This window comes from Plantactinospora mayteni, from assembly GCF_016862935.1.
GTDB classification, from domain to species: domain Bacteria; phylum Actinomycetota; class Actinomycetes; order Mycobacteriales; family Micromonosporaceae; genus Plantactinospora; species Plantactinospora mayteni.
Map to the genome: position 1 here is coordinate 1 of NZ_BONX01000049.1, position 57521 is coordinate 57521.

Consider the following 57521-nt stretch of genomic DNA (forward strand, 5'->3'; position numbering starts at 1 on the left):
AAACAACCACACACCGAACGCGAACCTCAGTGAGAGGATCGCCCTCGGGGCAACTCGCCCAACCTACCCGCTCGGCCTCACAGTGTCAAGCCTAAACTTCAGACTTAATCGCCTCGCCCGAGGGTCCCCGTACTCACGCACACCAAAGGGTGGTGGTCGCTTCTGTCGGGGGAGGCCCACAGACCGGCCGATGGCCGCTTGCGGCGCATCTGCCCGGCTCCTGCCGGCCTCAAACACTCTACCCGGTTGGTCCCGCATTCTCAACCTGACTCTCATCCGGTCGAGCGCACCACCCGGCCTCCGTCTCCGTCGGGCATATGCCCTGCGGGAGACCAAGGTGCTCGCGGCCCGGCCTCGTCGTCCGGGGCGCCGCGCGCAGAGAGAAAGTTACGCGTCTGGCCCGCTGGGCGCAAATCGACGTACTCCTCCTTCCCGTCCCGCTGTGACCGGACCGTGCCGCAGTTGTCCGTGTCAGAGCCGGCCAGGCGTGTCAGAGTGGCAACCATGGCCGCGTACGCGAGCTCCACCGAGATCACCGTCGCACAGGACAGCATCACCGCTCTCCTGCTGCCGTTCTGGCAACTCGTGATCGGCGGTCTCGTGCTGCTCGCCGTGGTCGTCTCGGTACACCGGCTGGCCCGCCGTGGCCGATCCCGGATGACCACCGGACTGTTGGTGACGGCCTCCGCGATCATCGGCCTGGCCGTCGTCGGCATGCTGCTGCAATGAACCCTTTTTCAAGCTCCCCTTGCGGTCCGTCGGACCGCAAGGTCGGACGCGGTGTGTGAGCGCCGCGGGGTTCAGGTTGAAAAGGTTCAATGACGGTACGGCGAGCCGGCACGGAAGCCGTCCGCCGACTATCCCGATCATCGGCGGTCCTCGGCGCGCCCGGCCGGGCTCAGGGCCGCGAGCCGGCCGAAGTGACGCGCGGTCAGAGGCGGGCGGTCAGAGGCGGCGGTTTGCCAGGCTGGGCAGCTCGGTACGGATCTCGCGCAGCCGGTCGAGGTCGAGGTCGGTGACCACGATCCCGACCGTGTCCGGTGCCTGACCGACCACCGTGCCCCAGGGGTCGATCACCATGCTGCGGCCGAAACAGGTACGCCCCGGGTCGTGGTCACCGATCTGCCCCGCCGCCGCGACGTAACACTGGTTCTCGATCGCCCGGGCGCGCAGCAGCACCTCCCAGTGGTCCCGACCGGTGTGCAGCATGAAGGCGGCCGGCACCACCAGCAGGTGGGCCTCCCCGGCAACGGCCAACTGCCGGTACAGCTCGGGGAAGCGCAGGTCGTAGCAGATCGACAGGCCGACGCGTACCCCGTCGACGTCGACGGTGACCGGCTCGGAGCCGGCGGCGACAGTCTTGGATTCGAGGTAGGAGACCCGGCCGGGGATCTCCACGTCGTAGAGGTGGATCTTCCGGTACGTCGCGGCGAGCGTGCCGGAGCGGTCGAAGACCAGCGAGGTGTTGTAGGTGTGCTCCGGATCCGGGCCGATCTCGTGGAAAGAGCCGGCGTGCACCCAGATGCCGTGCTGCCGGGCCGCCTCGGCGAAGAACTCGGCGAACTCGCCGTCGACCGGCTCGGCGGCCGGCAGTCCTCGCGACGGGCCGAGATAGTCGACGTACTCGGGAAGGATCGCCAGGTCCGCACCGGCGGCCGCAGCCCGGGCCAGCAGCTCGCCGGCGGCGGTCAGGTTGGCCTTCCGGTCGTCCCGGGCGTTGAGCTGGCAGACGGCGACGCGCATGCGGAGAGCCTACGGCGACGGCCTCCGGGTGGCCAGGCTTAGCCGGGGGCTCGGCAGCCGCCCGTCAGGCCGAGCGCTCCTCGCGCTCGCGCCGGGCGCGGCGGCCGGTGAACTCGCGCGGGACGATCGTCGGGTTGACGTTCTCCAGTACGACGCCCCGGGTGATCAGGACGCGGGCCGCGTTCGGGTTGCTCGGCACCTCGTACATCACGGAGAGCAGGACCTCTTCGAGGATGGCGCGCAGGCCCCGGGCGCCGGTGCCACGGAGCATGGCCTGGTCGGCGATCGCCTCCAGCGCCGCCGGCTCGAACTCCAGCTCGACGCCGTCCAACTCGAAGAGGCGTTGGTATTGCCGGACGAGCGCGTTGCGGGGCTCGGTGAGGATCCGGACGAGCGCCTCGCGGTTGAGGCTCCGGACGTTGGTGATCACCGGAAGCCGGCCGATGAACTCGGGGATCAGACCGAACTTGAGCATGTCCTCCGGCATGACCCGGCCGAAGATGTCGTCGGTCGAGCGCTCGGAGACCGACCGGAGGTGAGCGCCGAAGCCGAGCCCGCCCTGGCCGGTCCGGGCCTCGATGATCTGGTCCAGCCCGGCGAATGCACCACCGCAGATGAAGAGCACGTTGGTGGTGTCGATCTGGATGAACTCCTGGTGCGGGTGTTTCCGGCCGCCCTGCGGCGGCACGTTCGCCACCGTGCCTTCCAGGATCTTGAGCAGCGCCTGCTGCACACCCTCACCGGAGACGTCCCGGGTGATCGACGGGTTCTCCGACTTGCGGGCGATCTTGTCGACCTCGTCGATGTAGATGATGCCGGTCTCGGCCCGCTTGATGTCGTAGTCGGCGGCCTGGATCAGCTTGAGCAGGATGTTCTCGACGTCCTCGCCGACGTAGCCGGCCTCGGTCAACGCGGTCGCGTCGGCGATCGCGAACGGCACGTTCAGCATCCGGGCGAGGGTCTGGGCCAGGTGTGTCTTGCCGCACCCGGTCGGACCTATCAGCAGGATGTTGGACTTCGACAGCTCCACCCCGTCGGCGGCGCCGGGCCCGCCGGCGCCCTCCGCCTGGATCCGCTTGTAGTGGTTGTAGACCGCGACCGCGAGGGCCTTCTTCGCCTGGTCCTGACCCACCACATATTGGTCGAGGAACTGGCAGATCTCCATCGGCTTGGGAAGCTCTTCCCACTTCACCTCGCCGGACTCGGCCAGCTCCTCTTCGATGATCTCGTTGCAGAGGTCTATGCACTCGTCACAGATGTAGACCCCGGGGCCTGCGATGAGCTTCTTGACCTGCTTCTGCGACTTGCCACAGAAGGAGCATTTCAGTAGGTCGCCACCGTCGCCGATCCGTGCCACCTACGTTCTCCCTGCGCTCATCGGCCGGCCTCTCTGAGCAGAGGCACTGGCCTGCGGACGGTACGCCCCGTCGGTTGTGTTCGCCGGCCGGTCCCGACCGGCCGTGGGCGGTGCAGAACCGACGTTACCCGCTGCGCGAGGTTTCTCCGACCCCCAAAACGGGTGTGTCAGAGGCCGGCCACCGGGCAGCCGGTCGGCCGGCCTCTGACCCAGACTGATCAGCTCGAGGCGCTGGCCGCGAGCAGGCCCTTCTTTCGGCTGGTCAGGATGGTGTCGACCAGGCCGTACTCCCGGGACTCCTCAGCGGTCATGAACTTGTCACGGTCGATATCACGACGGACTCGTTCGATCGGCTGGTTGGAGTGTCGGGAGAGCATCTCCTCGAGCTGGGTACGCATCCGGAGGATCTCCCGGGCCTGGATCTCGATGTCCGAGCCCTGCCCGTAGCCGCCCTCGGTGGCCGGCTGGTGGATGATGATCCGGGAGTTCGGCAGCGCCATGCGCTTGCCGGGCGTACCGGCGGCGAGCAGTACGGCCGCGGCGCTGGCCGCCTGCCCGAGGCAGACGGTCTGGATGTCCGGCCGGACGTACTGCATCGTGTCGTAAATCGCCGTCATGGCCGTGAACGAGCCGCCGGGCGAGTTGATGTACATGATGATGTCGCGGTCCGGGTCGGTGCCCTCCAGCGTCAGCAACTGGGCCATCACGTCGTTGGCCGACGCGTCGTCCACCTGCACGCCGAGGAAGATGATCCGGTCCTCGAAGAGCTTGTTGTAGGGGTTCGACTCCTTGACGCCGTACGAGGTGCGCTCGACGAAGGAGGGCAGGACGTACCGGTTGTGCACGGGCTGGAAGCCGCCACCGGCAAGCAGGGTCGGGTCAGTCATCGTTCCGCTCCTCAGCTCAGGGTCCCGGCGCCTTCCGGAACCTGCGCGGCTCCGGTGATCACCTTGTCGATGAAGCCGTAGTCCTTGGCCTCGGTGGCGGTGAACCAGCGGTCCCGGTCCGAGTCGGCCTCGATCTGGGCCTGCTCCTGGCCGGTGTGGTGGGCCACCCGCTCCTGGAACATCCGCTTGGTGTAGAGCATCTGCTCGGCCTGGATGGCGATGTCGGAGGCCGTACCGCCCATGCCGCCGGACGGCTGGTGCATCATGATCCGCGCGTGCGGCAGGGCGTAGCGCTTGCCCTTGGTGCCGGCGCAGAGCAGGAGCTGGCCCATCGAGGCGGCCATCCCCATCGCGACCGTGGAGACGTCGTTGTCGATGAATTGCATGGTGTCGTAGATCGCCATGCCGGAGTAGACCGAGCCACCCGGCGAGTTGATCCACAGGTTGATGTCGCGGCTGGGGTCCTCCGCGGCGAGTAGCAGCAGCTGTGCGCAGATGCGGTTGGCGACCTGGTCGGTCACCTCGCTGCCAAGGAAGATGATCCGCTCCTTGAGCAGCCGGTTGTAGACCGAGTCGTCGAGGTTGCCACCAAGTGCGTCCGCACCGCGGGCTTCGGTCACCCGCAGGGGCATAGCTGAGAAGTCTGAACCAGTCATGGCAGCCCTTCGCTCTCCGTGCGTCTTACGCCCGACATTAACCGCTGGCCCGGGTCGTAACGTCCCGGTCCGGGCACTGTTCGCTAACAGCGCAGTTGCCGGCGGTACGGCAGCGGCGCGCTGACCGCCCGGGGCGTACCCGATGGGGTTTCGGCCGGTCGGGCCCGGAGCGGAGCGTCCGGGTCCGACCGTCTCGACCCCGCGCGGCTCAGTGCTCGTGGTCGTGCTCCTCGCCGTTCGCGGCGCGCAGCTCGTCCATGCTGATCGGGTTGCCGGCCGAGTCGGTGATCTTGATCCGCTCCATCACCATGGCCAGCGCCTTGCCGCGCCGGACGTCGCCGTAGACCGCGCCGGCCGCGCCGGAGCGGACGAGCTGGTCGTAGTACTGCTGCGGGGCCATCCCGGCGCGCTGCGCCCGGTGCACGATCTCGTGCCCGAACTCGTCGTCGGAGACCTGCACCTGCTCGGCGTCGGCCAGGGTGTCCAGCAGGAGCTGGATCTTGACTCCCTCGGTGGCCGCGTCCTTCAGCTCGGCGTCGATCTGCTCCTCGGTCTTCTCCTCGGAGGTGAGATATTCCTCCAGGGAGGCGCCGATCCGCTCCAGTTGGTCGACCATGGCCTGCTTGCGGTGCTCGACCTCCTCGCGCACGACCCCGTCCGGGGCCGGCACCTCGGCCGCCGCCACCATCTGCTCCAGGGCGCGGTCCCGGGCGGCGTAGATCTGCTCGATCTTCTTCGACCGGCTGACCCGCTCGCGGATGTCGCCGCGCAGCTCGTCCAGGGTGTCGAACTCGCTGGCGAGCTGGGCGAAATCGTCGTCGAGCGGGGGCAGTTCCTTCTCCTTGACGGTGCGGACCGTCACGGAGACGTCAGCGTCCCGGCCGGCGAAGTCGCCGCCGACGAGCTGGGTCTGGAAGGTGCTCGAGTCACTCGCCGAGAGGCCGACCAGCACCTCGTCCAGCCCTGGCAGGAGCTGCTTGCTGCCGACCTCGTGCGAGATGTTGGTGGCCGAGCCGCCCGGCACCTCCTCGCCGTCGACGGTCGCCGCCAGGTCGATCTGCACGTAGTCGCCCTCCTGGGCGGCCCGCTCGACCGTCTTGAGCGTGGCGAACCGCTCCCGCAGGCTGGCAACCTGGGCGTCGATCTCGCTCTCGTCGATCTGGAGCTCGTCGACGGTCACCTCGACGGTGGAAAGATCGGGCAGCGTGATCTCGGGGCGGACGTCGACCTCGGCGGTGAACTTCAGCGCGTCACCGTCGTTGAACTCGGTAATCTCGACCTCGGGCCGGCCCAGCGTCTTCACGTCGTGCTCGCGGACCGCGGCGAGAATGTTCTCCGGGATGGCGTCCTGGACGGCCTCGTTGAGCACCGTGCCCCGACCGACCCGCTGGTCGATGACGGCCGCCGGCACCTTGCCACGCCGGAAGCCCGGGACGTTGACCTGCGAGGCGATCTCCCGGTACGCCTTCTTGAGGCTCGGCTCGAGCTCGACGAACGGCACCTCGATGGCGAGCCGCACGCGCGTCGGGCTCAGAGTCTCGACGGTGCTCTTCACAGGCGTACTCCTTGACGGATCTCGATCTTTATTCTGGGCCGGTCTTCAGCCCATCGAGTGTAGGCGAGCCGGCGGACGCGTCTGACGGCGCGGGGTGAACCGAATCACCCCGCAGCCGCGGGCGACAGTCGGGGTGGCGGGATTTGAACCCACGGCCCCTCGCTCCCAAAGCGAGTGCGCTACCAAGCTGCGCCACACCCCGGTGGCGGTGAAGAGTGTATGCCGTCCGGTCAGGGTCGCGCCCGCCCGGTCTCCGTAGCCGGCCGCCGTGTCGTCCCGATCCAGCTTGATCTTGGAGTACGTGGGGTGCTGGTGCTTCCGGTTCTGGGCCTGGTCGGCTGGCGGGTGCAGGGGTGCGGGCTCGTGTCGGGCCCGTGGCTGGCGGCGCTCGGCGGGGTGCCGGTATCCAGGGGGTGGGGCGACCCGTTAGGCTATCCGTCGCGTCCTGAGATGATCGGGGCGAGCGCGGGCGTAGCTCAATGGCAGAGCTTCAGTCTTCCAAACTGACGGTGCGAGTTCGATTCTCGTCGCCCGCTCCAGGAGTTCCGGCCCAGGTCAGCGGCATGATCGCTGAGCCTGGGCCGTTCTGTTTCCGGCTCTAATCGATCTCGCGGGCCATTAGCCGACGCGGGCCGGTGCACCGGCTGGCCCGTCGTCCGGGTCGGTGCCCATGCGTCGCGTGCGGGCCGTCTTCTTGGGCTTGGGTTGAGCCTTGGCGATCCGGCGGCCCATGCCTGCGGCGATCTCCCGGTCGCGCTCGCTGGTGGTGTGCTGGTAGATGAGCGTGGCCCGCATGCTGGCGTGATCCAAGTCCGGGGCCAGCAACCGCACCGTGTCGCTGCCGGCGGTGGCCCGGACCACACTCGCCACGCACCTGCGCGACCACGTGCGAGAGAGGCCGGACGCGCTGGCGTTCACCGGGGACAAAGATGCGGTGCTGCGTTCCGGCAACTGGCGGCGGGCGGTTGACTGGTCGGCGGCGCTGCGCACGGCTGGCATGCCAGACGGGTTCCATTTCCACGACCTACGGCACACCGGCAACAACCTGGCAGCGGCGACCGGCGCCAGCACCCGAGAGCTGATGCACCGGATGTTATGCGCCGAACTCTATCCGGTTGCGGAGCGCGGCCCCAGCTTTACACCACCCCGAAGTGGCGCCGCTCGCGCACGTCAGATACCCGCGCCGTTGTCCAACTTCTTGACGTGCCGGTCGGCGTCGTGCCGTGCGGCATCAGAGGTGGCCAATCGGCTGGCCGCACTGTCCTCGGCCGAAGGCAACCGCTGACGGTCACGCAGCGCCACATACAGAACCGCAGCGACGGATACGCCAAGGGCGATCACGAGTATGGTCCAGATCCACGTCATGGTCGAAGGGTAGATCTGAGGCGCCAGCATGTACAGGTCGTGACGATCGCGTGGCTGGTTGGCCGCCGCCGAGGGTGGGGCGGGAAACCGCACGACGCCGACCAGCCGCGCCCGAGGCCCGAGCCCGTGCCAGCCGCGTGTCAGAAGCCCGTGCCGTAAACGTTCACCAACGGGCAGGACCGGGCTCCACTACCCCGCCACTGACCAGGCACTCCGGACAGACCGGGGACAGCCGGAACGATCTGAAAATCTGTTGTTCAGACACTTGACTGACTACTCACTACCACCAACTCCGTCCAACGGGGGGTAGAGCGGGTAATCAGCGGATTCCTCATCGGGCTGGGAACGCTTTGGCTTCAACAGACCGATCACGATGACCACGACGACGGTCAGCAGGACAGCGACGCCGAAAACTATTCCCACCGTCTGGATCACTGACGCCATGAGGCGAGCCTACAATGGTCGTAGGAGGACGGCTAGATCCGTCGACCCAACACCCGCGCCGTGCCACCCACGTGCCATTCGCCCGTGCCGTGGACGGTCACCAGCGGGCAGGAGCGGTCACCGCCACACCGCCAACGACCAGGCACAACGGACAGATCCGGGCAGCCGGAAACGATCTTTCAAACTGACGGTGCGGGTTCGATTCCCGTCGCCCGATCCAGTCCTCCGGGCCCCGGTCGGCGGCGTCCCCCGTGTCGGGGGGCCGCCCTTGTTACCGGTCCTGCCACTCCTCCGCGAGCAGTCCGTAGATCGCGTTGTCCGCCCACACGCCCTTCGTCCAGTAGTCACGGCGCAGGTGTGCCTCCTTGACCATGCCCACCCGTTCGCACAGCCGTGCCGACGCCTCGTTGAGCGCGTTGAGCTGCGCGATCACCCGGTGCATCCCGCAGTGCTCGAAGGCGACGCCGAGGAACGCGCGTACCGCCTCGGTGGCGAAGCCACGGCCGGAGACCGACGGGTGGAAGGCCCAGCCCATCTCGCCCCGGGACAGCGTCTCGTCGGCCGGCCACAGGATCAGGTCGCCGACGACCTCACCCTTGTGCTCCACCACCACTGCCAGGCGGGACTCGGTCCCCGTGATGCTCGTGTAGTGGATCCGCTTACCGACCATCTCGGTCGTGAACTCGCGCGACCACGGCTCCCACGGGATGTAGCGGGCGACCACCGGGTCGCTGTAGTACGCGTACAGCGCGTCCACGTCGTCGGCTCGGTACTGGCGGAGCAGCAGTCGCTCGGTACGGATCGGCAGTGCCAGGTCAGACATGTCCCCCAGTATCCAGCCGCTATCCGACCGGCAGCGGCTCACGGGGCGATTCGGGAGCGGCCGGTCGGCGTCGACGGGCGAACAGGGCCAGCGCGGTGACGGCGGCGGCGGGAATCAGGGCGTACCCGCTGAAGGCCAGCACCACGACGACCGCGACCAAGGCGACGGCGGCGACCGCCCGCGGTGGCCCGGTCAGCAGCCGACAGGCGGCGGCGGTGCAGCCGAGGTAGACCACCAGGAAGAACGTGGTCGGCACGTTGACCAGGGTGGCCAGGCTGACGGCGCCGGTGCCGAGCAGCCCGATCAGCACGACCCCCGAGCCGAGGAGCCCGGCGAGCAGCCACGATGGCATGGTGTCCCGGGCCGCCGCTGCCGCGCGCTGCGACCCGCCTGCAAACCCGGAGCCGGGCGGCGTCAGCGTGCGCGCCAGGCTGCCGGCGCCGGAGAGGTACGCGAGAACGGCGCCGACGGTGAGCACGACCGCGCCGACGGCGGCGATGGCCTGCCCGGCCGGACCGACCGCGAGGGTGAGCAGCGCGGCCAGCGGCACCGACGTGCTCGCCTGCGGGCCGAGCGCGGCCACGGTGACGGCACCGAGGGCCAGGTAGATCACGGTGGTGGTGCCGAAGGCGATGCCGATGACGATCGGGAGCTGCTGGCGGGGCCGGGCGAAGCGGTTGGTCAGCGGCGCGATCGCCTCCCAGCCGACGAAGGCGAGCATCAGGGTCGAGGCCGCCGGGCCGATCGCCGCCCAGCCGTGCGGCGCGAACGGCGTCCAGTTGGCGGCACTGCTGGCCGGTGCGGCTCCGGCGACCGCGCCGACGACGATCGCGACGAGCAGCACGACCAGGCCGAACTGCACGGTGGCGGAGGTACGGACGCCCCGCAGGGTCACCGTGAGGGTGCCGAGCAGCAGCACGGCCGCGGCTGCGGAGGCGAGCCGGACGTCGCCGCCGAGCAGGTCGGCGACGTAGTTGCCGCAGGTGACGCAGACGATCGGCGCGCCGCTGACCACTCCGGCCAGGAAACACCAGGCGACCGCGCGGCCGGCCCGGGGGCCGAGACCTGCCTCGGCGTACGCCCGGACTCCGCCGGCGGACGGGTGGCGTACGCCGAGGGCGGCGAAGACGACCGCGAACAGGCCGGACGCGACCAGCAGCCCGGCCCAGGCCAGGATCGACGCCGGTCCAGCCCGCGCCACGGCCAGGCCGGGCAGGAGCAGCAGCCCCGGCCCGAGCAGCGCCCCGACGTAGAGTGCCGCGCCGCGCGGCACACCGAGGTCGGGTACGACGGGTTCGCGCTGGCTGGTCAGCCTGGTCGTCATGCGATGGAGTGTGGCAGCGTACGCGCGGCACGCGATGGCAAATGTGCGCGGCTCGGCGGGCAGTCGCGCAATATTCTTGCGCCTGGGCCGGCTACTGCGGCAACATGTGCCGATGGCTGCGTACGACTCCACGGACCGGGCGATCCTGGACCGCCTCCAGACCGACGGGCGGATCGCCAACGTCGACCTCGCCGAGGCGGTCGCGCTGTCGCCGTCTGCCTGCCTGCGCCGGGTACGCGCCCTCGAACAGGACGGGCTGATCGCCGGCTACCGGGCCGAACTCGACCGGGCTCGGCTCGGGCTGGACCTGACGGTCTTCATCGAACTGAAAGTCGGGCAGCACTCCCGGAAGACTGCCGCCCGGATCGAGTCGGTGCTCTCCGGCATCCCCGAGGTGGTCGCCTGCCACGTCATCTCCGGCTCCGCCGACTTCCTGGTCGAGGCGGCGGTGGCCAACCTGGCCGCGTACGAGCGGTTGCTGATCGACCAGATCCTGGCCATTCCGGCGATCGTGGACGCCCGCAGCACCTTCGCCATCCGCACGGTGAAGACCCGTGGACCCCTGCCGCTGGCCCAGTTGCGCTGACCCACCCGAGTATTCTCCGGCCGCCTTCACGCGCTGATCCACGGCGCCGCCGGCCGCCGTCGATCGGCCCAGGCCAGGCCAGGCCAGGGCGGGGCGGCGCTGGGCGGGGCGGCGCTGGGCGGGGCGGCGCTGGGCGGGGCGGCGCTGGGCGGAGCAGCACGGCACGATGAAACCGCAGGTCATGAGCCTGTTCCTGGGTTGGTCGATCCGAACCGGAGGTCGTCTCGATCGTCCTTGGGCGACGTGAAGCCGATCTGAAGCCGCCGACCTCCAGACTCTGCCCAGGTGGGTGGCGTCGGTCGGCGGTGAAACCGGACGCAGCCGGCGCCGGTGGGCGGCGAAACCGGATACCGCCACCCCGATCGCCGGGAACCGGAGTGCTTTCCGGTGGCAAGGAGGCCAGGGCATGAATCTCTCGTCGGTGGGCACGGCCCGGGCCGAGGCGCCGCGCTGGCAGGTCGTCCTGCATCGCTGGCCGAGCCTGCTCGGACTGGCGGTCGCCGTACCGCAACTGGTGCTCGGCGCGGATCACGAGTCGGTGGCCATCGTGGTCGGGGTGGCCACGCTCTGCTACCTCGGCGCCGCCGCGTTCGACCGGCCGTGGGTAGCCTGGGCTGCGGTTCCCGGCGCCAGCGTTGTGATCGCGATCAGCAAGATCACCGGGCTGGCCTGGTGGGCCGGTCTCGGCATCGCCGCACTGGTGCTGGTCCTCGCCGGACTGGTCGGCCGGGCACCCCGGCCCGCGTTCACCGCCCAACTCGGCGCCCTGATCGGGTTCGGCGGCCTCGCCGTGGCCACACTCGCGGTCGCGCCCCGCGCCGGACTGATCCTGGCCGGCCTGCTGCTGGCGAGCCACGGAGTGTGGGACCTCGTCCACTACCGGCGTAACCAGGTGGTGCCCCGGTCGCTGGCGGAATTCTGCATGCTGCTGGACGTGCCGTTGGGACTCGGAGTCGTCTTCCTCGCCTTCCTCGACTGATCGGCCCTCCGGCGACCGGGTCAGGAGTCCGGGTCGGCCGCCGGCACGGCGGCGATCCGGTGGCGGATCCGGGGGTGGTCCAACACGATGTCGACGGCTTCGGCCACCGTCTGCCGCTGCGGCCGGCCGTCCACCGGCAGGACGTGCCAGCCCCATTCCCGCGCCGCCGCCCGGTACTCGTCCGCCATCGCGGCCTGGAACCGGAGGTAGGACTCCGGCCCGGTCCGGCCGGTCACCGAGAGGTCGGCGCCGGGTTCGACCCGCCCGGTCTGCGACACCCGCCACCGGTACGCCAGTTCGGGATCGGCGTCCAGCAGGATGCCGATGTCCGGTTGCTGGTACGCGTCGGCAAAGGACGCCCGGACCGCGTCGACCAGGGTGTCCAGCGCACTGGGCGGGATCGCCGGATCGGGCATCCGCTGGGCGAGCCGCAGCACCCGGACGACGTTCTTCAGCGGAAACCCGTCCGACACGCAGACGGCACCGCGCAGCAGGGCCGGTTGGATCAGCTCGGCCCGCAGCAGGTGGTGCCCGGCGAACTCGATGAGCGCGGAGGCGACGATGCCGGCCTGCCGGACCCCGGACGGGCCGCTGGGCAGATCCTCGCCCATCCTCGCGACGCCGGACGAGGCGAAGGCGGCCGAGACCGCGTCCTCGGCGGGTCGGCCGTCGACGGTGCTGCCCGCGTAGAACAGCCGCCATGCCTCCAGGGCCAGAGTCTCCAGACTGGACCGGGGATAGCCGGCCGGCAGGCCGGTACGGGAAAGGGCCGCCTTCAGCCCGGGATCCACCACCTCCAGGCCGGCGTCGGCGAGTGTGGACCGGAGCTGTCCGGCCAGGGTGGTCTTCCCACAGCCGTCGATCCCCATCAGCGCGATGGAGACCCCGTCGGACGTCATCGCCACTTCCACCCCCGTGACTCGGGCCGGCACCGGCAGCGCACCGGCCGACCGACTCGCTACCAGCCGCGCAGCCGGGGCCAGATCTCCGTCACGCCGCCGGTGGCGGGATCGAGCACCAGGTACTCGTCGTGCTGGGCGGCGGTCGCGCAGGCGTGGATCGGCAGGATCCGTACCCGGGTACCGACCGGGAGGTTGGGCAGCGCGGCGGGGCTGCCCGGGCGGACGGTCAGGATGCCGTGTTCCTGGCTGGCGTCGGTCATCACCAGGTCCGGATAGAGCGGCCCGTCGAGCCGGGCGACCAGGCCGTAACCCTGGTCGACGGGCTGCCCCGAGGTGCCCCGGTCGCGCGAGGTCGCCATCCAGCCGCCGTCGGTGACGATCCAGCCCTTTCCCGGCTGGTGGCCGATGACCGTGACCACCACGGACATCGCCAGGTCGTCGACGCCGCACACGCCGATCCCGGCCATCACCAGGTCGAAGAAGACGAAGTTGCCGGCCCGGACCTCGGTGACCCCGGTGAGGTCCGCCGCGGCGTGCGCGGTCGGAGTCGAGCCGACGCTCACCACCGGCGCGGCGAAGCCGGCGGCCCGGAGCCGGTCGGCGGCCCGTACGCCGCTGGCCCGCTCGTTCTCCGCCGCCGCGACCAGTTCCTCGCGGGACCGGCAGTGGTACGACCCGCCCGCGTGCAGCAGTACTCCCCGGGCCTCGGCGCCGCCCCGTTCCAGCGTCTCGGCGATCCGTACCGCCGTCGGGTCGTCCGGGCGCAGCCCGCTCCGGTGCCCGTCGCAGTCGACCTCGATCAGCGCCGGGACGCGTACGCCGGTCCGGGTCGTGACGGCGGCGACCGCCTCGGCCTGGGCGACGCTGTCGACCAGTACCTGGAGGTCCACCCCGGCACGGTGCAGCGCCACCACCCGGTCGAGCTTCTGCGGGGCGAGCCCGACCGCGTAAAGGATGTCGGTGTAGCCGTACCCGGCGAATGCCTCCGCCTCGCGCAGCGTCGACACGGTGATCGGCCCCGGCTCGCCGTCGAAGAGCAGCCGGGCGACGGCCAGCGACTTCGCCGTCTTGACGTGCGGGCGCAGCGGGGTGCCCAACCCGGCCAGCCGGGACCGGAGCCGCGCGATGTTCCGGCCCACCCGCTCCGGGTCGACCACCAGGAACGGGGTCTCGGGCTGGCCCTCGGCGGGCCGGACCTCGCCGGCCGGCACCGGACGGGTGTCGCTGGTCAGGGGCACGACGACTCTCCTCCGCGTTGCGCGGCCAAGTCTAGGCCGACCGGCCCCGCCCAGGGCCGGCCCTCACCCCGCACCCCGGCGACCTCGGGTCAGCGCGTCACCGCCGACCGGTCCGTCCGGTGCGCCTTGGCCGCGGCTCGGGTGATCGCCCCGACCCACGAGAGGCTGCGGGACATCCGCTGAGCTGCTCCGCCCCCCATCGCCGCTCCTTTCCGTCGCTGTCGAAGCACCGGCGTCGCGTCCGGGGACGGAGTCGGATCTTTGACAGGGGGTTGGTCCGGACCGGCGACCGGGCGGTGAACCGGTCGGCGCCACCCCCGTCGAGCGAGCCGACCACCAGTCGTTCCGTCCGTCGCCGCACGCCGCCGCCCGGTCGTGGTCCGAACCATGTGGACACCAGGAACGTACCGACGCGCCGTGGCGCGGATCGGTAGCCGAACCGGCAGTGGCGCTCGGCGACGACCAGGCAGAATGGAGCGTATCCGGCATCGGCGACGCAGCCGGCGAATTCCGGTGCCGGTCGGTGGGGGGCGGGGCAGTGCGGGGTGCGGCGTGGGGACAGTACGTGCGGCGCCGACGGAAGGAGATGGGCTGGACGCAGGAGGAGCTGGCCCGGCGTACCGGGCTGAGCGTCCGGACAGTACGCAACGTCGAGAGTGACCGGCCCGGTGCCGATCGGGGCGCCTCGGTCGAGCAGCTCGCCAGGGCTCTGGGGCTGCGCGGGGACGACGGTCGCGGGCAGCCGGACTCCACTGTGTCCACCGGATCGGTACGGCTCACCGTGCTCGGCCCGCTGCGGCTGAGCCGGGCCGGTCGGCCGGTACCGCTGACCGCCGCGAAACCGCGCTGCATGCTCGCCCTGCTCGCCATCCAGCCCGGCACCGACGTCGGCCGCGACGAGATCGCCGACGTACTGTGGCCGGACACCCCACCGCCGACCTGGCAGAACCTGCTGCACACGTACGCGGCCCGGCTGCGCAAGCTGCTGCCGGCCCGGCCGGGCGCGCTGCGGATCGATCGCACCGCGATCGGCTACCGGCTCTCCGCCGACGCCCGGCACCTGGACGTACTCCGGTTCCGCCAGCTCGCCGAGGGCACCGGACCGGACCGGCCGGACGCCGAGCGGCTGGCCGAGGCGCTGGACTGCTGGCGTGGGCCGGTCGGGGCCGACCTGCCGGACCAGCTCGGCCAGCATCCGGCCGCGGTCGCCCTGCACCAGCAGCGGATCACCGCCGCACTGGACTACGCCGACCTGGCCCTGGCCGAGGGCGAGCCGGCGGCGGTGGTACGGCGGCTGGGCGTACTCGTGGAACTTGAACCGGTGCACGAGCCGCTGCACGCCCGACTGGTCCACGCGCTCGCCGGATCCGGCCAGCGGGCCGCCGCGGTCGACGCCTTCCACCGGATCCGTGCCCGGCTCGACGACGAGCTGGGCCTCTATCCCGGCGCCGAGCTGGCGGCGGCGCTCGACCACGCGCTCCGGGACGACCAGCGGGACGAGCCGCCCCCGGCACCGCCGCCCGCGCAACTGCCCACCCAGGTGGCCGCGTTCGTCGGACGCACCGGCGAGCTGGCCGCGCTGGACAAGCTCCTCTCCGTCGAGGAGCCGGGCGCGACGGTCGCGCTGGTGCACGGTACGGCCGGGGTGGGCAAGACGACCCTCGCCGTGCACTGGGCGCACCGGGTGGTGCCGCACTTCCCGGACGGGCAACTCCACCTCGACCTCCGGGGATACGACCGGGCCGGCGCCGCCCTGGAGCCGGCGGCGGCGACCCGGGCCTTCCTGGCGGCCCTCGGGGTACGCCCCGAGCAGATCCCGGAGAGCTACCCCGCGCAGCTCGGCCTCTACCGCAGCCTGATCGCCAACCGTCGGCTGCTGGTGATGCTGGACAACGCCCGGGACGCCGAGCAGGTCCGGCCGCTGCTGCCCACCGCCGCCGGCAGCCTGGCCCTGGTCACCAGCCGGGACAGCCTGCTCGGGCTGGTAGCCACCGACCGCGCGCACCCCGTCCCGCTCGGCCTGTTCACCCTCGACGAGGCCCGGGACTTCCTGGCCGACCGGATCAGCGACGACCGGGCCGGCACCGAGCCGGAGGCGGTCGAGCAGCTCATCGGCCGGTGCGCCCGGCTGCCGCTCGCGCTCGCCGTCACCGCCGCGCTGGCGGTGTCGAACCCGGGACAGTCGCTGGACTCGCTCGCCACCGAGTTGGCGGAGGCCGGCGACCTCGACAGTCTTGACGCCGGTGACCCGGCCACCGACCTGCGGGCGGTCTTCTTCTGCTCGTACCGGACGTTGAGCGTCGACGGGGCGCGGCTGTTCCGGTACCTCGGACTGCACCCCGGGCCGGCGATCACCGTGCCGGCCGCGGCCAGCCTGCTCGGTACCCCCCGCCGGGCCGCCCGGCTCCGGCTCGACGAACTCCGCCGGGCGCACCTCGTCGCCACCGACGAACCCGGCCGGTACGCCCTGCACGACCTGCTCCGGGCCTACGCCGGCGAACTCGCCGACGCCGAGATACCGCCGGCCGAGCGTGCCGAGGCGGTCGGCCGCATCCTCGACCACTACCTCCACAGCGCATACGAGGCCGACCGGCGGCTCTACGTCCGCAGCGACTCCATCGCACCGGTCGAGCCGGCAGCCGGGGTCGAGCCGGAGCGGTTCGTCGACGAGAGGTCGGCACTCGCCTGGTTCGACGCCGAGCGGCTGGTCCTGCTCCGGGTGGTCGACCTGGCCGCCGACACCGGCCGGCCCACCCACACCTGGCAGCTCGCCTGGGCGGTCAGCATGTTCCTCAACCGGCGCGTGCACTGGCAGGACTGGGTGCACGCGCAGCAGCGGGCCCTGGAGTCGAACGCGGACCGGGACGATCTCGGGCAGGCGCAGGCGCACCGCTTCCTGGGCCTGGTCTACCTGCGGATGTCCCGGGCCGACGAGGCGCACGAGCAGCTACGGCAGGCGCTCGACCTGTTCCGCCGGCTCGGTGACCCGGGCGGCGAGGCGAGCACGGAGCGCGGCATCGGGCGCGCGTACGCCCGGCAGGGCCGGCACGACCGGGCGTTGGCGCACACCGAGCGGGCACTCGCACTGTTCCGGGCTGCCGGCAACCGGGTGGGCGCGGCAAGCGCGTTGAACGCCACCGGGTGGTACAACGCGCAGCTCGGCGAGTATCACGTCGCGCTCCAGCGGTGCCGGGAGGCGGTCCGGCTGCACGAGGAGCTGAACGACAACAGTGGCCTGGCCAACGCCTGGGACAGCCTCGGGTACACACACCACGGGCTGGGCAACCACGCCGACGCGGTCGCCTGCTACGAGCGGGCGATCGAGTACTTCCGGGCCGCCGACGACCGGTACGGCGAGGCCGACGCGCTGACCAGGGTCGGCGACACCCAGCTCGACGCCGGCACCCCGGGGGCAGCCCTGACCGCCTGGCGGGCGGCGCTGACCATCCTCACCGACGTCGGCCACCCCGACGCGGCCCGGGTACGCGCCCGGATCGCCGGCCTCGGCGGTCCCGGCCGGCGGGGCACCCCTCCCGGACAGCCGTCCCGCTGAGCGGGCAGCCGTCCCGCTGAGCGGGCAGCCGTCCCGCTGAGCGGGCAGCCCGGCGGCGAGCGGCGCGGCGTCTGGCCGGACGCGCGCGACCTGCTGCTGGCGGGGTAGCCACGGCACAGGCGGTCCGGCTCGGGTGGAACCGGACGTCGGGGCGGGTCGGGCCCCGACGTCCGGTGCTTCTGTCAGGCGGTGCCGAGCCGGAGCGCCAGGGCCGCCACGCCGACCAGGAGCAGTACGGCGGGCGGCACGATCTGGAAGTCGCGTACCCGCAGGTGGGAACCGACCGCCCCGACGAAGTACGCGATCACCCCGATGGCGGCGGCGACGCCCACCGGCCACCAGAACAACCCGAGTACCAGGCCGGCCGCTCCGGCGATCTCGGCGACGGCCAGCAGGGCGATCCGCTCCTCCGGAAACCCGACCCGGGACAGCACCTTGAGCTGCGCGGGATCGCGTACCAGCTTGCCCCGGGCGGAAAGGAGGAGGACCGCGGCCAGCAGCGCGGACAGCACAGCGGTGGCGACGAACATCACGTACTCCACTCTTCGTCGGGTAAGGCGGTCGGGCTCGTTAGCCAGGCGCTGCTTCGTATTTGCTAGCAGCTCTGATGAACGTAGCATGCCGGCCGGATCGGGTGGCAAGCCCGCCGGGCACGGCGAGGACCGCCGCCTCGACCAGCGACAGGTCCTCGCCGTAGGCGTCCGGAGTTCCGCCGCCAGGGTCGCCGGTCAGCGCGGCGGGCCGGCGACCCCGATCAGGTTGCCCTCGGGATCGGTGAAGTGCCCGACGGCGAGCGGTCCGCCGCTGCTCGGGGCGGGGCCCAGCACCCGAGCGGCCTGGCCGACGACGACACTCCCGTGGTGGCGTCACGGCCGTGATGGCGTTGCGCCGGCACCGAGCTGGTCGGCACGCGGAATCCGCTGGGCGAGGCATCCCGGCCTACCCGGTTTCGTGCCCGAGAATGCACCATATGTCGACGCCATCCGCTGACCGGCGGCCCGGGTCCGGCCCGCTGTCCCGATCGGAGCCGGCGGGATCGCTCCTGGCCACCGGTCCCGCACCCGCGCCGCCCACCGGCCACCGGATCGCGGTACCGGTGCTCGACTACTACCTGATCCGCCCGCCGGACCGGGACGACGGCAACCCGCCGCCGGCGCTGGTCACGCACCCGGACGGCATTTCCGACGAGGCGACCACGGACCGGACCAGCCCGGCGGGGATCCTGGTCGAGGAGTTCGAGCTGGGTGCGGACTGTTCGGCGGTCCGGCTCGACAGCATCGGGTGGCTGCCGGGCGACTCCCACTGGCACGGCGCCGCCGCCTTCAGCCGGGCGATGCGTACCGACGCGGATCTCGGCGGTCGGGTCTGCGGGGTGTCCCGGCAGGAGGTCGAGGCCGTCTACCGCCGGCTGGGCGGCGGTGAACTGCCGGACGAGGAGACGCTGCGCGGCTACTTCGACGACGGCACGCCACTGCCGAACTCGGCACCACTGTGGCTGGGCACCGGCCAGCCGACCGCCGGGTTCCACCAGACCCGGGTCTACCGGATCCTGTTCACCGCGGGACTCGCCCCGGACGGGCTGGCGAAGCTGCTGGCCACCTGGGAGATGACGGTCGACCACGACCTCGCCGACCCCCGGACCCGGGTCGTCGGCACCGCCCGACGCCGGGTCGGCGACGACGCGTTCGGCTGGGACCTGCGGCGGATCGGCGCCGGTGCCGCCTGGTGTCTCGACGTCACCGCCGATCTGGCCAGCCCTCGCGACGACACCATCGAGCCGATGCTGCGCGAACTGACCACGGCCGCGCGGCTGGCGGGGCTGATACCCGTGACGATCGAACGCTTCTCCTGAGCCCCGACGGACGGGGAGGCCCTGGCCCGTCCTGACGGACCGGCAGGTCCCAGACCGTCCCGACGGACCGCGAGATCCTGAGCCGTACGGCCGGCGGCCGGGCGGCCGACGGGCCGAAAGCCGAGGGGCCGGGTGGGCGTCAGCGGGCGGTAGTCGGCACCGGGTACCGGTGGCGGGCCCGCCACAGCCAGCCGACGTCCCGGCCGAAGGACCAGCAGAGCAACGCCAGCGCCAGCCCGACCGAGGCGTACGCCAGCGGACCGGGCAGTACTCCGGAACTCGCCACCGCCAGCACGATCCCCTGCATCGCGGCGACGGTCTTCCGGGAGAACCGGTGCGGCAGGGCCGCATCGAGCCACGGCAACGCCCAGGCGGCGGCGACGAAGACGTACCGGAGGGCGCCGATCGCGAGTACCCAGGGGCCGAGGGACTGCGCGAGATAGGCGCTCAGCACCAGGATGAGGAAGGCGTCGACCTCCATGTCGAACCGGGCGCCGAGCGTGGAGGTGGTGCCGGTGCGCCGGGCGACCTGACCGTCGACCCAGTCCAGCGCCAGCGCCACGCCCGCCACCGCCACCAGCAGCCCGACCGGGGCCGGTGACCAGAAGGAGGCCGCCACCAGCGCGGTCACCCCGCCGACCAGGGTGGCCCGGGCCAGGGTGACCTGGTTGGCCGCGCCGAGCATCCGCGCACCGGAGCGGCGCATGCCACGGACGAGCAGCAGCCAGGTGACCACCGCGTACGCCGAACCGGCCAGCCAGCCGGCCGGGCCCAGTCCGACTGTCGCGGAGAGCGCCGCCAGCAGGACGAACTGGATGGCCAGCCCCACCGTCGGCCCGTCCACCTCCGCCGACGCGCCCACCCGGGCCGGTACGGGGCCGCCGTCGAACGGCACGGAACCTGTCCGATGCCGCGCGGGACGCAGCCGGACCAGGGATGTTGCGATCGGGTGATCACTGACAGTCAACGTTCCTCCGTTACGGTTTGGCACGATCAACGCGCCGCGTATCGTTGCCGCTGCCCACCCCCGTGGAAACGGAAAACATCCGCGTTCGGTTCATCGCGCCGGGAAAGGAGTTGATGACAGTGCGTGCCCGGGCCTTCTGGCTTGCCGCACCCGGCCAGGGCGAGATCCGGTCGGTCGCGCTGGCGCCACCCGGTGCCGACGAGGTGTTGGTCCGCACCCTCCACTCCGGGCTGAGCCGGGGCACCGAGACGCTGGTCTTCGCCGGCAAGGTGCCGCCGAGCCAGTACGCGACGATGCGCGCCCCGTTCCAGCAGGGCGACTTCCCCGGCCCGGTGAAGTACGGCTACCTCAACGTCGGCCACGTCGAGGCGGGGCCGGCGCACCTGGTCGGCCGTACCGTCTTCTGCCTCTACCCACACCAGACCCGGTACGTCGTGCCGGCGTCGGCGGTCACCGTCGTACCGGACGGGGTGCCGGCGGCCCGCGCGGTGCTCGCCGGCACCGTGGAGACCGCGGTGAACGCGCTCTGGGACGCCGCTCCCCTGGTCGGCGACCGGATCACGGTCGTCGGGGCCGGGATGGTCGGCAGCGCCGTCGCCGGTGTCCTGGCCCGCTTTCCCGGCGCCCGGGTGCAGTTGGTCGACGCCGATCCCGGCCGGGCGGGCGTCGCCGCCGCGCTCGGTGTCGACTTCGCGCTGCCCGCCGAGGCGACCGGCGACCGTGACCTGGTGGTACACGCCAGCGCCACCTCGGCCGGGCTGACCCGGTCGCTGGAACTGCTCGCCCCGGAGGGCACCGTCGTCGAACTGAGCTGGTACGGCGACCGCCAGGTCAGCGTGCCGCTCGGCGAGAACTTCCACTCCCGCCGACTGGTCGTCCGGAGCAGTCAGGTGGGTACGGTGTCACCGAACGTACGGGGACGGCGTACCTACGCGGACCGGTTGGCGCTCGCCCTGGAGCTGCTCGCCGACCCGGCGTTCGACGCCCTGCTCTCTGGCCCGTGCGACTTCGAGGAGCTGCCGGAGACGCTGCCCCGGCTGGTCAGCGGGGAGTTGCCGGCCCTGTGCCACCTGGTCGACTACCGTGACCCGGCCGACGACCAGTAGCTCCGACCGACCGTCCCGAGCGGGATACACCAGGAGGAGAAATCCTTGTTCAGCATCACCGTCCGTGACCACATTATGATCGCGCACAGCTTCCGGGGCGAGGTCTTCGGCCCCGCGCAGAAGCTGCACGGGGCGACCTTCGTGGTGGACGCCACGTTCCGCCGTCCGGAACTCGACGCCGACAACATCGTCGTGGACATCGGACTGGCCTCCGGACAGTTGGCCGAGGTGCTGGGCGAACTCAACTACCGCAACCTGGACGACGAGCCGTCGCTGGCCGGGATCAACACCTCGACCGAGGCGCTCGCCCAGATCATCGCCGACCGGCTGGCCGACCGGGTGCGGGCGGGATCGCTCGGCGCGGGGGCGCGCGGGCTGACCGGGATCACCGTCACGCTGCACGAGTCGCACATCGCCTGGGCCAGCTACGAGCGGACGCTTTGAGCCGACCGGATCCCGGCGGACCGGATCCCGGCGGACCACATCCCCCGGGCGGCTTGAGCGGACCCCATCCCGATACCGGCGGACCGCATCCCCCGGGCGGCTTGAGCGGACCCCATCCCGATACCGGCGGACCGCATCCCTCGGGCGGCTTGAGCGGACCGCATCCCGGCGGACCGCATTCGCTGGGCGGCTTGAGCGGACCGGACCCCGCCGGACCGCATTCGCTGGGCGGCTCCGGAGACGCGGGCGGCGCGGCGGTGAGCGCCGGGGTTGCGTACGTGGTGCTGCCCGGGGACATCGACGATCCGGGGGCGCCGAGCGGCGGCAACCACTACGACCGCCAGGTCGTCACCGGGCTCACCCGGCTCGGCTGGCGGGTGCGCGAACTCGCCGTACCGGGGAGTTGGCCCCGGCCCGCCGAGGCCGAGCGGACGGCGCTGGCCGCCGCGCTCGCGGGCGTACCGGACGGGGCGGTGGTGCTGCTGGACGGGCTGGTGGCCTGCGGGGTGCCCGAGGTCGTCGGCCCGGCTGCCGGTCGGCTCCGGGTGGCGGTGCTGGTGCACCTGCCGCTGGGCGACGAGACCGGACTCCCGCCCGAGGTGGCGGCCCGGCTCGACGACCGGGAACGGCAGACCCTGCGGGCCGCCCCGGTGACCGTCGCGACCAGTGCCGGGACCGGCCGCCGGCTGGTGGAGCGGCACGGCCTGCCCGCCGCGCGGGTGCACGTCGTGCCGCCCGGGGTCGCCGCCGCACCACTGGCACCGGGTACGGACGGCGCCGCGAGCCTGCTCTGCGTCGCCTCAGTCATCCCGCGCAAGGGGCACGACGTACTGGTCGAGGCGCTGGCGACGATTCCGGACCGGCCGTGGACCTGCCGCTGCGTCGGCCCCGTCGACCGCGATCCGGGCCACCTCGACCGGCTGCGCCACACCGTCGAGGCGGCCGGGCTGGCCGACCGGGTACGGTTCGTCGGTCCGCGTACCGGCAGCGGACTGGCCGCCGAGTACGCCGCCGCCGACCTGCTGGTACTGCCGTCCCGGGCCGAGCCGTACGGCATGGTCGTCACCGAGGCGCTGGCCCGGGGCGTCCCGGTGCTCGGCAGCGCGGTGGACGGGCTACCGGAGGCGGTCGGGCGAACACCGGACGGGGTCGTACCCGGGCTGCTGGTGCCGCCCGGTGACCCGACGGCGCTGGCCGGGGCGCTGCGCCGCTGGTTCGCCGAGCCCGGCCTGCGGCACCGGCTCCGGGCCGCCGCCCGGGACCGCCGGGCCGACCTGCCCGGCTGGGACGTAACCGCCGCCCGGCTCGGCGAGGTGCTGACCGCGCTGGCCGGGCAGCCGGGACCGGCTCGGCAACCGCCACCGGCCGGCGACGGACTGACCACGCTGGCCGGGCAGCCGCCACCGGCCGGCGACGATCCGTGGGAGGGACCGCAGAAGTGAGCGCAGCGAGGGACGGCATGACTGAGCGCACCGGAGTGTCCCGAGTGGACCGGGACGGCGAGGGGACGGTATGACTGAGCACGGCGAGGGGACGGTATGACTGAGCGCGGCGAGCGAACCGGGCAACCCGACGGCGGGGGCGACGATTCGCCGTACAGCCTGGCCTGGCTCGGCCTGCGGGAGCCGGCCGACGCCCGGGCCCGGGCGGGCGAGCTGGTCGAGCCGCTGCCCGGCCTGCTGCCCGGCACCGCACCGGCGGTGATCCGGGACCTGGGCTGCGGCAGCGGTTCGATGGGGCGCTGGCTCGCCGGCCGGCTGTCCGGCCCGCAGCACTGGGTGCTCTACGACCGCGAAGCCGGGCTGCTCGACCACGCCCGGGACCACCTACCCCGGACCGCCGCCGACGGCTCGCCGGTCAGCGTACGGACCCGGGAGTGCGACCTCACCCGGCTGACCGCCGACGACCTCGCCGGGGCGTCGCTGGTCACCGCGTCCGCCCTGCTCGACCTGCTCAGCCTCGCCGAGGTGGAACGGCTCGTCACGGCCTGTGTCGAGGCCGGCTGCCCGGCGCTGCTGACCCTCTCCGTGCTGGGCGAGGTGGAACTCTCCCCGGCCGACCCGCTCGACGCCGAGATCGCCGCCGCGTTCGACGCGCACCAGCGGCGGACTGTCGACGGGCGGCGGCTGCTCGGCCCGGACGCTGTGCAGGCGACCGCCGAGGCGTTCCGCCGGCTCGGCGCGGAGGTACGGGTCCGGCCCAGCCCGTGGCGGCTCGGCCCGGCGGAGGCGGAGTTGACCGCGCAGTGGTTGCGCGGCTGGGTGGCCGCCGCCGTCGAGCAGCGACCGGAACTGGCCGCCCCGGCCGCCGGCTACCTGGAGCGCCGGCTCGCCGCCGCGACCGCCGGTGAGCTGCGGGTGGTCGTCGGGCACGCCGACCTGCTCGCCACGTACGGATGAGCCCGTGCCGGCCCGCTCGTCACGCGCGGATGAACCCCTGCCGACCCGCTCGTCACGTACGGATGAACCGCAGCCCCGGTTGCCTCGTATAACTGCGAGAACCGACCGAAGGAGGCTGGCGGATGTGCGCGGCGAGGACGGCATGGCGGGCAGTTCCGGCGGACCGGGCGGCGTCGTGAGGCGTACGTTCTGGGCCTGGGCGCGGCTGCTCGGCGGCGCCGCCATCCTCGGCTTCCTGCTGTGGCGGCTCGGCACCGGGGCATTCCTGGACGGGCTGCGGGTGATCGACGCCGGTACCCTGCTCGCCGCGCTCGGGATCGGGCTGCTGACCACGGTGTTCAGCGCCTGGCGCTGGTGTCTGGTGGCCCGGGGTCTCGGCATCCGGTTGCCGCTGGGCCGGGCGATCGCCGACTACTACCGGGGGCTCTTCCTCAACGCGGCCCTGCCGGGCGGGGTACTCGGCGACGTGCACCGGGCGGTGCGGCACGGCAAGGACGTGCACGACGTGGGCCGGGGGGTCCGGGCCGTGGTGCTGGAACGCTCCGCCGGGCAGATCGTGCTGGTCACCGTCGGCGTGGTGGTACTGCTGCTCGCCTATCCCGCCCCGTTGCTGGCGCAGTTCGACCTCGGCCCGACCGGCCGGCTGGTGGCCGTCGTGCTGGCGGCGGCCGGGCTACTCGGGCTCGCCGGCTGGCTCGTCCTGCGGTCCCGACGGCGGCTCGACCTGCTCCCCGGCCGGGACGGGCAGCACCCCGTCGCCCACCGGCAGGGTTCCGCTCCGGCCGGCACCGACCCGAAGCCGGTCCGGCCCGCCGGCTCGCGGTGGGGGCGGGCCTGCCGGACGGCCGTCGCCGACGTACGGCTCGGGCTCCTCGCCCGGAACAGTTGGCCGGGGATCGCGCTCTCGTCCGCGGTGGTGCTGGCCGGGCATCTCGGCACGTTCGTCGTCGCGGCCCGGGCCGCCGGTTCGTCCGCGCCGCTCAGCCGGCTCGTACCGCTGATGCTGCTGGCCCTGATCGCAATGGCGCTACCGCTGAACGTCGGCGGCTGGGGGCCCCGGGAGGGGGTCACCGCCTGGGCCTTCGGCGCCGCCGGGCTGGGCGCCTCGCTCGGCCTCACCGTCGCCGTGGTGTACGGGGTACTCGCCTTCGTCGCCAGCCTGCCCGGAGCCGCGGTACTGGTGACCCGCTCGATCGGCGCGACCCGCACCACCGGAGCGTCCGCCGCCGGGGCGTCCGCCGCCGCGGCACCCGCCACTGCTGCACCCGCCAGCACGACGGCCACCACTGCTGCATTCGCCAGCACGACGGCCGCCACCGGTGCACTCGCCGGCACGACGGCCGCCACTGCTGCATTCGCCAGCACGACGGCCGCTACCGGTGCGCTTGCCAGCGCGACAGCCGCTACTGGTGTACTCGCCAGCGCGACAGCCGCCACCGGTGCATTCGCCAGCGCCACGGCCGGTGAGCGGGCGACGCCTCGGCTCCGGCTACCCCGAGCGGTCGCGTGACCGGCGGTACGACCTGCCGCACGCCCTCCGCCGCCCCGGCCGGCCCGGCGGGTGCCGCGTCACGTCGCGGCGAACCGTTCCGAGAGGGCGTAGCGCAGCAGCACCACGTCGCCGATCTGGCAGACCTCGGCCAGCTCCGCCCGGCGGTCGGGTCCCCACGGAAACCGGCCGTCGCCGACGAAACGCGGCGCCCGGGAGTCACCGACGAAGAACGGCGCGATCACCAGCTGCAACTCGTCGGCGAGGCCGGCGGTGAGGAACTGGGTGTGTATCGTCCCGCCGCCCTCGACCATCAGCCGAGCCACGCCCCGGGCGTGCAGGTCGGCCAGCACCAGTTCGAGGTCGACGGGGTCACCGCTGTCCACCACGGTCGCCACCTCGCCGAGACGCTTGCGGGCCTCGTCCAGGCTGGCGCTGGCGCAGTACACGAGCTTGTCGATGTCGCCGGTGACGAAGAACCGGGCGGTCGGGTCCAGGTCGGCCCGGCCGGTCACGGTCACCTTCACCGGTGTCGGCCGCAGCCCCCGGGCCACCCGCTCGGCCCGGCGCCGCTGGGAGCGGACCAGCAGGCGCGGGTTGTCCTGCCGGACCGTACCCGCGCCGACCAGGATCGCGTCGCATTCCGCGCGTACCGCGTCGACCCGGTCGAAATCGGCGTCGTTGGAGAGCAGCAGCCGGGTCCCGGTGGCATTGTCCAGGTAGCCGTCGATTGACATGCCGCAACTGAGCAGTACGTACGGCCGGTCGCCCACTGATCGCACCTCTCCGTCGATGAACAGCCTGCGCGGTGGGTCAGTCTTCCGCATCGTCGGCGCCCGTCCCCGCCGACCTCGCCCCGATGACGGTCGGGTGACCCGCTTCGGATGACCGCGCACCGGGAACCAGCCTGCACGCTCCTGCGACGCGACGGCGGGCAGACCTCCGACAGAGGCACCCTGGGGGCTGTCTCGCGGATCTCTGGCGGGCTGCGGCGGGCCCAGACGGCGCCCGGCGGCGTTGGAGGTTCGCCCGGATACGACACCGGTATCCGGACAAACCTCCGCCTTGCCGGATCACCGCCTGGACTCCGCCTCGCTCCACCGAGATCCACGAGACAGCCCCTGGATCGTCAGGGCGTACGCACCGACCCCAAGAGGGAGAACTGATGCCGCACACACCGCCCCAGGTAACCACCGCCGAGGCGCCCGAAACGCTCACCGGGCTCGGGGCGGTTCCGGCCGCCACCGTACGCCGGCAGGTGACCGTACCGCTCCGCTTCGCCGACGGCTACACCGCGACCGCGCGCGTCTTCACCTTCGACGGGCTGGTCGACGGCCGGGAGCATCTCGCGCTCGGCCTGGGCGAATGGCGGAGCGGGGTGGGCCAGTCCGGCGACGGCGTGCCCGCGCCGCTGGTGCGACCGCACAGCGAGTGCATGACCGGCGACGTCTTCGGCAGCCAGCGGTGCGACTGCGGCCCGCAACTGCGGGAGGCGGTCGAGCGGATCAGCGAGCAGGGCGGGTTCCTGCTCTACCTGCGGCAGGAGGGCCGGGGCATCGGCCTGTACGCGAAGCTCGACGCGTACGCCCTCCAGGACGTGGGGCTGGACACCTACGAGGCCAACGTGGCGCTCGGGCACGGCGAGGACGAGCGCGACTACACGGTGGCGGCGCAGATGCTCCGTACGCTCGGCGCGGACCGGATCGCGCTGCTGAGCAACAACCCGGACAAGGCGGACCAACTCGGCCGGCTCGGCGTGCAGGTCGCCGAACGGGTACCCACCGGGGTGCACCTGTCGGCGGCCAACGCCCGATATCTGAAGACGAAGGCCAACCACACCGCGCACACCATCGACCTGCCCCTGGCCGACTGAGCGGCGGGCCGCGAACCACCGACTGAACGGCAGACCGGGCGCCGTGGACCGGGTCCGGCGGCTCAGACCACCGGCGCCCGGTCGAGGTCGGTGATGTCGATCTCGTGCCGCTCGAAGAGTTCCTCCAGGGCCTCGGGACCGTTCTCCTCGGCGTAGTCCGCCTCGCTCTCGCTGACCGGTACGGCGAGCAGCCAGGCCACCGTCTTGGTGCCGACCACCATCGAGCCGAACTCCCGCTTCCAGAGGTAGGGATCGGTGAGGAAGAAGTGCGGGAACCCGGTGTCCGGCAGGTGCATGCGCAGCACCTCGCGGAAGCAGGCGCCCGGCTCCGGCTCCCAGCCGTCGTTGATCCAGAAGAACGCGGCGGTACTCAGCGCCTCGGCGAACTGCGTCTGCACGGCCGAGTCACTGACGGCGAGCAGTTCGACCCCGAGCGGCGGGGTCACGTTCCCGGGGATGGCCAGGTCGGAGAGGCCGATCGTGCAGTAGGCGGTCACGTCCGGCCAGGGGTGGTCGGTGGAGTGCAGTATGGCGACCCTGCTGGACCCGTCGGCGTCGAGGTATTCGACGACCCGTGGGCTGCCGCCGAAGACCGCCGCGACGGTCTTCGCGATCACCTTGTTCTCGTTGCTCACGTTCGGCATGCTCACGGTCCCAGGTAGTCGTTGGTGCGGTCCTCACCCGCGCGGCCCCGGTTCGACGATGGTAGCTCCGGCCGGTAGTGGTCCGGGTTGTTGTGCTCGTCGAGGAACTGCTTGCGGCTGATCCGCCGCCGACGCGCGCTGGCCTGGTGCTTGCGGAACTCGTACCCCGGCTTGTGCCCCATGTCCCAGCGCGACCACCGGGAGATGACCCGGCCGGTCAACGGGTCCCTGACCTTGCCGTCCGGCCCCTTGTTCGCCTGCCACACCTTGTCCCGTACGCCCCGGCGGAAGGTCGGCCGCCGGTACGGATCCCGGCGCAGCTTGGCGCGCACGCTCCTGGCGACGGGCGGTAGCTTCTCGCCGTCCCGGACCACCGACCGGAGCGATCGCATCACGCCCTTGGCGGCGGCGCCGGCGAGTCGCCGTCGTACCCGTCTAACCATTGGCGATCTTCATGATCGCCTCGTTGAGCAGCCAGTCCAGGAGTCGCCGCAGCGCCTCGCGCAGCAGTGCGACCCCGGCGGCGGCCAGACCCCCGGTGGCGATCGCCGCGGCGATGGCGAGCACCGTCAGGCTGGCCTGGGCGATGATGTTGAGCTTGAGCGCCAGGACGATGGCGGCGCAGGTCAGCAGTCCCGCACCGACGATGTCCGCACCGGTGGCACCGCCGGCCAGCCGCTGCGCCGGGGCGGCGTCCCTGGTCCAACTGCTCCGGAACACGTCCGCCGCCTCGGCCTGGGTCGCCGTCCAGACGCCGGCCGCCGCACTGTTGGCGGCTTTCACCTCGGTGTCGAGCTGGCTCGACAGGCCGCCCCAGGCCCGGCCCAGCTCGAACAACTTGGTCTCGTCGCTCTCCGGCCAGTGGAAGCCGATGGTGGCGAGGATCTCCACCAGCGTGGCCGGCAACTGGATCCCCATCACGGGCTCCCTAGGGCTGGGGCCACCCCTGGCTGTCCAGGAGGGCACGGGCTTCTGCCTTGCTGTCCTGATCTGCCTCTTCGAAGAGGAACGCCACGATGTCCAGCCGCTCGACGTACTCGTCGATGGTGTCGAGGTTGGAGGTGTAGCAGTTCATCACCATCGCGTGCGCGCCCTGGTAGACGTCGGCGATGACCCCGCCCAGCTCGTCGTTGCCCCACGGTGTGCCGACGGCGTCGAGCTGCTGTTGGAACGTCTGGAGCAGGGCGTCGGTCCGCTCGACGACCCCGGCGAGTTCGCCGGCGGAGTTCCGCAGCCCCTCCGGCGAGACCTCGGTCGTGCTCACCGGGCCCGCCGCTCGATCCGGGCCATGGCGTCGCTCAGCGAGTCGGTTATCGCCCGCATGCTCCGCATGCCCTCCTCGCGGACCTCGCGGAGCTGTTCCGCCAGCGCCGCCGGATCCACCGCGCTGGCCGCGACCGCCGCCTCGTCGTGGTCGCGCGCGGCGAGCCAGGCCTGGTTGAACGCCCTGGCGATCCCCTCGGCCAGCTCACCGGCCCGCAGTTGCATGGCGTCGTCGGCCAGCCGGATCTCGTCCACCCGCCCGTCGGCGGCGAGCCGCACCCGTACCCGGCCGTCGAGCGCGCTGCCGGTGGTCGGCTCCCGCGTCGCCTGCTGCCGGTCGCGGGCCGCGTCCGCCTCCCGCTGGACGGCTTCCATCAACCGGTCGATGTCACCCAACACGTGCCAGAGATCGGACAACCCACGCCTCCCACCGTGCCGACGGTCGAGGCAAGGCGCGTGCTGCCTCCACCGGGACCTCGAACCTAACGGCCCATCGATATCTGGGCAATCGTCAATGAACCTTTTTCAACCTCCCCTTGCGGTCCGTCGTGGCCGCAGGTGGACGTCGGGGCGCGTACGCCGCGCGGTTCAGGTTGAAAAGGTGCAATCCGGCGAACGCGCCGCAGGCGACGCGGGCCGGGACGTGGCCTACCAGGGATAGGCGGTCACCCGCCCGGACGTTACCCTCCGGCTTCGGGACGCCCCGGCTCGCGGCCGGGGCCGCTCGCGCGGCTGCACCCCAGCCCGCGACGACGAGAGGAGACGGGCCATGCTTGTCGACTGGCCGCTGGACCGGTTGCGCGACTACCTGCCGGAACGCGACGAACCGGCCGACTTCGACGCCTTCTGGGCCGACACCCTGGGCCAGGCACGGGACGCCGGCACCCCGGCACGGTTCAAGCCGTACGACGCCGGTCTGTCCACGGTGGAGGTCTTCGACGTCACCTTCTCCGGCTTCGCCGGCCAGCCCGTACGCGGCTGGTTCCTGCTCCCCCGGCACCGTACCGGCCGGCTCCCCTGCGTCGTCGAGTACATCGGGTACGGCGGCGGGCGCGGGCTGCCGCACGAGTGGCTGACCTGGAGCGCCGCCGGCTACGCCCACCTGGTGATGGACACCCGGGGCCAGGGCAGCAACGGTTACCTGGTCGGCGACACCCCGGACCCGGACCCGGCCGGCCTGCCCCAGACGCCCGGCTTCATGACCCGTGGCCTCACCGACCCGTCGGCCTACTACTACCGCCGGGTCTTCACCGACGCCGTCCGGGCCGTGGAGACCGCCCGGGCGCACCCCAGGGTCGACCCGGACCGGGTGGTGGTGGCCGGTACCAGCCAGGGCGGTGGGATCAGCATCGCCGTCTCCGGCCTGGTCGACGGGCTCGCGGCGGTGCTGCCGAACGTGCCGTTCCTCTGCCACTACCGGCGGGCCACCGAGATCACCGACGCCCTGCCGTACCAGGAGCTGGTGACGTATCTGCGGACGCACCGGGGCGACGTCGAGCAGGCGTTCCGCACCCTCGGCTACTTCGACGGGGTCAACTTCGCCAGCCGGGCCGACGCGCCGGCGCTCTTCTCCGTCGCCCTGATGGACGCGGTCTGCCCGCCGTCGACGGTCTACGCCGCCTTCAACCACTACGCGGGCGGGGAGAAGGACATCACGGTGTGGCCGTACAACGGGCACGAGGGCGGGGCGGGTTTCCAGTTCCCCCGGCAGGCCGAACTGCTCCGCCGGCTCTTCGGCGACCGTGGGTAGCCCGGAGCGGAAGGCCGCCGGGCCGGCCGCCGGGCAGCTCACCGGAGGCGGCGAAGCCTTCGACCGGCTCTTCGGGCGGGGCCGCGACGCGGTGCTGGCCGGTACCCACTATCGCGACTCCCCGCCGGTCGACGGCGGCCGGTGGGGGCTGTCGGTGGTGCTGCTGCCGGATCCGGCCTGCGCGGCCCGACTGGCGGCGGTGACCGCCGAGCTGCTGCGCTTCCGGTTCAACGGCCGCCAGCCGGTACGGGTGCCGCTGGCGAGCGCGCCCTTCGGCGCCGGTACCGGATAGTCCCCGCCCGCCGCGACCCCGCCGACCGGAGCTGGCGGGGACCCGTCCGGGCTCATCGGACGGGCCCCCGCCCCGGGCGATCGTGGCCGTATGATTGCCCGACTCCCCGACCGGTCGCCTCCGACCCGTCCGCAGTGCAGCCGGCGGCCAGCCCGTACGGTCGACGACGACTGTCAGATCCACGTCCGCCGCTTTTCCTCCGGCCGTCCGTGAGGAAACGATGGTCAGGAAGTCACGGGAGGAATCGATGGACTCCGACAGCGCCGGTCCAGGCCGCCCGGCGGAGCCGCTGCCCGCCGAGTTCGGCTCGGCCGAGCGGAACGCCGACGGCGGCGACCGGGCGAGCCGGCTGTCGCCGGTGCCCGCCTCGCCCAGCCTGGTCACCGACTCGGTGATCGCCCGGCCGTTGCAGGAGCGGATGCGCTCCTCGGGCGACGAGCCGATCGGCGTGGTGATCGAGCTGCGTACCCGATATCTGGGCGGGGTGCGCCGGGCACAGTCCCGGGTCGGGGAGCTGATCCGGCAGGTCGCCGGCACCGGCCCGCCGGTCTGGCCGATCGGCTCGTACGTCAGCAGCGCCCTCACCGCCGCGCAGATCCGCGCCCTGGTGGCCGCCGACGCCGAGGAGGCCGAGGAGGTCGCCCAGGAGCAGGCGGAGCTGGAGGCCGGGCTGGCGGAGCAGGCGCCACGGCCCGGCCCGGCCACCGAGGAACCGTCGGCGTCGACGGTCGGCGCCGGTCCCGCCCCGCGCTCGGCGATCCACCGGATCTGGCCCAACTTCGAGGTGCAGCCGCTCATCCACCGCTCGGTGGTGACCACCAAGTGCCAGGCGGCGCACCGGGCCTTCAACGCGTACGGCCAGGACATCGTCTGGGCGGTGCTCGACTCCGGCATCGACGAGGGGCACGCGCACTTCCAGCGGCACGGCAACCTGGCGCTGACCCCGCCGCTGGCGCACCGCTCCTTCGTCGGCGGCAGCGACGCGGAGGCGACGAAGGATCTGGCCGGGCACGGTACGCACGTGGCCGGGATCCTGGCCGGCGAGCAGATCGTCGGAGACGACGAGAATCCGCTGACCGCCGCCACCTTCTACCAGCCGGACGCGGGCGACCTGCGTACCGAGCGACTGCGGCTGCGCTCGATCAGCGGGATGGCGCCGCGCTGCCGGCTGCTCTCCTGCAAGATCCTCCGGGACGACGGCTCCGGTGACATGGCGGCGGTGCTGGCCGCGCTGGAGTACATCCAGGAACTCAACGACTACGGCCGGGAACTCCTGGTGCACGGGGTGAACCTGTCGGTCGGCTATCCGTTCGACCCGACCTGGTTCGCCACCGGGCTCAGCCCGATCTGCCGGGAGGTCGACCGGCTGGTGCAGTCCGGCGTGGTCGTGGTGGCCGCGGCCGGCAACACCGGGTACGGCTATGTCATCGATGCCGGTGGCCGGCGGATGCGGACGGCGTTCGACCTGACCATCAACGACCCGGGCAACGCCGAACTGGCCATCACGGTCGGTGCCACCTCGTGCCGGCCGCACGCCTCCGGCGTCTCCTACTTCTCCTCCAAGGGCCCCACCGGGGACGGCCGGGCCAAGCCGGACCTGGTCGCACCGGGCGAGCGGGTGATCAGCGCCGGTACCGGCCGGCTGCTGGACCAGGCGCTCGCCAGCGTCCCCGGCGCGACCTACGTGGAGAACTCCGGCACCTCGATGGCGGCACCGCACGTCTCCGGCGTGGCGGCGGCGTTCATGTCGGTGCACCAGGAGTTCATCGGCCGCCCGCACCGGGTCAAGCGGGCACTGCTCGACTCCGCCACCGACCTCGGTCGGGACCGTTCGTTCCAGGGCCGTGGGCTCGTCGACGCGATGCGCGCCCTCCAGTCGGTCTGACCCGTCGCCCCCCGATGAGGTGTTGAGATGCAGTTCCCGTACGCCGAGGTGGAGTTCCGGTCCACCGGCGCGACCCACGACGACGCACAGCGGCGGGCCGCGGTGGAGCTGGTCGCCTCCTCGGGCGCCACCGACGTACTCGTGCTCTGCCACGGCTGGAACAACGACATCCCGGCCGCCCGCCGCCTCTACCAGCGGCTCACCGACAGCCTGGCGGCGGTCCGCCCGGCGGTGCCCGGTGCGGCGTCCCGGACCCTGGCCGTGGTCGGCGCGCTCTGGCCGTCGATCCGCTGGTCCGACGAGGACGAGGTGGCCGGCGGTGGAGTGGCGGTCGGCGACGAGGCCGCCGCACTGACCGGGGCGATCGCGACCCGGGTCGAGGATCCGGCCCGGGCGGCGCTGCTGACCGGGCTGGTGCCGAGGCTGACGGACTCGGCCGAGGCCCGCCAGCAGTTCCTCGACGCCCTGCGGGAGCAGCTCCCGCCCCGGCCGGGGCCGGACGCCACGGAGCCGGACGCCACGGGGGTGGACGAGGATCCGCCGCCGGCGGCGCTGCTGCACGGCGACGCGGAGACGGTCTTCCAGGCGGTGGGTGGTCCCGAGGTCGACTTCGGGTTGCCGGAGCGGGCCGGCGGCGCGGCCGACACCACGGCCGGCGGGACGGCCGACGTGGTGGCCGACGGGATGGCCGATCCGGCGGCCGGCGGGGCGGCCGGGTTCGGCTTCGACCTCGACAGCGTACTGGCCAAGGCGCGCGGGGTGCTGAACATCACCACCTACTACACGATGAAGGACCGGGCCGGGAAGGTCGGTTCCGGTGGCATCGCCACGCTGCTGCCCGAGCTGGCCCGGGCGTCGGGGTCCGGGGTACGGCTGCACCTGGCCGGGCACTCGTTCGGGGCCCGGGTGCTGGCCGCCGCGGCGGTACGACACCCCCGGCTGCACTCCTGCACGCTGTTGCAGGGCGCGTTCAGCCATCACGGGTTCGCGGTGGACTTCAACGGTCGGGGCGAGAACGGGCTGTTCCGCTCGCTGCTGGCCGACCGGCAGTTGACCGGCCCGATGCTGGTCACGCACACCGTCAACGACCGCGCGGTCGGCCTGGCGTACGCGGCGGCGTCCCGGCTCGCCCGGCAGGCCGGTGCCGGACTCGGCGACGCCGACGACCCGTACGGCGGAATCGGCCGCAACGGGGCGCTGAAGACGCCCGAGGTGGTCCAGCCCGGCGTCGAACTGCTGGAGGTGGGCGGCAGCTACCAGTTCCAGCCGGGTCGGGTATTCAACCTGAAAGCGGACAGGTTCGTCAGCTCGCACGGCGACGTCACCGGCCGACAGGTCGCCTACGCTCTGTACTGTGCCATCAGCAGTTAGCGATAACTGCTGCGTGGGCCACCCGGAGCGGGGGTGTCACGCTTGCCCGGGAGCCCGAATTTCGGTCGTCTTTGATTTGACTCGGCCACCGGTGGGTACCGTCCGCGCTGTACCCTGACGGGTCCGGTGACCTTGGAGGCGCCATGACGGACGGTCCGTTGCACGATCAACGGACGGAGCCACAGCATGGGCCCCTGTTGCTCCAGGCCGACTTCGACGCGGAGCGGGTCGCCGACGTACGGCGGACGCTGACCGTGTGCCTCCTCGCGGCCGGCCTGGCCGGGGAGCGGCTGGACGACTTCGTGACCGCGGTCAACGAGGCGATGACCAACGCGGTCCGGCACGGCGGCGGAAGCGGCGAGCTGCGGTTCTGGCGGCGGCGGCACCTGGTCTGTGAGATCCGGGACCACGGGAGGGGCTTCGCCGAGCCGCTACCGACCATCCCGACCCGCCGGCCCCGGCCGTCCGCCAACGGCGGGATGGGGCTCTGGCTGGCCCAGGAACTCGCCGACTCGATGGAGGTACGCAGCGGCGCCGACGGTGTCCGGGTACGGCTGACCATGGCCGTCACCGACCCGGCCGAGGTGTCGCCGGCCTCCGGGTCGGACGGCGTGACCGGCTCCGGCGGCCCGGGCCCGGCCCAGATCGACCGGGCGAGGTAACCGGTCGTCCAGTTGATGTTCGTTTGACCTCGATCATCTCGGCCGGAAGTGTGGCTGGTGTTCCCCGTCCCGATTCGGAGGCACCGGCGTTGTTCTCACCCGACCGTTCCCACCGATCTCGTAAGCTGCTGGCCGCGTCGGCCCTCGGCCTCGCGCTGGCCCTGGTCACCGGCGCCACCCCGGCCGGCGCCGTCCCCGCCGTCGCGGACCCGACCGCCGGCACCGCGCCGACGATCTCGGCGGCGCCCGGCACCCTCGCCCCCGGAGTGACCTACCGGGAGTTCACCCGTCCCACCGCCGGGGTCGAGGTGCCGCTCCATCTCGTCGAGGTGGACCTACGCAACCCGCTGGTCACGGTCGACCTGATCACGGCGGGTGCGGTCGCGGCCCGGGCACCGATCTCCGCGCAGGCCGACAGCCGGCGGGCGATCGCGGCGGTCAACGGGGACTTCTTCAACATCAGCAACACCCAGCCCGGGGTCGAGGTGACCGGGTCCGCGGTCGGCCCGGCGATCTCCGGCGGGGACGAGCTGAAGGCGGCCGTACCGAACGGGCAGCGGTTCGGCCCGGGGCTGCCGCCGGGTACGGCCACCTCCGACGTACTCGGGGTCGGGGTGGACCGGGTCGGTCGGCTCGCCCGGGTCGGTCTGAAGGGTACGGTCTCGGCCGGCCGGCAGCGGTTCCCGGTCACCGGCTTCAACCAGTACGCCCTGCCGGTGGGTGGGGTCGGGGTCTTCGACAGCGACTGGGGCGGCGTCTCCCGCAAGCGGTCCACCTGCGGCACCGACACCGACCGGGCCGCGCCGTGCAGCACCGACACGTACGAGTTGAGCCTCCGGCACGGCCGAGTGGTGCAGACCGGCACCGAGCCGGGTACCGGGGCGATCGCCCGGGACACCGTGGTACTGGTCGGCCGGGAGCAGGGCGCCCAGGCACTGCGCGGGTTCGAGGTCGGCGACCGGGTACGCGTCGACTACGACCTGGTGCCGGACACCCGGATCCCGTTCCGGTTCGCGGTCGGCGGGTTCCCGATCCTCCGCGACGGCGAGCCGCTGGCCGGGCTGGACGGGCGGACGGCCGCCATCCGTACCGCCGCCGGAATCAGCGCCGACGGCCGCCGCCTCTACCTGCTGGCGATCGACGGCGCCGGGCCCGGCCTGACCATCCTCGACCTGGCCCTGACCCTGCGCGAGCTGGGCGCCGCCAGCGGGGTCAACCTGGACGGCGGCGGGTCGACCACCCTGGTCACCCGGAACGTCGCCGAGCCCGCCGTCGAGGTCCGTAACCACCCGTCCGGCGGCGCGGAGCGGCCGGTGCCGAACGGCATCGGCGTCTTCTCCCGGCTCGGCTCCCGGTAGCGGGCAACCGCTCCCGGCCGTCACGCGCCACCCGACGCGCCTGGCGAGTCGGCGTGACGAGCGGGCTGCGCCGCCGCTGGCGTCAGGCGCAACAACGGCCCGAGCCGGGGTGGGCCACGTTGGCGGGTGGTGTGTGGGTGGCAGACGCGTTGGTCGACCCCGGCGGGCGTCTGCGAGGCTGTCGGTGGGCCGCGCTGGAACCCGGCGTGGCACGCGGCCACCTGGATCGTCGCCCGTCAACATGTATTGATGCGGCGCAAGGGCCTGAATTTACACACCGGAACTCCGACCCAACATGGACCCGGTACGCCGGAACAGCCCGGCACCGCCACACCATTGGAGTCGCCTGAGCCTGAGAGGCCACGGCCGGCGGGCCCTCGCGCACTGCCGTACCTGTTGGCGGGAATCGCGTTCGTCCTCTACGAACTGCTGTCGGTCGTACGCCATCTCACCGGCCGGACGACCGGATTCGATCTTGGGATCTTCGAACAGGTGGTCCGGCAGTACGCACACCTCAACACCCCGGTCAGCGAGCTCAAGGGGCCGGGCGTCAACATCCTGGGCGACCACTTCAGCCCGATACTGGCGGCGCTCGGCCCGGTCTATCTCCTCTTCCCAAGCCCTGTCACGCTGCTCACGGTCCAGGCCGCGGCGTTCGCCCTCTCCGTCGTACCAGTCACCCGGCTGGCCATCGGCACCTGCGGCACCCGCCTCGGCGGCATCCTCGGCGCGGCCTACGCGTTGTCCTGGGGGATACAGAGCGCGGTGGCCTTCGACTTCCACGAGACCTGCCTGGCAGTCGTCTTCGTGGCCTTCTGCGTGGAACGGCTGTACCGGCAGGAGTGGTGGGCGGCATTCGGCTATGCCCTTCCCCTGCTCCTCGTCAAGGAAGACCTCGGACTCACCGTGGCCGCGATCGGCATCTACATCGTGCTGCGCGGACCGAAGAAGACGGGCGCGCTACTCACCCTCGTGGGAGTGGCCGCCTGCTGCCTGACGATGCTGGTCCTGATCCCACACCTCAACGTGTACGGCCAGAACACCTACCTGGGCCAGGCCTCCGGCGCTGTCGGGAACCCTCTGGTCCGGTTTGTCATGCCCATCCAGAAACTCGAGACCGTCCTGATGCTGCTCGCTCCGACGGCCTTCCTGGCCCTGCGCTCCCCCATACTGATCATCGCGCTCCCCACGATCGCCTGGCGATTCTGGGCAACCAACCCGGCCTACTGGGGGACAGATCTCCACTACAGTGCGGTGCTGATGCCGGTCGTCTTTGCCGCCGCCGCAGCAGCCGTACCGCGCGTGCACGCCACAGTGCGGGCGGCGCTGCCGCGATACTCCGGGCAGTTCCACCGGGCGATCGGCGCGTGGTGCGTCACGTTCGTCGTACTGCTGTCCGTGCAATCTCCCATCGGCCAACTCTTCCGCGCCGCAGCCTGGCGACCCGTACTGTCGTCGGCGGAACGGGAAACGCTGGGGACCATTCCGGACCAAGCGACAGTCGCCGCCGAGAACTCCCTGGCACCGCAGCTCACCAACCGTACGACGGTCTACCTCTTTCCCAGCTATCCCAATCAGCAGTTCCGCCCGGACTGGGTGGCAGTCGTCGATCCCCCCGTACCGGGACTCGCGCCGGCCGACCAGCAACTGACCGCGATACAACAACTGCCAGCGCTCGGCTACGAACTGACGGACCGAAGGGAACAGGTGAGTCTCTACCGGCTGACGCGGTAGGCCCCGGTACTTCCTCGACGACACCGACCCCACCTCAACGGCCTTCTGCCGCCGGTGTAGGCCAGCTCGCCGAGAGCTACCGGGGGCCGCCGCAAGACATCCGCAGTCGTGCTCGCACACCTACCCCCGGCCGTTCGGGCCGGACGCGCCGGGGGCCCGGGGGCTGCCATTCCGGACGGGTTGGCCGGACCTAACGGAGGAAGTCGGCGAGTCCGGCGAGGTCGTCGGTGTTGATGTGGTCGACGTCGGCGGCCAGGAGTTCCCGCCAGATCGCGTCCCGCTCCGGACCGGGCAGGTCCGGCGTGGCCCAGAACCGTACCCGCTGGCCGTCGCGGTGCGCGGTCTGGACGAACGAACGCAACCTGATGCGCTCGGCGGCCGGCATCGCCCCGACACCCCGCCAAGTGAAGAGGTTGGTCCAGTTGTCACTGATCAGCGGGATGAACGAGGCCGGCGCTCCGGAGTCGAGGTCGGCGGCCCGGCCGTCGTAGAAGGCGTACCTGGCCCGTTGGGCGGCCATCAGGTCACGCGGCCGGTCTCCGCTGACCACCACGGTCACCGCGCCCTGCCGGACCCGTCCGGCGGAGTACGTGGTCAGCACCCGCTGATAGTCCCGCAGCACCCGGTGCAGCTCGGTGTAGGTGTCCGCGCCGGTGTTCTTGATGTCGACCAGCAGTTGCAGTTGCTGGTGGCTGTGCGCGAAGACCCTGCCGTGGTTGGCCCGCACCCGCCGGGCCAGCGGTTCGAGATAGAGGCTGCTCAGGGTACGACCCGGTACCACGTCCTCCGGATCGTGGCCGACCAGCAGTTCGCCGTCGACCAGGTAGATGTCGGCCTCCACACTGGTGAAGCCGTGGTCGAGCGCGTCGAACAGCGGGCGCTCGTGTTCGTAGTCGTTGTGCGCGTGGGCCTGGGGCAACGGGCGGGTCCTGCCCCCCGGCCGTCCACCGCGGACGGTGTCCGGGGCCTGGGCCGGGCCGGCCGCCTGGGCGGCCGGCGCGCCGAGGCCCACGACGGCACCGGCCAGCACCAGGGAACCCAGCATGCGACGCTTCATCGCGTTCGCCTCCTGTCTAGTCGATCATGGATCGATCCGCACCGTAACCGGGCCGGACCTGCGCCGCCACGGCCCCGTGGTGAACCGCGGATGAAGAGCCTCCGACACCGGCCGGCACAGCGGCAGGCAGCACAACGGCGAGCGGCACCACAACCGGCGGGACAAGCGTCGGGACAACGACAGGCGGGACAGTGGCGGGCGGGACAGTGGCGGGCGAGCCCACGACCGACAGGACAGCGACCAGCGGGACAGCAACCAGCGGGGACGCTGGCCCCGCCCGAGGTACGGGCGGGGCCAGCGTCGGGCCCTACGGCCCGGCCGGCCGGGGCAGTCGAGCCTGCCCGCTACCGGCGGTCGGCGTCAGCGCGGCGACACGGCGCCGTGGACCGCGCTCGGCACCGGCTGGTAGCCGGTGGCCCGGGTGCTGAACGTCCCCCGGCCCTGGCTCCGGCTGCGCAGCCGGGTCGCGTAGCCGAACAGTTCGGCCAGCGGCACGGTCGCGGTGACCACCACGGTCCCGGCCCGGGTGGTCGAGCCGACGACCCGGCCACGCCGGGCTGCCAGGTCGCCCAGCACCGCACCGACGGCGTCGTCCGGCACGGTCACGGTCACCTCGACCACCGGTTCCAGCAGGACCAGCTCGCTGGCGGCCAGCGCCGCCCGCAGCGCGAGCCGGCCGGCGGTACGGAACGCCATCTCCGAGGAGTCCTTCACGTGGGTGGCACCGTCGGTCAGGGTGACCCGCAGCCCGATCACCGGGTGGCCGCCGATCGGCCCGTCGGCGAGTGCGTCCCGGCAGCCGGCCTCGACCGCCCGGACGTACTCCTTCGGGACCCGACCGCCGACCACGGTCGAGGCGAACGCGAAGTCCGGTACGTCGCCGCCGCCCGCCGTGACGTCACCGTCCAGCGGCGCCAGGTCGAGGACGACGTGCGCCCACTGACCCGCACCGCCGTCCTGCTTGACGTGCCGGTATACCAGCCCGGTCACGCCACGCACGACGGTCTCCCGGTACGCCACCTGCGGCCGGCCCACGGTCACCTCCAGCCCGACGTCCTGGCGGATCTTCTCCACCGCCACCTCCAGGTGCAGTTCTCCCATTCCGGAGAGCACGGTCTGGCCGGTCTCCGGATCGGTCCGGACGGCCAGCGACGGATCCTCCTCGACCAGCCGGGCGAACGCCGTGGCCATCCGCCCGGTGTCGGTGCTCCGGCGGGCTTCGACGGCGACCGAGACCACCGGGTCGGCGGCGGTCGGCGGTTCGAGCAGCAGCGGCGCGTCGGTGGCGCAGAGCGTCGCTCCGACCCGGGCCGCCTTCAGCCCGACCACCGCGACGATGTCGCCGGCCGCCGCCCGGTCCACCTCGGTGTGCCGGTCGGCCTGCACCCGCAGGATCCGGCTGATCCGTTCGGTACGCCCGGCTCCGGCATCCAGCACCACGCCTCCCTTCTGGACCGTTCCCGCGTAGACCCGCAGGTAGCTCAGCCGGCCGGTACCGGTCGAGTTGACCTTGAACACCAGTGCGGTGAACGGTGCCGCCGGGTCGGCGGCCCGCTCCCGCTGCTCGCCGCCGGAGGTGCTGCCGCGTACCGCCGGGACGTCCAGCGGCGACGGCAGGTAGGCGACCGCCGCGTCCAGCAGCGGCTCGATGCCCCTGTTCTTGTACGCCGAACCACAGAGCACCACCAGGCCGTCCCCGTCCCGGGTCAGATCCCGCAGCGCGTGCCGGAGTGTCTCGGCGGTCAGGGTCGACCGTTCGCAGTACTCCTCCAGTGCGGCCGGATGCCGCTCGGCGACCGCCTCGGCCAGCAGCCGGCGACGTCGCTCCGCCTCCTCCCGCAGCTCGTCCGGCACCGGACCCTCGACGAAGGTCTCCGCGCCGTCGGCCCAGACCAGCGACCGCATCGCCACCAGGTCCACCACACCGGTGAAGCCCTCCTCCTGACCGATCGGCAACTGCACCACCAGCGGGGTGACCCGGAGCTTGTCCCGGATCGACCGGACCGCCGTGTCCAGGTCGGCGCCGGCCCGGTCCAGCTTGTTGACGAAGGCGATCCGGGGTACGCCGTGCCGGTCGGCCTGCCGCCACACCGACTCGCTCTGCGGCTCGACCCCGGCGACACCGTCGAAGACCGCGATCGCGCCGTCGAGTACCCGCAGAGCCCGTTCGACCTCGTCGGCGAAGTCGACGTGTCCGGGGGTGTCGATCAGGTTGATCCGGTGACCGGCCCACTCGCAGCTCACCGCGGCGGCGAAGATGGTGATGCCGCGGCTGCGCTCCTGGGCGTCGAAGTCGGTGACGGTCGTCCCGTCGTGCACCTCGCCGCGCTTGTAGGTGGCTCCGGTGCGGTAGAGGATCCGTTCGGTGGTGGTGGTCTTGCCGGCGTCGACGTGGGCGAGGATGCCCAGGTTACGCAGCCGGGTCAGGGGGTGGGAAACGGAACGGTGCAGCTCGGTGCGCACGGCCGATGGCCTCTCTGGATGATCTGTCCAACAGGGGTCAGCGCGATTTCCGGGACGCGCCTGGGCAGGATGCGGCCAGGCGGGCATTCCCCCGAGCCGGGCAGCCTGATCTGCGGCTTCTCGGCGGCCTCCGACCCGGCGTCGACCGACGCCGACCGGCTTCCACCCGACCGACGTCGACCCGCCCGACTTCGACCCGCCCGACTTCGACCTGACCAGCCGCGAAACGCCACGGACCAGCCGGTGGCGGGACGTGCGGCGGGATCGGTCGGGGTCGGCGCGTGGCCGGAAGCCGACGCCCGGCGACGGCCGGGGTCGGGGGTGGCTCAGGGGTGCGTCACGGATCTCCGGTGTGGCCGCGCGGGCCGGCACCGGACGTCAGGAAGACGCCAGGATCACCCGGTGCAGCGACTGGGGAATGACGACAGCGGTGCGGTAGCGCACGGCCGGCTCCCCTCACTCGTCGACGCGCGTGCCCGGCCCGAATGGGCCAAGATCGCGCTGGGCTGATCACGAGTGTACTGAACAGACGGACCCGCGCACAGCCCGGTTTTCCGCCGCGCGCCCCCAGACCCCGGCCGGTCACTTCACCGCGCCGGCGGTCAGGCCCTGGACCAGGAAGCGTTGCAGCATCAGGAATCCGGCCGCGACCGGGACACTGACCACCAGCGAGGCGGCCATCACCTGGTTCCAGTAGACGCCGGCCTGGGTGGAATAGAGCTGTAGCCCGACCGGCAGGGTCCGGCTCTGCTCGCTGGTCATGATCGAGGCGAACAACACCTCGCTCCACGCCGTCACGAAGGCGTAGATGGCGACCGCCACGATCCCCGGGGTGGCGACCGGCACCACCACCCGGAGCAGCGCGCCGACCGGCCCGGCGCCGTCGACCAGGGCGGCCTCGTCGAGTTCCCGGGGGATCGAGTTGAAATAGCCGACCAGCATCCAGATCGAGAACGGCAGCGAGAAGGTCAGGTAGGTGATGACCAGGCCGAGCCGGGAGCCGTACAGGGTGATGCCGGTGAGCTGGTCGATGTTGACGTAGATCAGGAAGAGCGGCAGCAGGAAGAGGATGCCCGGGAACATCTGGGTGGAGAGCACGGTCACCGAGAAGAGGGCCCGGCCGGGAAACCGGAACCGGCTGATCGCGTACGCGGCGAAGACCGCGACCAGCACCGAGCAGAGCGCGGCGGCGGTGGAGACCAGCACGCTGTTCAGGAAGTACCGGCCGAGCGGGATCGTCCGCCAGATGTCGGCGAACGGGCGCAACGTCAGCTCGGTCGGCCACCAGTGGAACTCGCCCTGTACGTCCCGCAGCGGCTTCGCCGCCGAGGTCGCCATCACGTAGAGCGGCAGCAGCACGATGGTGGTGAAGAAGGCCAGGCCCACCCAGCGGACCCAGCGGAACCAGCGGGGCTCAAACAGCACGGCGGCGCCTCCTCGCGGTCAGCAGCAGATATCCGGTGGTGAGCAGGAGCAGGAAGAGCAGCAGCAGCACTGACATCGCCGAGCCGAGCCCGAAGTTCCAGGTCACGAAGGAACTCTGGTAGATGTGCACCGAGATCAGGTCAGCCTGGTCCGGCGTCGCAGCGCCGAACAGCACGAACGGGGTGGTGAAGTCGTTGAACGTCCAGAGGAAGAGCACCAGGACCAGTACCAGGTTGACCGGTCGCAGCATCGGCAGGGTCACCCGGCGGATCTGCTGTCCCGGCCCGGCACCGTCGATCGCCGCCGCCTCGTAGAGGTCGGTCGGGATGTTCTGCATCCCGGCCATGATGATCAGGAAGGCGAACGGCCAGTGCCGCCAGACCGAGACCAGCACGACCGCGACGAAACTGCGGTCGCCGAGCAGCCAGAACGCCCGGTCGTCGGTGAGGTGCAGATTGTCCACCAGCAGGTGGTTGAGCATGCCGTTGTCCCGCTGGAGCAGGAAGTTCCAGGCGATCACCGCCGCGTACGCGGGCAGCGCGTACGGGACGAGGAAGAGGGTGCGCAGCAGTCCCCGGCTCCGCATCGGGCGCTGGAGCAGCAGGGCGGCGACGAAGCCGAGCAGCCACGATCCGGCGACCACCAGCAGGGCGTACGCCAGGGTGATCCAGAGCGAGCGCAGCAGCGAGGCGCCGATCGCGGAGTCGACGTCCAGGGCTACCCGGTAGTTGCGCAGTCCCGCCCAGGGTGCCGCCGACCAGTTCCGGATGAAGAACTGGGTCAGCTCCCGGAAGCTCATCCAGACGCCGACGGCCATCGGCACCAGGTGGACCAGCAACTCCAGGGCGAGCGCGGGCAGCAACAGCAGGTACGCCAGGCCGGGCCGGCGCCAACCGGCACCGGCCCGTCGCGCTGCCCCGGTCGCCCCGGGGCGGTCAGCCACCGGTACCCATCTCCTGCTGGGCCTTTTCCAGCGCCGCCGCGACCTCCGGCTCGCCGACCGGCTGTCCACTGGCGACCTTGGCGAAGAGGTCCCGCATCGCACTGCCGACCGTGGTCTCGAACTGGCTCTCCTCGGGCACCTGCGGCAGCGGCGCGGCCGTGGTGGCCAGTACCTCCTGGAAGATCTTGATCTGCGGGGTCTGGAAGGCCGGGTCGGAGTAGGCGTCCTTGACCACCGGCAGCGACCCGTACGCCTTGTTGAGGATCTGCTGTTCCGCGCTGCTGGTCAGGAACTTCACCAGCTCCAGCGCGCCCGCCCGGTTGTCGGTGTTCTTGAAGACCGAGACGTTGATCCCGGCAACGTGGCTGTTCACCGGCTTGCCGCCGGGCGGCAGTGGGTCGGCGATCGGGATCGGGGCGACGCCGTACTCGTCGGGCTTCATCCCGGCGGCGGCGAGTACGCTCACCGCGTTGCTCTGCCAGAGCAGCATCGCGGCCTTGCCCTTGGCGAAGTCGCCGATCGGCTGGGTCGGGGTGCTGTATTCGGCGTTGCTCGGATTGACGATCTTGTCGGTGGCCATGAAGTCGAGGTACTGCTTCACCGCCAGCACCAGGTGTTGGCTGGTGAACTGCGGCTTGCCCGCGCCGTCGAAGAGGTCCACCCCGTGCTGCTGGCCGAAGATGAAGGCGTGGTGCGCGTTCTCGGTGTAGCTCGCCCCCTCGACCGCCAGCCCCCACTGGTCGCCCCTGGTCAGCTTCTTGCCGGCGGCGACGAACTCGGTCCAGTTCTTCGGCGGGCTGGTGATGCCGGCCTCGGCGAAGAGCCGCTTGTGGTAGAAGAGCCCGTACGCCAGGCCGTAGAGCGGCACCGAGGTCGGTGGCTGGCCGGCCGCGCCGGTCGCCGCGAAGCTCGGCCCGAGGAACCGGGTCGGGCCGCCGAGCGGATCCAGCTCGGCCGACTCGAACGGCAGGAAGGCGCCGGTGGCCTGTAGCGAGGCGGACCAGGTGTTGCCGATGTTGAGCACGTCGGGGCCCTGCCCGGAACTGGTGGCGGCCAGGATCCGGTTGAGCAGGTCCGGCCAGCCGATCACCTCCAGCTCGACCTTGATGCCGGTCTGCTGGGTGAACTTGTCGAGTTCCGGTTGCAGGATCTTCCGGTCCTCGTCCAGGCTGGGCCCCTGGTTGCTGGCCCAGTAGGTGAGGGTCTTCCCGTCACCGCCGCCGCCGTCGTCTCCGCAGGCGGCCAGCGGCAGCAGCAACAGCACGGCCGCAGCGGTCGCGCCGACCTTCCGAAATCGCATGTCAACCCCCAGGACACCGTTGCCGGAGCGGCCGGCGAGCATCCGGCCGCCATCGATCAATGGAAATGCACTCAATCACGTCTGTCAATGCATCCGACCCGACGCGCGGCCCGTTCCCGCCCGGGACAGCGGGCGGGTAGTGCCGGCTCTACCAAGCGCAGATGGCCCGACCTGGACCGATGTCCTAACATCGCGGCATGGGGGACGGCGCGGCCTCGATGGATTCCCTGAACACGCCGTCGAGCGGGCCCACGGTGGGCAGGCTGCTACGGACGCACCGTCTGCACAGCGGGATGACCCAGCGCGAACTCGCGGGCCGTGCCGGCCTCAGCATCGCGGCGCTCCGGGACCTGGAGCAGGGACGGAGCGCGAGGCCGAGACACGCCTCGGTGGCCTCTATCGCGGCGGCGCTCGGACTTGACGACCGGGCCAGGGAGGCGCTACACACCGCAGCCGCCGCAGCGATGCGGACGTACGAGGCAGGCCGCGTTTCCGACCCCGGTGCACCCGTACGGATCCGGGTACTGGGGCCGCTCGAACTCAGGCGCGGCGACGATCTCGTCACCATCGGCTCGGCCACCCAACGCGTCCTGCTCGCGAAGCTCGCCCTCGGCGCGCCGGAACCGGTCACCCGGGACTCCCTCCGCGGGCTGCTGCAAGGCCAGTACTCGTCGGGGGATCCGACGAGGCTCCTGCGTACGCACCTCACCCGACTACGCCGGCTAATCGAGCCCTCGGGCGAGCGCCTCATCCTCCCGACGCCGTCGGGCTACCGCCTCGTGGCCACCGCCGAGCAGCTCGACCTGGCACGACTCCGACACCTGCGCGAAGAGGCGCGCGACACGTCGACCGAGTCCGCGCTCGAACTCCTCGCACAGGCGGCCGAACTGTGGCGGGGCGGGTGCGACCTGGACGAGCTGAGCGAGGACCCACTACTCGCCTCGGTCACCGAGGAGTACGTCACCCTGCTGCGGCGCTTCGCCGAGATCGCCCGGGACATCGGCGAGCCGGAGCGTCCGTTGCCACGGTTGCGTGAGCTGGCCGGTCGCCTGGAGTTCCACGAGCCGCTGCACACCGAACTGATCGTCACGCTGGCTGCCAGCGGGCGGCAGGCAGAGGCGCTCGCGGCGTACCAGCGCATCCGAGCCAACCTGCGCGAGCAGCTCGGGCTCGATCCAGGGGAGTTGCTGCGCGACGCCCAGGTGGGTGTGCTGCAACAGCGATGGCGAGTACCCGAGACGGTCGCCCGCAGAGTGAACCTCTTCCCACCTGAACCGCCCGGCGGGTACGCCTCGACTTCCACCTTCGACCACGACGGACCGCACGGGGAAGTTGGCAAAGGTTCAGTGGTCCAGCAGACGCCGGCCGCCCCGGCCGGTTTCGTCGGCCGGGAGGCGGAACTCGCCCGCGTCATCGCGGCCTTCGACCGTGCGGATCACGAGCTGCGGCACGCGTCGTCGCGGGTCGTCCTCGTACACGGCGCCGCCGGATCCGGAAAGACAGCCTTGGCGCATACCGCCGGGCACCGGCTGCGCCCGCAATATCCCGGCGGCCAGCTCTATGCCGACCTCGGTGGCGCGTCGCGCGAGCCCGTCTCACCGGCGGCGATCCTCAGCCGATTCCTGAGAGCACTCGGTGTCCCCGCTGATCGCATCGGCGGCGACATCATCGAGGACTCGTCCCTGCTGCGCACCGAGTTGGCCGGGCGCCGGATGCTCGTCGTGCTCGACAACGCGGGCGACGCGGCACAGGTGCGACCGCTGCTGCCGGGTGCCGGCCGAAGCGACGTGCTGGTGACAAGCCGGCGGCTGCTGCGCGGGCTGGAGGTCGCGGCCTCGGTACCGCTCGGCACCCTGACGGCGACCGAGTCGCTCGACATGATCGCGGCGGCGGCTGGCGGGGACCGGGTCGCGGCTGACGCCCGGTCCGCGCAGGAGCTGGCGAGCGCCTGCGGCAACCTCCCACTCGCGTTGCGGATCGCGGCGGCGCGACTGGCGAGCCGTCCGTCGTGGGCGATCAGCGACCTCGTGCAACGGCTGCGCGACGAGAGCGGACGCCTCGCCCAGCTCGACGACGGGTCGACGAGCGTACTGGCCAGCTTCCAGCTCAGCTACGACAGCCTCAGCGAACCGGCACGGCGGGCGTTCCGGCTCTGCTCGCTCCACCCGGCGCAGGACTTCGGGGTGACCGCCGCCGGCGCCCTGCTCGGGATGGCGGACGCCTCGGCCGAGAGAGTCCTCGACGAGCTGCTCGACGCCAACATGCTGCTGCAGTATTCGGCACACCGGTTCCGCTTTCATGACCTGCTCAGGCTCTATGCCGGGAAGCTGGCCGAGGCGGAGAGCGCCCAGGTCCGACACGACGCCCTCGATCGACTGCTGACCTCGTACACCGAGCGGGTGACCGCCGCGATGGACTGGGTACTCCCGCAGATGGTCCGGCTCGCCGGCCATCCGCGCAGGGAGAGCCAGTTCCCGGACGAGGACCGGGCCGCCGCCTGGCTCGACGTCGAAGCGACCGCGCTGGTGCTCTTGGCCGAGCAGGCCGAGCAGGCTGCGCAGGACGGTCGGGACGGTCAGGCCGGTCGGGACGGCGGACTCTCGGGCTTCGCCTGGCGAATCGCCGACCAGATGCGCGGCTACTTCCTGGTCAACCGCCACGTCGACGGCTGGAACCGGATCGTCGAGGCAGGCTGGTGGGCGGCGGAGCGCTCGGACGACCGCCGGGCGCGTGCGGCGATGCTGATGTCCAGAGGGCAGGCGCGAAGCCTGGTCGGCCGCGACATCGAAGGTCTCGACGACGCGCTCACCGCCCTGCGGATGGCCGAGGAGTGCGGCTGGGACGCGGCCGCGGCCTATCTCTCCCACAACGTCGGCTGGCAGTACTACGAGTTCGGGCGCCTCGCCGATGCCGAGACGTGGTTCGGCCGAACTCTCGACATGACCGCGCACGAGCCCCTGGGGCACATCCGCGCGGCGGCCCTGAACGGGATCGGCATGATCATGCTCGATCGTGGACGGTGCGAGGACGCCGCGACGAGCCTCACCTCGGCACTGGAGATCAACGAGACGACGGGGCGCGAGCGCTTCGCGCTGGTCAACCGGGGAAACCTCGCGAGTGCCAATCGCCAGCGTGGTGCGCTCCGCGATGCGGCCGAGCAGCTCGATACCGTCCTGCGCGGGTACCGACGGTGCGGAGACCTCCGGGGCGAACTCTCCACTCTGGACGAGCTGAGTCGCCTGGAGATCGACCGGCGAAACCTCGCCACGGGGTTGAGCCTGGCGCGGCAGGCGCACGATCTCGCGGTCAAGATGTACGACCGGCGTGCCCAGGCGATGACCGCTGGCACGCTCGGGGAGGCACTCCGGGAGAACGGCGACCTCGCACACGCGCTCGACGTGCTCCGCGACGGCGTTGCCATGGCGAAGCGCCACTCGTACCGCTATCTGGAGACCAGGGCACGGGTGGGCCTCGCCCGTGCCCTGGCGCTGGCCGGTGAGGTGGGTTCGGCGCGAATCGAGGCCGACCGGGCCGGGCGGGTCGCCGACGAGCTGGGGTTCGGCACGCTCGCGACGGAGGCGAGGGCGGTCGCCGGCACCCTGTACGGGGACTCCGGTCGTGGCGTCGATTCCTGACGCGCTGCCGTGCTGGTCCTCCAAAGAGGCGGAGCACGCCCCACGACCGGAGGCCCGGCGGGCCCGTTCCCCACGAAGCCGGGACGGACCCGCCGGCAGTACGACTAACTAGCCGGTGACACCGACCACGCGGTAGTAGCCCAGCGGGGTCGTGTAGTCGATGCTCATGTAGCCGATTCCCGCACTCGGGTTCATGGCCGAGTACAACTGCCCGCCGCCGGCGTAGAAGCCGACGTGGCCGCTGTAGAAGATCAGGTCCCCGACCTTGAGGTTGCTGCGGCTGACCCGGATGGCATCGCGACTCTTGAGGTTGCTGAGGTCGGCGTTGTTGTTGTCGGCCTCCGAACGCGCCCAGTCGTACTGCTGCGCCGACGACCTGACGCTGTCACCCCAGTGGGGAAAGTTGGTCACGCGGTGGTAGGCGAATTTGACGAGGCCCGAGCAGTCGAACGCGTCCGGACCTTCGGCGCCCAGGACGTAGCGCTTGTCGATCTGGTTGAGGGCGTACTGGTAGGCGAGCCGGGTGTAGTTGAAGGTCTTCTTCGTCACCGAGCACGTGGTCCCCTGCGCACTCGTGCCGTTGCTGACCTTCACCTCGAGGTGGTTGAACTGGGCGATCCCGGCCGGGTCCCAGGAGTGGCCGCCGCCGCTGACGGAGGCGCCGTAGCCGCCGTCGACCGCGAACACCACCTCGTCGTTCCGGAAGACCCAGCTTCTGCCGTTGCCGGACGCGTCCACGGCGACCATCTTGATCACCGGCGAATTGCCGTCCGAGCTGGTGTCGGTCAGTTCCCAGTGCACCTTGGCGGAGCGGGTACCCTCCCACTCGACCTGGATGACCGCGCGAGCCCCCGGGCAGCCGACCGGGATCTCGAGGCTCGGGTTGCCGATCGGCGCGGCCGAGGCCGGCGAGGCCATGGCGAAGCTGGTGGCGAGGAACACCGGTACAGCAATCAGGATCGCTGATAGTGACCGGCGTTGCCGGGCGGGCTTCTTCGTCAGCATTCGACTCTCTCCCTCGGTTCGTCCGTCCCTTGATCGGACGTGAGGAGATTAGGAATCCGCATGGCGCCGTCGATTCCCGTACTTCACCCGTACCGCGCCGCCGCTCGGCCGAGCGCCGCCGGCGAGCGAGGGCCCGCCGGCGGCGCCACCGAACTACCGGTACGGCCGACCGCTACGGCTTCGGGATGGCCACCGCCGTGTACGTGGTCTCCGGCGTCGGCGGGGTGCTGAACCGCGCGTTCGGCAGATAGAGCCGGTTGCCGTACGAGGCGACGGTCGTCGGGATGTCGAACCGGGGATCGGTCAGCCGTTCCACGATCCGCCCCGAGCGGCCGTCCGACGACAGTCGCAGTACGGCCACCGTGTTGAGCCGGTTCAGCACGGCGTACAGGGTCCGGCCCTCCAGCAGCAGGCCGTCGCCGTTGGTCAGCAGTTCACCGCCCAGGTCCACCTGTCGGGCCACCCCGGAGGACGGGTCCACCCGGAACAGCAGGCCGGTGTTGGACTGCACCACGAGCAGGGCCCGGCCGTCCGGCGTACGGCAGATGCCGTTCGCGTTGTTGCCGGTGGTGTAGACGATGTCCCCGGTCAACGGCAGCCCGCGTACGCCGCCGCGCCGGCCGGTCGGTACGACGTACAGCACCGGGTTCTGCGAGTCGGTGAAGTACGCCGAGTGCGGGGTCAGCACCACGTCGTTGACGAAGCTCGGCTCGGTGGTGAAGGTGAGGTCGGCGAGCAGCTTGCCGCTTCCGGCGTCCACGATGCGGCCGGTGCCGGCCGTACCACCGGCGACGAAGAGCCGGCCCCGGCCGTCCAGCTTCAGTCCGATCGACGGGAAGCCGGCGCCCGGTCCCTGACTGATCACCCGGCCCTCGCCGGTCGCCAGGTTGACCCGGTAGATCGAACCGTCGGCCCGGGAGCCGAAGTACGCGAACGGCAGCGCGCCGATCGTGATCCCCTCCGGCATCCAACCGTCGGGCAGGTCGAAGGTGTCGGGGAACCGCTTCCGGGGGTGCCTGTCGGGGGCGTACGCGCTCGCCTTCTCTGGAGTGCCGACCGCGGCGGCTATCCCCAGCGCGGCGAAGCCGGTCAGGACATTACGTCGGATCATGGGCGTGTCTCCATCCGTACTCCTGAGGGTGTCGCAGTGCCGGAGGGCACTGTCCGTCGAGGAGACACGCACGGACGGATCGACGGGTTCAACTCCGGTCGGGATCGACCGACTGCCGGGACAACGCGGCGGCGGAGAGCCGGCGGGCCGCCTCGGCGCGCTGTTCCCCCACCTCGGTGTCGGGTTCCGGGTCGTCGTTCCCGGAGCAGATCAGCCCGAAGAGAGTCGGGTGGTCGGAGATGTCGGGGCGGCGGCCGGCGTACCGGAGCAGGGTGTTCGCGGCGTGGTAGCGGACCAGGTAGTGGCGCTCCCGGACGGCTGCGGCCAACGCGTCGACCAGCCCCGGAGTCGGGGCGAACCCGGCGAGCGCCATGGCCGCGTCGATCCGGTCCCCCCAGTGCGCCCCGTCGGCCAGCACCGACACGACCGGCTCGGCCCACGCCTCGTCGCCGGTCAGCACGTGCAGGGCCTGGGCCACCCGGACCTTGAACGTGCCGGAGGCGCCCGGAAGCGCGGCCCGGAGCAGCGCCTCGGCGTCGGGCGGAGCCAGCCCGTCGCCGGCCAGCGTGGCAATCGACTGGGCCGCCAGCGGGTCACGTTCGGCAATTCCGGCACCGAGCATCCGGGCCACGACCTCCGGCTCGTCCCCGGCGACGGTCAGCAGCCAGGTGAAGTCCGGGCCGTCATGCCAGACCAGGTACGGATCGCCGAACACGCCACGCCGCCAGTGCTGCCACTCCACGCCCCTGCCCCCCACCGTCACCTGCCTTGTCCATCCCCGCGCCAGCACTCGGGCGGGTACCGACCTACTCGTCGCCCGCGTCGTGGGCGAGCAGCGCGAGCTGGATCCGGTTGTCCAGGTCGAGCTTGGCCAGCGCGCTGGAGACGTACGCCTTGACCGTGCCGACGGAGAGGAACAGCCGGTCGGCGATCTCGCCGTTCGACAGCCCTTCCGCCACCGCGACGGCGACCGCCCGCTCCCGTTCGGAGAGCAGCCCGAACCGCTCCCGGGCCCGCTGGTGTCGCTGGTCGCGGCGGCGGTGCGGCGCGACGCCCGCCACGTGGTCGATCAGGGTACGCGCGACCGTCGGGGAGAGCACCGGCTCACCGGCGGCGGCCCGGCGTACCGCGTCGACGATCTGCTCCGGCGGGGTGTGCTTGACGAGGAAACCGGCCGCGCCGTTGCGGAGCGCGTCGAGGATCGTCGCGTCGGCGTCGAAGGTGGTCAGCACGATCACCTCCGGGCGCTGCCCCGATCGGGCGGTGATCGCCCGGGTCGCCGCGATCCCGTCCAGCAGCGGCATCCGGACGTCCATCAGCACCACGTCCGGGCGCAGCCGGGTCACCGCGTCGGCGACGTCGGCCCCGTCCGCCGCCTCGCCGACGACCTCAATGTCGGGCGCCCCGCCGAGCATCAGCCGCAGCCCGGTCCGGACCAGCGCGTCGTCGTCGACGAGCAGTACCCGGATGGCCGGCTCGGCACCCTGCGCGGGCGGCTGGCGCCCCGGCGCGTCGCCCGAAGTCATGCCGCCCGGAGTCATGCCGGCCAGGGTAGCCGGGTGGAGAGCCGGAACGTCCCGCCGACCACGCCGTGCTCGATGGTTCCGCCGTCCAGGGCCAGCCGTTCGGCGAGCCCGGTCAGCCCGGCACCGGCCCCGGGCAGGTCACCGGCCGGGTGCGGGGAGGAATCCGCCGGCCGTCGGCGGGCATCCGCAGGTGGCAGCGGATTGGTGATCGTGGCGACGACGCCGGTGCCGGGATCGACCTCCACCCGTACCGTCACCTCGGTCTGGCCGGCGTGTTTCCGGGCGTTTGTCAGTCCCTCCTGGACGGTGCGATAGACCGTACGCTGCACCGCCGGCCGGAGTGACTCGGCCGCACCGGGTGCGCAGACCATCTCGAACGTCACCCGCTGACCGGCCGCCTGCGCCTCCTGGACCAGTCGGGAGATGTCGGCCAGCCTCGGCTGCGGCGCCGACCGGTCGGCCGTACCGGCTTCCGGGTCCGGCCCACCGCCGCCGTTCCGGTCACCCCGCTCCGGCCGCAGTACGGCGAGCACCTCGCCCAGCTCGACCAGGGCCTGCCGGGCGTTGTCCCGGATCACCTCGATCGCCCCACCGACCTCACCTGGCTTGAGCGGGACCCCCGCCCCTGCGTCGGCCTGGCTGGTCCGGTACGCCAACGCGCCCGCGTGCACCGAGATCAGCGAGATCCGGTGCGCGAGTACGTCGTGCATCTCCCGGGCGATCCGCTCCCGCTCCGCCTGGCGGGCTCCGGCCAGCCGTTGCTGGTGTTCGCCGCGCTCCCGGTCGACCTCGCGACGAAGGTTGGCGATGAGTTCCCGCCGGGCCCGGACCGCGATCCCCCAGCCGAGCGGCACCAGATACATCAGCAGGATCAGCGTGAGGTATGCCCACTGGGTGACGCCGGGCGGCGGATTCTCGTAGCCGAACAACAGCGCCGGCACCAGGTGCAGCGCGGTAACCAGGGTCGCCGGCAGCCAGTTGCGGTGCACCGCGATGGTGAGCACCGTGACCAGGGCCGCGCCGAGCCCGGTCGCCGCCAGTGCCAGCACCAGCACCATCGCGACGCCGAGAAGGATCGGAAAGCGCCGCCGCCACCAGAGGGCCAGGCAGCCGATGGCACCGACCCAGGGGTCGATCGTGATCATCCAGCCGGGAATCGCGTCGACGTAGTGCAGCGGAGCGCCACGCCAGGTCCACGCCCAGAAAAGCACCGCCAGGCCGAACAGCACGGAATCCACGACCCAGGCCCGAACGGTGCGCTGCGGCTTGTCACTGGGTTCGGCGTGAGCCGGCCCGGGTGGCGTGGCGGTGTCGGTCCGGCCTCGACCGGGCGACCGAAGGCGTCGGGCCAGCTCCATGCGCCGAGCGTACAAACGGGCGGCCCGCCGCCGGACCTGGTCAACCGGCCAACAGCCCTGGCCAGCCGACCAGAACCGATGGCCGACCGGCAGCGGCGCCCGGCCGGGTCCGTACCGCAATGTCTGGGGATGGGACAGCAGCAGCCGCAGCCCGGCCGAGCGCCGACCGCCCCGGACCCGCACCACCCGTCCACCCCGACCGGCCCGACCGCCTCGCCGGGGCGGACCGCCTCGACCGTCGCGCCGTCGCGTCCGGTGGAGCCCGCCGAGCCAGGCCCGGCGGCGGTGGCCGGGTCGCTGGGATTGCGCCCGCTCCGGCACCGGGTCGAGCGCCGGGCCGTCGGCTGGTGGAGCACCCGGGTCATCTTCGCCGTCGCGCCGCTGGTCGCGGTCCTCTCCATCGGGTACGCCGTGCTGCCCGCCGCCGCCCGGAGCTGGCTCGGCCCGATCCTGCTGGTCACGGTGTTGACCTGGTTGGCATACCTGGCCGTGGTGCCGTCCTGGCGGTACGCCATACACCGTTGGGAGGTCACCCCGGACGCCGTGTACGCGGTGTCGGGGTGGTTCGTCCGGGAGTGGCGGGCCGCCCCGATCTCCCGGATCCAGACCGTCGACACGGTCCGGGGGCCGCTGGAACAACTCTTCGGACTGGCCACGGTAACCGTGACGACGGCCTCGGCGAGCGGCCCGGTCGTACTGGTGGGGCTCGACGCGGACCTCGCCGCGCGGACCGCCGGGCGGCTCACCGAGATCGTCCGGCAGACGGCAGGGGATGCGACGTGACCCCGGCCCCCGAGACGGCGCGCAACTCGATTCCGGCGACGGAGATCCCGTGGCAGCGGCTCGACGCCCGGATCATCTGGGTCGACGGGCTCTTCGCGCTGCTGTCGCTCGTACCCGCCGGGTTGGCTCTGCTCGTCGCCGACGAGCCGCACGTCTCGACGCTGATCCCGGTGCTCGCGGTGGCCGTGGGTGGGGTTGTCGGCGCGGCCCGGGACACGCTGCGCTGGGTCAAGACACGGTATCGGCTGACCGAGGAGCTGGTGGAGCTGCGCACCGGCCTGCTGGTCCGGCAGCACCGCACGCTGCGCCGCGAGCGGATCCGGACCGTCAGTACGACGGCGCGGCTGCGACACCGGCTCGCCGGGCTGCGGGTACTCACCGTCGGGGTCGGCCAGCCGGGCGCGACCGGGTACGAGGCGTTGCATCTCGACGCGGTCACCCGGACGGCCGCCGAGGACCTCCGCCGGGAGCTGCTGGCCGGCTCGCCGGAGGTGGCGCCGGTTGGTGACGAGGTCGATGTCGACGGCGGGGCGCCCGGTGAGCGGGTCTTCGCCCGGATCCGCTGGTCGTGGGTCTGCTACAACGTGTTCAGCGTGTGGGCGCTGGTCACGGCGGCCGGGCTGCTCTGGGGCGGCTACTGGCTGGCGCAGTCGTTCGGGTTCGATGCGGCCGGATTCGTCTCCGGGCTGCTGGACTGGCGGTCCCTCGGTCCGTGGCGTACCGGTGCGATCGCGTTCGTCGGCGTCGGCGCGCTCGGGGTGCTGGGCATGGCGGTCGCGTTCGTGGCCGAGAACTGGGCCTTCCGGCTGGTACGCGTCGACACGCCGACCGGTGCCATGCTGCGTACGTCCCAGGGATTGTTCCGGACCCGGGAGGTGAACCGAGATGTCAGTCGGCTGCGCGGGGTAGAAATTTCGGAGCCGCTGCTCTGGCGCTGGATGGGGATGGCCGACACCAACGTCATCTCGACCGGGCTGACGATCTGGAGCATGACGCCGGCCACCACGATCCTGCCGCGCGGCCCGATCGGCGTGGCGCGGAGGGTGGCAACCCGGGTGCTCGACCTCGACGCCGGGGCCAGCCCGTTCGCCGTACCGCCGCGTCGGCATCCGCCGGCCGCGCTGCGCCGCCGGATCGGCTGGGCGACGCTGGTCACGCTCGCCGTCACTGGGCTGCTTGCCTGGCTGGGCGGTTTCGTCGAAGCGCTGCCGTCCTGGCTGTGGTTGGGCGGGGTGGGGCTGCTGCCGGTGGCGCTGGGGGCGGCGGTGGTGGCGTGGCGGGCGCTCGGGCACGGCATCGTCGGCGAGTACCTGGTGGTCCGGTCCGGGTTGGTCAGCCGGAGCACGGCGGCGCTGTCCCGCCCGGCGGTGATCGGCTGGCGGCTGCGCCAGTCGGTGCTGCAACGACGCCTCGGCCTGGCCACCCTACTTGCGACCACCGCAGCCGGCCACGGCCAGTACGCGGCCGTGGACATGCCCGCGCGGACTGTGGTCACCTTCGCCGAGCAGGTGGTACCTGGTTTGCTCGCCCCGCTGGTCGCCGACGGGCCGGCGGTCGAGCAATCGACCGCACCAGTCCCCGAGTCCTCGGCACCGGACGCATCACCCCTGGAGGGAACATGTCATCGCGTCGGCTGACCCGAGTGCTGCTCTGGTGTGGAGTGGTCGGACCGCCGCTGTTCATCCTGGTGTTCCTGGTCGACGGGGCCACCCGGGCGGGCTACGACCCGACGTACCACCCGGTGAGTGCGCTGAGTCTCGGCCCGCGCGGGTGGATCCAGATCACCAATTTCGTGTTGACCGGGCTGCTGATGCTCGGCTTCGCGGTCGGGTTGCGCCGCGCCCTGCGTCCGGGGCGTGCCGACCTCTGGGGGCCGCTGGCGGTTGGCGTGTTCGGGCTCGGCTTGGTGCTCTCCGGCGTCTTCGTGATGGACCCGGCCCACGGCTATCCGCCCGGTGCGACGCTGGACGGTGCCATGACCAGTCTGCCCGGCGTACTGCACGACAACCTCGGCATCGTGGTGTTCGTGTCGGTACCGGTCGCCTGCTTCGTACTGGCCCGCCGCTCCGCCGGACGGCCGACCGATCGCGCCTGGGTCGCGTACGACCTCCTGACCGGACTCGCCGGCCTGGCCCTGTTCGTCACCTTCGGTACGGCCTGGGAAGCCGACCATCCGTCGACCGGCCTGATCCAACGAGCGATGATCACCGTCGACTGGACCTGGATCACCGTACTTGCCCTACGGCTGCTCACCGAGTCCCGTAGCCGGTCCGCCAAGCTGCCGCAGGTCAGCTCCACACGGGGTAACGGCGGATCTACGACCCCGTAACCCCGAGCTGCTATGCCTGCTCGTCCTCGTCGTCCCGGTCCTTGAGCTGCTGAGGCCGGTACTTCCGGATGTACTCCTCGACATC

General features: G+C 72.0%; 51 protein-coding genes, 2 tRNA genes and 1 pseudogene (1 of these 54 running past the window's edge). 23 read left to right on the top strand and 31 right to left on the bottom strand.

Annotated features, from left to right (window positions below):
* The first annotated feature begins 504 nt into the window (after nt 1–504).
* Nucleotides 505–729, top strand: a complete 225-nt coding sequence (locus tag Pma05_RS32285; protein ID WP_203861291.1) for a hypothetical protein — start codon at nt 505–507, stop codon at nt 727–729.
* Nucleotides 730–945: 216 nt separating this feature from the next.
* Here the strand turns inward: Pma05_RS32285 and Pma05_RS32290 are convergent, their stop codons facing one another.
* The 6 genes from Pma05_RS32290 to Pma05_RS32315 all read right to left on the bottom strand — a co-directional run bounded on the left by Pma05_RS32290 (nt 946) and on the right by Pma05_RS32315 (nt 6400).
* Nucleotides 946–1743 carry a carbon-nitrogen hydrolase family protein gene (locus Pma05_RS32290; protein WP_203861292.1) on the bottom strand — a complete coding sequence of 266 codons (798 nt, stop codon included), beginning with the start codon at nt 1741–1743 and terminating at the stop codon, nt 946–948.
* 64 nt (nt 1744–1807) lie between these two features.
* The gene (gene clpX, locus Pma05_RS32295; RefSeq protein WP_203861293.1) at nt 1808–3100 is read right to left on the bottom strand and encodes an ATP-dependent Clp protease ATP-binding subunit ClpX; all 1293 of its coding nucleotides are present in this window, start codon (nt 3098–3100) and stop codon (nt 1808–1810) included.
* A gap of 218 nt (nt 3101–3318) precedes the next feature.
* Nucleotides 3319–3987, bottom strand: a complete 669-nt coding sequence (locus Pma05_RS32300) for an ATP-dependent Clp protease proteolytic subunit (protein ID WP_203861294.1) — start codon at nt 3985–3987, stop codon at nt 3319–3321.
* A gap of 11 nt (nt 3988–3998) precedes the next feature.
* Nucleotides 3999–4643 (bottom strand): ATP-dependent Clp protease proteolytic subunit, encoded by a 645-nt coding sequence (locus tag Pma05_RS32305; protein WP_275414785.1) that lies wholly within the window; start codon nt 4641–4643, stop codon nt 3999–4001.
* 208 nt (nt 4644–4851) lie between these two features.
* Nucleotides 4852–6198 (bottom strand): trigger factor, encoded by a 1347-nt coding sequence (gene tig, locus Pma05_RS32310; RefSeq protein WP_203861296.1) that lies wholly within the window; start codon nt 6196–6198, stop codon nt 4852–4854.
* A gap of 128 nt (nt 6199–6326) precedes the next feature.
* Nucleotides 6327–6400, bottom strand: a tRNA-Pro gene (locus tag Pma05_RS32315).
* 263 nt (nt 6401–6663) lie between these two features.
* Between Pma05_RS32315 and Pma05_RS32320 the strand changes: the two genes are divergently transcribed.
* A tRNA-Gly gene (locus tag Pma05_RS32320) sits at nt 6664–6737 on the top strand.
* A 79-nt stretch (nt 6738–6816) separates the two neighbouring features.
* Here the strand turns inward: Pma05_RS32320 and Pma05_RS32325 are convergent.
* The 4 genes from Pma05_RS32325 to Pma05_RS32340 all read right to left on the bottom strand — a co-directional run bounded on the left by Pma05_RS32325 (nt 6817) and on the right by Pma05_RS32340 (nt 10154).
* Nucleotides 6817–7068: a hypothetical protein gene (locus Pma05_RS32325; RefSeq protein WP_203861297.1), complete on the bottom strand. Its 252-nt coding sequence runs from the start codon at nt 7066–7068 to the stop codon at nt 6817–6819.
* 300 nt (nt 7069–7368) lie between these two features.
* On the bottom strand, nt 7369–7563 hold the full coding sequence (locus tag Pma05_RS32330) for a hypothetical protein (RefSeq protein WP_203861298.1): 195 nt from the start codon (nt 7561–7563) through the stop codon (nt 7369–7371).
* 715 nt (nt 7564–8278) lie between these two features.
* Complete coding sequence (locus tag Pma05_RS32335) at nt 8279–8830, bottom strand: GNAT family N-acetyltransferase (RefSeq protein WP_203861299.1); 552 nt, start codon at nt 8828–8830, stop codon at nt 8279–8281.
* Nucleotides 8831–8849: 19 nt separating this feature from the next.
* Nucleotides 8850–10154, bottom strand: a complete 1305-nt coding sequence (locus Pma05_RS32340; protein WP_203861300.1) for an APC family permease — start codon at nt 10152–10154, stop codon at nt 8850–8852.
* A gap of 112 nt (nt 10155–10266) precedes the next feature.
* Here Pma05_RS32340 and Pma05_RS32345 point away from each other — a divergent pair, with 112 nt between their 5' ends.
* Both Pma05_RS32345 and Pma05_RS32350 read left to right on the top strand, forming a co-directional pair.
* On the top strand, nt 10267–10740 hold the full coding sequence (locus tag Pma05_RS32345; RefSeq protein ID WP_203861301.1) for an Lrp/AsnC family transcriptional regulator: 474 nt from the start codon (nt 10267–10269) through the stop codon (nt 10738–10740).
* A gap of 406 nt (nt 10741–11146) precedes the next feature.
* On the top strand, nt 11147–11719 hold the full coding sequence (locus tag Pma05_RS32350; RefSeq protein WP_203861302.1) for a hypothetical protein: 573 nt from the start codon (nt 11147–11149) through the stop codon (nt 11717–11719).
* Between the two features lie 20 nt (nt 11720–11739).
* Here Pma05_RS32350 and Pma05_RS32355 read toward each other — a convergent pair whose 3' ends face one another.
* Together Pma05_RS32355 and Pma05_RS32360 are read right to left on the bottom strand one after the other, a co-directional pair.
* The gene (locus Pma05_RS32355) at nt 11740–12618 is read right to left on the bottom strand and encodes a nucleoside/nucleotide kinase family protein (protein ID WP_203861303.1); all 879 of its coding nucleotides are present in this window, start codon (nt 12616–12618) and stop codon (nt 11740–11742) included.
* 59 nt (nt 12619–12677) lie between these two features.
* The gene (locus Pma05_RS32360) at nt 12678–13859 is read right to left on the bottom strand and encodes an alanine racemase (RefSeq protein ID WP_239313557.1); all 1182 of its coding nucleotides are present in this window, start codon (nt 13857–13859) and stop codon (nt 12678–12680) included.
* A gap of 565 nt (nt 13860–14424) precedes the next feature.
* Between Pma05_RS32360 and Pma05_RS32365 the strand changes: the two genes are divergently transcribed.
* A complete protein-coding gene (locus Pma05_RS32365; protein ID WP_275414786.1) occupies nt 14425–17412 on the top strand; it encodes a BTAD domain-containing putative transcriptional regulator in 2988 nt (995 codons plus the stop codon).
* Between the two features lie 182 nt (nt 17413–17594).
* On the opposite strand, the gene Pma05_RS32370 is transcribed toward Pma05_RS32365, so the two are convergent.
* Nucleotides 17595–17954, bottom strand: coding sequence for a DoxX family protein (locus Pma05_RS32370; protein ID WP_203861305.1), 360 nt, complete (start codon nt 17952–17954; stop codon nt 17595–17597).
* Nucleotides 17955–18382: 428 nt separating this feature from the next.
* Between Pma05_RS32370 and Pma05_RS32375 the strand changes: the two genes are divergently transcribed.
* Nucleotides 18383–19264 (top strand): hypothetical protein, encoded by an 882-nt coding sequence (locus Pma05_RS32375; protein WP_239313560.1) that lies wholly within the window; start codon nt 18383–18385, stop codon nt 19262–19264.
* Between the two features lie 139 nt (nt 19265–19403).
* Here Pma05_RS32375 and Pma05_RS32380 read toward each other — a convergent pair whose 3' ends face one another.
* Complete coding sequence (locus tag Pma05_RS32380; RefSeq protein WP_239313564.1) at nt 19404–20159, bottom strand: CDP-alcohol phosphatidyltransferase family protein; 756 nt, start codon at nt 20157–20159, stop codon at nt 19404–19406.
* Between the two features lie 185 nt (nt 20160–20344).
* Between Pma05_RS32380 and Pma05_RS32385 the strand changes: the two genes are divergently transcribed.
* From Pma05_RS32385 to Pma05_RS32405, 5 genes and pseudogenes are all read left to right on the top strand, one after another.
* The gene (locus Pma05_RS32385; RefSeq protein WP_203861306.1) at nt 20345–21337 is read left to right on the top strand and encodes a zinc-dependent alcohol dehydrogenase; all 993 of its coding nucleotides are present in this window, start codon (nt 20345–20347) and stop codon (nt 21335–21337) included.
* 45 nt (nt 21338–21382) lie between these two features.
* Nucleotides 21383–21781, top strand: a complete 399-nt coding sequence (locus tag Pma05_RS32390) for a 6-pyruvoyl trahydropterin synthase family protein (RefSeq protein WP_203861307.1) — start codon at nt 21383–21385, stop codon at nt 21779–21781.
* A gap of 257 nt (nt 21782–22038) precedes the next feature.
* Nucleotides 22039–23223, top strand: coding sequence for a glycosyltransferase family 4 protein (locus Pma05_RS32395; protein ID WP_203861419.1), 1185 nt, complete (start codon nt 22039–22041; stop codon nt 23221–23223).
* A gap of 96 nt (nt 23224–23319) precedes the next feature.
* Nucleotides 23320–24180, top strand: coding sequence for a methyltransferase domain-containing protein (locus tag Pma05_RS32400; protein WP_203861308.1), 861 nt, complete (start codon nt 23320–23322; stop codon nt 24178–24180).
* 142 nt (nt 24181–24322) lie between these two features.
* Nucleotides 24323–25375, top strand: a pseudogene (locus Pma05_RS32405) (lysylphosphatidylglycerol synthase transmembrane domain-containing protein); the annotation flags it as partial.
* Nucleotides 25376–25749: 374 nt separating this feature from the next.
* Here the strand turns inward: Pma05_RS32405 and Pma05_RS32410 are convergent.
* A complete protein-coding gene (locus Pma05_RS32410) occupies nt 25750–26442 on the bottom strand; it encodes a RibD family protein (RefSeq protein ID WP_203861309.1) in 693 nt (230 codons plus the stop codon).
* Between the two features lie 392 nt (nt 26443–26834).
* On the opposite strand from Pma05_RS32410, the gene Pma05_RS32415 reads away from it, so the two are divergent.
* A complete protein-coding gene (locus Pma05_RS32415) occupies nt 26835–27542 on the top strand; it encodes a GTP cyclohydrolase II (RefSeq protein WP_203861310.1) in 708 nt (235 codons plus the stop codon).
* A 62-nt stretch (nt 27543–27604) separates the two neighbouring features.
* On the opposite strand, the gene Pma05_RS32420 is transcribed toward Pma05_RS32415, so the two are convergent.
* Genes Pma05_RS32420 through Pma05_RS32440 form a run of 5 tightly spaced genes read right to left on the bottom strand, consistent with a single transcriptional unit; the run spans nt 27605 to nt 29866 of the window.
* Nucleotides 27605–28177: a suppressor of fused domain protein gene (locus tag Pma05_RS32420; RefSeq protein ID WP_203861311.1), complete on the bottom strand. Its 573-nt coding sequence runs from the start codon at nt 28175–28177 to the stop codon at nt 27605–27607.
* Between the two features lie 11 nt (nt 28178–28188).
* Nucleotides 28189–28629, bottom strand: a complete 441-nt coding sequence (locus Pma05_RS32425) for an HNH/ENDO VII family nuclease (RefSeq protein ID WP_203861312.1) — start codon at nt 28627–28629, stop codon at nt 28189–28191.
* Nucleotides 28622–29104 carry a WXG100-like domain-containing protein gene (locus Pma05_RS32430; RefSeq protein ID WP_203861313.1) on the bottom strand — a complete coding sequence of 161 codons (483 nt, stop codon included), beginning with the start codon at nt 29102–29104 and terminating at the stop codon, nt 28622–28624. The genes Pma05_RS32425 and Pma05_RS32430 overlap by 8 nt, the downstream gene beginning before the upstream one ends.
* A 10-nt stretch (nt 29105–29114) precedes the next feature.
* Entirely contained in the window at nt 29115–29450 is a 336-nt protein-coding gene (locus Pma05_RS32435) for a hypothetical protein (RefSeq protein ID WP_203861314.1), read from the bottom strand.
* Nucleotides 29447–29866, bottom strand: a complete 420-nt coding sequence (locus Pma05_RS32440; protein WP_203861315.1) for a YbaB/EbfC family nucleoid-associated protein — start codon at nt 29864–29866, stop codon at nt 29447–29449. Before Pma05_RS32440 ends, Pma05_RS32435 begins: the two co-directional genes overlap by 4 nt.
* 352 nt (nt 29867–30218) lie before the next feature.
* Here Pma05_RS32440 and Pma05_RS32445 point away from each other — a divergent pair, with 352 nt between their 5' ends.
* The 7 genes from Pma05_RS32445 (at nt 30219) to Pma05_RS32475 (ending at nt 38501) form a co-directional block, all read left to right on the top strand.
* Nucleotides 30219–31199, top strand: a complete 981-nt coding sequence (locus Pma05_RS32445) for an acetylxylan esterase (RefSeq protein ID WP_203861316.1) — start codon at nt 30219–30221, stop codon at nt 31197–31199.
* Entirely contained in the window at nt 31192–31491 is a 300-nt protein-coding gene (locus Pma05_RS32450; RefSeq protein ID WP_203861317.1) for a hypothetical protein, read from the top strand. The genes Pma05_RS32445 and Pma05_RS32450 overlap by 8 nt, the downstream gene beginning before the upstream one ends.
* A gap of 247 nt (nt 31492–31738) precedes the next feature.
* Complete coding sequence (locus Pma05_RS32455; RefSeq protein ID WP_203861318.1) at nt 31739–33376, top strand: S8 family peptidase; 1638 nt, start codon at nt 31739–31741, stop codon at nt 33374–33376.
* 27 nt (nt 33377–33403) lie between these two features.
* A complete protein-coding gene (locus Pma05_RS32460) occupies nt 33404–34747 on the top strand; it encodes a hypothetical protein (protein WP_203861319.1) in 1344 nt (447 codons plus the stop codon).
* Nucleotides 34748–34944: 197 nt separating this feature from the next.
* On the top strand, nt 34945–35409 hold the full coding sequence (locus Pma05_RS32465) for an ATP-binding protein (protein WP_275414787.1): 465 nt from the start codon (nt 34945–34947) through the stop codon (nt 35407–35409).
* Nucleotides 35410–35498: 89 nt separating this feature from the next.
* Nucleotides 35499–36767: a phosphodiester glycosidase family protein gene (locus tag Pma05_RS32470; protein ID WP_239313567.1), complete on the top strand. Its 1269-nt coding sequence runs from the start codon at nt 35499–35501 to the stop codon at nt 36765–36767.
* A 396-nt stretch (nt 36768–37163) separates the two neighbouring features.
* Nucleotides 37164–38501 (top strand): DUF2079 domain-containing protein, encoded by a 1338-nt coding sequence (locus tag Pma05_RS32475; RefSeq protein WP_203861321.1) that lies wholly within the window; start codon nt 37164–37166, stop codon nt 38499–38501.
* 190 nt (nt 38502–38691) lie between these two features.
* Here the strand turns inward: Pma05_RS32475 and Pma05_RS32480 are convergent, their stop codons facing one another.
* The 5 genes from Pma05_RS32480 to Pma05_RS32500 form a co-directional block, all read right to left on the bottom strand.
* On the bottom strand, nt 38692–39531 hold the full coding sequence (locus tag Pma05_RS32480) for a phosphatidylinositol-specific phospholipase C/glycerophosphodiester phosphodiesterase family protein (protein ID WP_372441596.1): 840 nt from the start codon (nt 39529–39531) through the stop codon (nt 38692–38694).
* 387 nt (nt 39532–39918) lie between these two features.
* A complete protein-coding gene (fusA, locus tag Pma05_RS32485) occupies nt 39919–42021 on the bottom strand; it encodes an elongation factor G (protein WP_239313573.1) in 2103 nt (700 codons plus the stop codon).
* Nucleotides 42022–42603: 582 nt separating this feature from the next.
* Nucleotides 42604–43446: a carbohydrate ABC transporter permease gene (locus tag Pma05_RS32490; protein ID WP_239313576.1), complete on the bottom strand. Its 843-nt coding sequence runs from the start codon at nt 43444–43446 to the stop codon at nt 42604–42606.
* On the bottom strand, nt 43436–44389 hold the full coding sequence (locus Pma05_RS32495; RefSeq protein ID WP_239313579.1) for a carbohydrate ABC transporter permease: 954 nt from the start codon (nt 44387–44389) through the stop codon (nt 43436–43438). Before Pma05_RS32495 ends, Pma05_RS32490 begins: the two co-directional genes overlap by 11 nt.
* A complete protein-coding gene (locus Pma05_RS32500; RefSeq protein WP_203861324.1) occupies nt 44382–45689 on the bottom strand; it encodes an ABC transporter substrate-binding protein in 1308 nt (435 codons plus the stop codon). Before Pma05_RS32500 ends, Pma05_RS32495 begins: the two co-directional genes overlap by 8 nt.
* 197 nt (nt 45690–45886) lie before the next feature.
* Here Pma05_RS32500 and Pma05_RS32505 point away from each other — a divergent pair, with 197 nt between their 5' ends.
* Nucleotides 45887–49324 carry a BTAD domain-containing putative transcriptional regulator gene (locus tag Pma05_RS32505; protein WP_203861325.1) on the top strand — a complete coding sequence of 1146 codons (3438 nt, stop codon included), beginning with the start codon at nt 45887–45889 and terminating at the stop codon, nt 49322–49324.
* Nucleotides 49325–49432: 108 nt separating this feature from the next.
* On the opposite strand, the gene Pma05_RS32510 is transcribed toward Pma05_RS32505, so the two are convergent.
* The 5 genes from Pma05_RS32510 to Pma05_RS32530 all read right to left on the bottom strand — a co-directional run bounded on the left by Pma05_RS32510 (nt 49433) and on the right by Pma05_RS32530 (nt 54204).
* On the bottom strand, nt 49433–50329 hold the full coding sequence (locus Pma05_RS32510) for a C40 family peptidase (protein ID WP_239313582.1): 897 nt from the start codon (nt 50327–50329) through the stop codon (nt 49433–49435).
* Nucleotides 50330–50501: 172 nt separating this feature from the next.
* A complete protein-coding gene (locus tag Pma05_RS32515) occupies nt 50502–51440 on the bottom strand; it encodes an SMP-30/gluconolactonase/LRE family protein (protein WP_203861326.1) in 939 nt (312 codons plus the stop codon).
* A gap of 88 nt (nt 51441–51528) precedes the next feature.
* Nucleotides 51529–52197, bottom strand: a complete 669-nt coding sequence (locus Pma05_RS32520) for a HEAT repeat domain-containing protein (RefSeq protein WP_203861327.1) — start codon at nt 52195–52197, stop codon at nt 51529–51531.
* Nucleotides 52198–52246: 49 nt separating this feature from the next.
* The gene (locus tag Pma05_RS32525; RefSeq protein ID WP_203861425.1) at nt 52247–52966 is read right to left on the bottom strand and encodes a response regulator transcription factor; all 720 of its coding nucleotides are present in this window, start codon (nt 52964–52966) and stop codon (nt 52247–52249) included.
* Between the two features lie 11 nt (nt 52967–52977).
* Nucleotides 52978–54204, bottom strand: coding sequence for a sensor histidine kinase (locus tag Pma05_RS32530; protein ID WP_203861328.1), 1227 nt, complete (start codon nt 54202–54204; stop codon nt 52978–52980).
* Between the two features lie 249 nt (nt 54205–54453).
* Between Pma05_RS32530 and Pma05_RS32535 the strand changes: the two genes are divergently transcribed.
* From Pma05_RS32535 to Pma05_RS32545, 3 genes are read left to right on the top strand one after another with little or no spacing between them, the layout of a single operon-like run.
* On the top strand, nt 54454–55107 hold the full coding sequence (locus tag Pma05_RS32535) for a PH domain-containing protein (RefSeq protein ID WP_203861329.1): 654 nt from the start codon (nt 54454–54456) through the stop codon (nt 55105–55107).
* Nucleotides 55104–56744: a PH domain-containing protein gene (locus tag Pma05_RS32540; RefSeq protein WP_203861330.1), complete on the top strand. Its 1641-nt coding sequence runs from the start codon at nt 55104–55106 to the stop codon at nt 56742–56744. Before Pma05_RS32535 ends, Pma05_RS32540 begins: the two co-directional genes overlap by 4 nt.
* Entirely contained in the window at nt 56726–57436 is a 711-nt protein-coding gene (locus Pma05_RS32545) for a DUF998 domain-containing protein (protein WP_203861331.1), read from the top strand. The genes Pma05_RS32540 and Pma05_RS32545 overlap by 19 nt, the downstream gene beginning before the upstream one ends.
* Nucleotides 57437–57446: 10 nt before the next feature.
* Here the strand turns inward: Pma05_RS32545 and Pma05_RS32550 are convergent, their stop codons facing one another.
* On the bottom strand, nt 57447–57521 hold the end of the coding sequence (locus tag Pma05_RS32550) for a helix-turn-helix transcriptional regulator (RefSeq protein ID WP_107271281.1). It continues 156 nt past the right edge of the window; the window shows 75 of its 231 coding nt (coding positions 157–231); its start codon lies off the right edge, out of view; the stop codon is at nt 57447–57449.

What these genes read in the sequence shown, in the direction of transcription:
- Pma05_RS32455 (WP_203861318.1), top strand. Translation starts at nt 31,739, where the DNA reads ATGGACTCCGACAGCGCCGGTCCAGGCCGCCCGGCGGAGCCGCTGCCC.
- Pma05_RS32535 (WP_203861329.1), top strand. Translation starts at nt 54,454, where the DNA reads ATGGGACAGCAGCAGCCGCAGCCCGGCCGAGCGCCGACCGCCCCGGAC.
- Pma05_RS32400 (WP_203861308.1), top strand. Translation starts at nt 23,320, where the DNA reads ATGACTGAGCGCGGCGAGCGAACCGGGCAACCCGACGGCGGGGGCGAC.
- Pma05_RS32430 (WP_203861313.1), bottom strand. Translation starts at nt 29,104, where the DNA reads ATGGGGATCCAGTTGCCGGCCACGCTGGTGGAGATCCTCGCCACCATC.
- Pma05_RS32460 (WP_203861319.1), top strand. Translation starts at nt 33,404, where the DNA reads ATGCAGTTCCCGTACGCCGAGGTGGAGTTCCGGTCCACCGGCGCGACC.
- Pma05_RS32545 (WP_203861331.1), top strand. Translation starts at nt 56,726, where the DNA reads ATGTCATCGCGTCGGCTGACCCGAGTGCTGCTCTGGTGTGGAGTGGTC.
- Pma05_RS32350 (WP_203861302.1), top strand. Translation starts at nt 11,147, where the DNA reads ATGAATCTCTCGTCGGTGGGCACGGCCCGGGCCGAGGCGCCGCGCTGG.
- Pma05_RS32385 (WP_203861306.1), top strand. Translation starts at nt 20,345, where the DNA reads ATGACAGTGCGTGCCCGGGCCTTCTGGCTTGCCGCACCCGGCCAGGGC.
- Pma05_RS32290 (WP_203861292.1), bottom strand. Translation starts at nt 1,743, where the DNA reads ATGCGCGTCGCCGTCTGCCAGCTCAACGCCCGGGACGACCGGAAGGCC.
- Pma05_RS32500 (WP_203861324.1), bottom strand. Translation starts at nt 45,689, where the DNA reads ATGCGATTTCGGAAGGTCGGCGCGACCGCTGCGGCCGTGCTGTTGCTG.
- Pma05_RS32300 (WP_203861294.1), bottom strand. Translation starts at nt 3,987, where the DNA reads ATGACTGACCCGACCCTGCTTGCCGGTGGCGGCTTCCAGCCCGTGCAC.
- Pma05_RS32305 (WP_275414785.1), bottom strand. Translation starts at nt 4,643, where the DNA reads ATGACTGGTTCAGACTTCTCAGCTATGCCCCTGCGGGTGACCGAAGCC.
- Pma05_RS32525 (WP_203861425.1), bottom strand. Translation starts at nt 52,966, where the DNA reads ATGACTTCGGGCGACGCGCCGGGGCGCCAGCCGCCCGCGCAGGGTGCC.
- Pma05_RS32345 (WP_203861301.1), top strand. Translation starts at nt 10,267, where the DNA reads ATGGCTGCGTACGACTCCACGGACCGGGCGATCCTGGACCGCCTCCAG.
- Pma05_RS32505 (WP_203861325.1), top strand. Translation starts at nt 45,887, where the DNA reads ATGGGGGACGGCGCGGCCTCGATGGATTCCCTGAACACGCCGTCGAGC.
- Pma05_RS32330 (WP_203861298.1), bottom strand. Translation starts at nt 7,563, where the DNA reads ATGACGTGGATCTGGACCATACTCGTGATCGCCCTTGGCGTATCCGTC.
- Pma05_RS32515 (WP_203861326.1), bottom strand. Translation starts at nt 51,440, where the DNA reads ATGATCCGACGTAATGTCCTGACCGGCTTCGCCGCGCTGGGGATAGCC.
- Pma05_RS32445 (WP_203861316.1), top strand. Translation starts at nt 30,219, where the DNA reads ATGCTTGTCGACTGGCCGCTGGACCGGTTGCGCGACTACCTGCCGGAA.
- Pma05_RS32510 (WP_239313582.1), bottom strand. Translation starts at nt 50,329, where the DNA reads ATGCTGACGAAGAAGCCCGCCCGGCAACGCCGGTCACTATCAGCGATC.
- Pma05_RS32285 (WP_203861291.1), top strand. Translation starts at nt 505, where the DNA reads ATGGCCGCGTACGCGAGCTCCACCGAGATCACCGTCGCACAGGACAGC.
- Pma05_RS32335 (WP_203861299.1), bottom strand. Translation starts at nt 8,830, where the DNA reads ATGTCTGACCTGGCACTGCCGATCCGTACCGAGCGACTGCTGCTCCGC.
- Pma05_RS32340 (WP_203861300.1), bottom strand. Translation starts at nt 10,154, where the DNA reads ATGACGACCAGGCTGACCAGCCAGCGCGAACCCGTCGTACCCGACCTC.
- Pma05_RS32425 (WP_203861312.1), bottom strand. Translation starts at nt 28,629, where the DNA reads ATGGTTAGACGGGTACGACGGCGACTCGCCGGCGCCGCCGCCAAGGGC.
- Pma05_RS32375 (WP_239313560.1), top strand. Translation starts at nt 18,383, where the DNA reads ATGTCGACGCCATCCGCTGACCGGCGGCCCGGGTCCGGCCCGCTGTCC.
- Pma05_RS32415 (WP_203861310.1), top strand. Translation starts at nt 26,835, where the DNA reads ATGCCGCACACACCGCCCCAGGTAACCACCGCCGAGGCGCCCGAAACG.
- Pma05_RS32355 (WP_203861303.1), bottom strand. Translation starts at nt 12,618, where the DNA reads ATGACGTCCGACGGGGTCTCCATCGCGCTGATGGGGATCGACGGCTGT.